This window comes from Streptomyces sp. NPDC028289 (assembly GCF_055565975.1).
The window spans coordinates 224430-281624 of the sequence record NZ_JBVHTI010000001.1 but is presented as its reverse complement, the minus strand read 5'-3'; the positions used below and the strand labels follow the sequence as shown (position 1 = coordinate 281624).

Annotated in this window: 48 protein-coding genes and 1 tRNA gene (2 of these 49 running past the window's edge); 26 read left to right on the top strand and 23 right to left on the bottom strand. The window is 71.8% G+C overall.

Annotation, left to right across the window (positions count from 1 at the left end):
- Window positions 1–421 carry the 5' portion of a CoA transferase subunit A gene (locus ACZ4UV_RS01310; protein WP_451021161.1) on the bottom strand. 446 nt of this gene lie to the left of the window's left edge, so only the first 421 of its 867 coding nucleotides appear in the window; its start codon is at window positions 419–421; its stop codon lies beyond the left edge, outside the window.
- A complete protein-coding gene (locus tag ACZ4UV_RS01305; RefSeq protein WP_451021160.1) occupies window positions 414–1166 on the bottom strand; it encodes an enoyl-CoA hydratase family protein in 753 nt (250 codons plus the stop codon). Before ACZ4UV_RS01305 ends, ACZ4UV_RS01310 begins: the two co-directional genes overlap by 8 nt.
- Window positions 1167–1267: 101 nt before the next feature.
- Between ACZ4UV_RS01305 and ACZ4UV_RS01300 the strand changes: the two genes are divergently transcribed.
- Together ACZ4UV_RS01300 and ACZ4UV_RS01295 are read left to right on the top strand one after the other, a co-directional pair.
- Complete coding sequence (locus tag ACZ4UV_RS01300; RefSeq protein ID WP_451021159.1) at window positions 1268–2026, top strand: SDR family oxidoreductase; 759 nt, start codon at window positions 1268–1270, stop codon at window positions 2024–2026.
- A gap of 1 nt (window position 2027) precedes the next feature.
- The gene (locus ACZ4UV_RS01295) at window positions 2028–2933 is read left to right on the top strand and encodes an SDR family oxidoreductase (RefSeq protein WP_451021158.1); all 906 of its coding nucleotides are present in this window, start codon (window positions 2028–2030) and stop codon (window positions 2931–2933) included.
- Window positions 2934–2958: 25 nt separating this feature from the next.
- On the opposite strand, the gene ACZ4UV_RS01290 is transcribed toward ACZ4UV_RS01295, so the two are convergent.
- Both ACZ4UV_RS01290 and ACZ4UV_RS01285 read right to left on the bottom strand, forming a co-directional pair.
- The gene (locus tag ACZ4UV_RS01290; protein WP_451021157.1) at window positions 2959–3849 is read right to left on the bottom strand and encodes a hypothetical protein; all 891 of its coding nucleotides are present in this window, start codon (window positions 3847–3849) and stop codon (window positions 2959–2961) included.
- A gap of 157 nt (window positions 3850–4006) precedes the next feature.
- Window positions 4007–5758, bottom strand: a complete 1752-nt coding sequence (locus ACZ4UV_RS01285; RefSeq protein ID WP_451021156.1) for a glycoside hydrolase family 35 protein — start codon at window positions 5756–5758, stop codon at window positions 4007–4009.
- Window positions 5759–5880: 122 nt separating this feature from the next.
- Here ACZ4UV_RS01285 and ACZ4UV_RS01280 point away from each other — a divergent pair, with 122 nt between their 5' ends.
- The 4 genes from ACZ4UV_RS01280 to ACZ4UV_RS01265 all read left to right on the top strand — a co-directional run bounded on the left by ACZ4UV_RS01280 (window position 5881) and on the right by ACZ4UV_RS01265 (window position 10813).
- Window positions 5881–6762: a helix-turn-helix domain-containing protein gene (locus ACZ4UV_RS01280; protein ID WP_390038658.1), complete on the top strand. Its 882-nt coding sequence runs from the start codon at window positions 5881–5883 to the stop codon at window positions 6760–6762.
- A 35-nt stretch (window positions 6763–6797) separates the two neighbouring features.
- Window positions 6798–7148, top strand: a complete 351-nt coding sequence (locus ACZ4UV_RS01275) for a chorismate mutase (protein ID WP_351489409.1) — start codon at window positions 6798–6800, stop codon at window positions 7146–7148.
- A gap of 237 nt (window positions 7149–7385) precedes the next feature.
- The gene (gene pepN, locus ACZ4UV_RS01270; RefSeq protein WP_467835202.1) at window positions 7386–9869 is read left to right on the top strand and encodes an aminopeptidase N; all 2484 of its coding nucleotides are present in this window, start codon (window positions 7386–7388) and stop codon (window positions 9867–9869) included.
- A gap of 113 nt (window positions 9870–9982) precedes the next feature.
- Complete coding sequence (locus tag ACZ4UV_RS01265) at window positions 9983–10813, top strand: NAD(P)H-binding protein (RefSeq protein ID WP_390038213.1); 831 nt, start codon at window positions 9983–9985, stop codon at window positions 10811–10813.
- Between the two features lie 26 nt (window positions 10814–10839).
- Here ACZ4UV_RS01265 and ACZ4UV_RS01260 read toward each other — a convergent pair whose 3' ends face one another.
- On the bottom strand, window positions 10840–11388 hold the full coding sequence (locus ACZ4UV_RS01260) for a GNAT family N-acetyltransferase (protein WP_351489401.1): 549 nt from the start codon (window positions 11386–11388) through the stop codon (window positions 10840–10842).
- A gap of 218 nt (window positions 11389–11606) precedes the next feature.
- Between ACZ4UV_RS01260 and ACZ4UV_RS01255 the strand changes: the two genes are divergently transcribed.
- Window positions 11607–12965 (top strand): pyridoxal phosphate-dependent decarboxylase family protein, encoded by a 1359-nt coding sequence (locus ACZ4UV_RS01255; RefSeq protein WP_451018831.1) that lies wholly within the window; start codon window positions 11607–11609, stop codon window positions 12963–12965.
- Window positions 12962–14377 (top strand): lysine N(6)-hydroxylase/L-ornithine N(5)-oxygenase family protein, encoded by a 1416-nt coding sequence (locus ACZ4UV_RS01250; RefSeq protein WP_451018830.1) that lies wholly within the window; start codon window positions 12962–12964, stop codon window positions 14375–14377. The genes ACZ4UV_RS01255 and ACZ4UV_RS01250 overlap by 4 nt, the downstream gene beginning before the upstream one ends.
- A 59-nt stretch (window positions 14378–14436) precedes the next feature.
- On the opposite strand, the gene ACZ4UV_RS01245 is transcribed toward ACZ4UV_RS01250, so the two are convergent.
- Window positions 14437–16233 carry a bifunctional metallophosphatase/5'-nucleotidase gene (locus tag ACZ4UV_RS01245; RefSeq protein WP_467835197.1) on the bottom strand — a complete coding sequence of 599 codons (1797 nt, stop codon included), beginning with the start codon at window positions 16231–16233 and terminating at the stop codon, window positions 14437–14439.
- A gap of 243 nt (window positions 16234–16476) precedes the next feature.
- On the opposite strand from ACZ4UV_RS01245, the gene pyk reads away from it, so the two are divergent.
- Window positions 16477–17913, top strand: coding sequence for a pyruvate kinase (pyk, locus tag ACZ4UV_RS01240; RefSeq protein ID WP_467835194.1), 1437 nt, complete (start codon window positions 16477–16479; stop codon window positions 17911–17913).
- 75 nt (window positions 17914–17988) lie between these two features.
- Here pyk and ACZ4UV_RS01235 read toward each other — a convergent pair.
- A tRNA-Leu gene (locus ACZ4UV_RS01235) sits at window positions 17989–18063 on the bottom strand.
- 100 nt (window positions 18064–18163) lie between these two features.
- On the opposite strand from ACZ4UV_RS01235, the gene ACZ4UV_RS01230 reads away from it, so the two are divergent.
- Window positions 18164–18817, top strand: coding sequence for an ANTAR domain-containing response regulator (locus tag ACZ4UV_RS01230; protein WP_390038223.1), 654 nt, complete (start codon window positions 18164–18166; stop codon window positions 18815–18817).
- A gap of 118 nt (window positions 18818–18935) precedes the next feature.
- Here the strand turns inward: ACZ4UV_RS01230 and ACZ4UV_RS01225 are convergent, their stop codons facing one another.
- The 7 genes from ACZ4UV_RS01225 to ACZ4UV_RS01195 form a co-directional block, all read right to left on the bottom strand.
- Complete coding sequence (locus ACZ4UV_RS01225; protein ID WP_351489386.1) at window positions 18936–19652, bottom strand: ABC transporter ATP-binding protein; 717 nt, start codon at window positions 19650–19652, stop codon at window positions 18936–18938.
- Window positions 19649–20566: an ABC transporter ATP-binding protein gene (locus tag ACZ4UV_RS01220; RefSeq protein ID WP_467835190.1), complete on the bottom strand. Its 918-nt coding sequence runs from the start codon at window positions 20564–20566 to the stop codon at window positions 19649–19651. Before ACZ4UV_RS01220 ends, ACZ4UV_RS01225 begins: the two co-directional genes overlap by 4 nt.
- Before the next feature lie 6 nt (window positions 20567–20572).
- Window positions 20573–22351, bottom strand: a complete 1779-nt coding sequence (locus tag ACZ4UV_RS01215; protein WP_467836448.1) for a branched-chain amino acid ABC transporter permease — start codon at window positions 22349–22351, stop codon at window positions 20573–20575.
- A gap of 5 nt (window positions 22352–22356) precedes the next feature.
- Entirely contained in the window at window positions 22357–23295 is a 939-nt protein-coding gene (locus ACZ4UV_RS01210; RefSeq protein ID WP_351489380.1) for a branched-chain amino acid ABC transporter permease, read from the bottom strand.
- A gap of 109 nt (window positions 23296–23404) precedes the next feature.
- Entirely contained in the window at window positions 23405–24613 is a 1209-nt protein-coding gene (locus ACZ4UV_RS01205) for a branched-chain amino acid ABC transporter substrate-binding protein (RefSeq protein WP_451018834.1), read from the bottom strand.
- 569 nt (window positions 24614–25182) lie between these two features.
- On the bottom strand, window positions 25183–25674 hold the full coding sequence (locus tag ACZ4UV_RS01200; RefSeq protein WP_451018826.1) for a PaaI family thioesterase: 492 nt from the start codon (window positions 25672–25674) through the stop codon (window positions 25183–25185).
- Between the two features lie 90 nt (window positions 25675–25764).
- A complete protein-coding gene (locus ACZ4UV_RS01195) occupies window positions 25765–28059 on the bottom strand; it encodes an FdhF/YdeP family oxidoreductase (protein ID WP_390038229.1) in 2295 nt (764 codons plus the stop codon).
- Between the two features lie 192 nt (window positions 28060–28251).
- On the opposite strand from ACZ4UV_RS01195, the gene polA reads away from it, so the two are divergent.
- Together polA and ACZ4UV_RS01185 are read left to right on the top strand one after the other, a co-directional pair.
- Window positions 28252–30978, top strand: coding sequence for a DNA polymerase I (gene polA / locus ACZ4UV_RS01190; RefSeq protein ID WP_451018825.1), 2727 nt, complete (start codon window positions 28252–28254; stop codon window positions 30976–30978).
- Window positions 30979–31418: 440 nt separating this feature from the next.
- Window positions 31419–31796 carry a hypothetical protein gene (locus ACZ4UV_RS01185; protein ID WP_467835185.1) on the top strand — a complete coding sequence of 126 codons (378 nt, stop codon included), beginning with the start codon at window positions 31419–31421 and terminating at the stop codon, window positions 31794–31796.
- Here ACZ4UV_RS01185 and ACZ4UV_RS01180 read toward each other — a convergent pair.
- Window positions 31732–32571 carry a DUF4184 family protein gene (locus tag ACZ4UV_RS01180; protein WP_467835182.1) on the bottom strand — a complete coding sequence of 280 codons (840 nt, stop codon included), beginning with the start codon at window positions 32569–32571 and terminating at the stop codon, window positions 31732–31734. The genes ACZ4UV_RS01185 and ACZ4UV_RS01180 overlap by 65 nt on opposite strands.
- A 312-nt stretch (window positions 32572–32883) precedes the next feature.
- Here ACZ4UV_RS01180 and ACZ4UV_RS01175 point away from each other — a divergent pair, with 312 nt between their 5' ends.
- The 3 genes from ACZ4UV_RS01175 to pgfA all read left to right on the top strand — a co-directional run bounded on the left by ACZ4UV_RS01175 (window position 32884) and on the right by pgfA (window position 35968).
- The gene (locus ACZ4UV_RS01175) at window positions 32884–34668 is read left to right on the top strand and encodes a lytic transglycosylase domain-containing protein (RefSeq protein ID WP_467835180.1); all 1785 of its coding nucleotides are present in this window, start codon (window positions 32884–32886) and stop codon (window positions 34666–34668) included.
- A gap of 151 nt (window positions 34669–34819) precedes the next feature.
- Window positions 34820–34954, top strand: a complete 135-nt coding sequence (locus ACZ4UV_RS01170; RefSeq protein WP_390038238.1) for an SPW_0924 family protein — start codon at window positions 34820–34822, stop codon at window positions 34952–34954.
- A 21-nt stretch (window positions 34955–34975) separates the two neighbouring features.
- Complete coding sequence (pgfA, locus tag ACZ4UV_RS01165; RefSeq protein ID WP_451023083.1) at window positions 34976–35968, top strand: cell envelope lipid trafficking protein PgfA; 993 nt, start codon at window positions 34976–34978, stop codon at window positions 35966–35968.
- Here pgfA and hrpB read toward each other — a convergent pair.
- Window positions 35958–38435 carry an ATP-dependent helicase HrpB gene (hrpB, locus tag ACZ4UV_RS01160; RefSeq protein WP_467835176.1) on the bottom strand — a complete coding sequence of 826 codons (2478 nt, stop codon included), beginning with the start codon at window positions 38433–38435 and terminating at the stop codon, window positions 35958–35960. The genes pgfA and hrpB overlap by 11 nt on opposite strands.
- Window positions 38436–38468: 33 nt before the next feature.
- The gene (locus tag ACZ4UV_RS01155) at window positions 38469–39407 is read right to left on the bottom strand and encodes a class I SAM-dependent methyltransferase (protein ID WP_467836444.1); all 939 of its coding nucleotides are present in this window, start codon (window positions 39405–39407) and stop codon (window positions 38469–38471) included.
- Between the two features lie 367 nt (window positions 39408–39774).
- Between ACZ4UV_RS01155 and rpsA the strand changes: the two genes are divergently transcribed.
- From rpsA to ACZ4UV_RS01130, 5 genes are all read left to right on the top strand, one after another.
- Entirely contained in the window at window positions 39775–41271 is a 1497-nt protein-coding gene (gene rpsA / locus ACZ4UV_RS01150; RefSeq protein ID WP_390038243.1) for a 30S ribosomal protein S1, read from the top strand.
- Between the two features lie 320 nt (window positions 41272–41591).
- Window positions 41592–43118 carry a flavin monoamine oxidase family protein gene (locus ACZ4UV_RS01145; protein ID WP_390038665.1) on the top strand — a complete coding sequence of 509 codons (1527 nt, stop codon included), beginning with the start codon at window positions 41592–41594 and terminating at the stop codon, window positions 43116–43118.
- Window positions 43119–43307: 189 nt separating this feature from the next.
- The gene (locus ACZ4UV_RS01140) at window positions 43308–44246 is read left to right on the top strand and encodes a PAC2 family protein (RefSeq protein ID WP_351485635.1); all 939 of its coding nucleotides are present in this window, start codon (window positions 43308–43310) and stop codon (window positions 44244–44246) included.
- A gap of 107 nt (window positions 44247–44353) precedes the next feature.
- The gene (coaE, locus tag ACZ4UV_RS01135) at window positions 44354–44986 is read left to right on the top strand and encodes a dephospho-CoA kinase (RefSeq protein ID WP_467835173.1); all 633 of its coding nucleotides are present in this window, start codon (window positions 44354–44356) and stop codon (window positions 44984–44986) included.
- Between the two features lie 50 nt (window positions 44987–45036).
- Window positions 45037–45423: a tetratricopeptide repeat protein gene (locus ACZ4UV_RS01130; RefSeq protein WP_294010760.1), complete on the top strand. Its 387-nt coding sequence runs from the start codon at window positions 45037–45039 to the stop codon at window positions 45421–45423.
- A 57-nt stretch (window positions 45424–45480) separates the two neighbouring features.
- Here ACZ4UV_RS01130 and ACZ4UV_RS01125 read toward each other — a convergent pair whose 3' ends face one another.
- A complete protein-coding gene (locus tag ACZ4UV_RS01125; RefSeq protein WP_390038247.1) occupies window positions 45481–45780 on the bottom strand; it encodes a DUF6343 family protein in 300 nt (99 codons plus the stop codon).
- A gap of 65 nt (window positions 45781–45845) precedes the next feature.
- On the opposite strand from ACZ4UV_RS01125, the gene ACZ4UV_RS01120 reads away from it, so the two are divergent.
- Complete coding sequence (locus ACZ4UV_RS01120) at window positions 45846–46760, top strand: acyltransferase domain-containing protein (protein ID WP_451021443.1); 915 nt, start codon at window positions 45846–45848, stop codon at window positions 46758–46760.
- Between the two features lie 127 nt (window positions 46761–46887).
- Window positions 46888–47577, top strand: coding sequence for a class I SAM-dependent methyltransferase (locus tag ACZ4UV_RS01115; RefSeq protein WP_451021450.1), 690 nt, complete (start codon window positions 46888–46890; stop codon window positions 47575–47577).
- A 67-nt stretch (window positions 47578–47644) separates the two neighbouring features.
- On the opposite strand, the gene ACZ4UV_RS01110 is transcribed toward ACZ4UV_RS01115, so the two are convergent.
- The gene (locus tag ACZ4UV_RS01110; protein WP_451018642.1) at window positions 47645–48259 is read right to left on the bottom strand and encodes an RNA-binding S4 domain-containing protein; all 615 of its coding nucleotides are present in this window, start codon (window positions 48257–48259) and stop codon (window positions 47645–47647) included.
- A gap of 128 nt (window positions 48260–48387) precedes the next feature.
- Here ACZ4UV_RS01110 and ACZ4UV_RS01105 point away from each other — a divergent pair, with 128 nt between their 5' ends.
- Window positions 48388–49089: a uracil-DNA glycosylase gene (locus ACZ4UV_RS01105; protein ID WP_451018643.1), complete on the top strand. Its 702-nt coding sequence runs from the start codon at window positions 48388–48390 to the stop codon at window positions 49087–49089.
- A gap of 10 nt (window positions 49090–49099) precedes the next feature.
- Here ACZ4UV_RS01105 and ACZ4UV_RS01100 read toward each other — a convergent pair whose 3' ends face one another.
- Together ACZ4UV_RS01100 and ACZ4UV_RS01095 are read right to left on the bottom strand one after the other, a co-directional pair.
- Window positions 49100–50572: a LamG domain-containing protein gene (locus tag ACZ4UV_RS01100; protein ID WP_390038255.1), complete on the bottom strand. Its 1473-nt coding sequence runs from the start codon at window positions 50570–50572 to the stop codon at window positions 49100–49102.
- Between the two features lie 122 nt (window positions 50573–50694).
- On the bottom strand, window positions 50695–51387 hold the full coding sequence (locus ACZ4UV_RS01095; RefSeq protein WP_390038257.1) for a GntR family transcriptional regulator: 693 nt from the start codon (window positions 51385–51387) through the stop codon (window positions 50695–50697).
- 138 nt (window positions 51388–51525) lie between these two features.
- On the opposite strand from ACZ4UV_RS01095, the gene ACZ4UV_RS01090 reads away from it, so the two are divergent.
- Both ACZ4UV_RS01090 and ACZ4UV_RS01085 read left to right on the top strand, forming a co-directional pair.
- Window positions 51526–53001: an NCS1 family nucleobase:cation symporter-1 gene (locus ACZ4UV_RS01090; RefSeq protein WP_390038259.1), complete on the top strand. Its 1476-nt coding sequence runs from the start codon at window positions 51526–51528 to the stop codon at window positions 52999–53001.
- Between the two features lie 5 nt (window positions 53002–53006).
- The gene (locus ACZ4UV_RS01085; protein WP_451018645.1) at window positions 53007–53735 is read left to right on the top strand and encodes an aspartate/glutamate racemase family protein; all 729 of its coding nucleotides are present in this window, start codon (window positions 53007–53009) and stop codon (window positions 53733–53735) included.
- Window positions 53736–53776: 41 nt separating this feature from the next.
- Here the strand turns inward: ACZ4UV_RS01085 and ACZ4UV_RS01080 are convergent, their stop codons facing one another.
- Together ACZ4UV_RS01080 and ACZ4UV_RS01075 are read right to left on the bottom strand one after the other, a co-directional pair.
- Window positions 53777–54229, bottom strand: coding sequence for a GNAT family N-acetyltransferase (locus ACZ4UV_RS01080; RefSeq protein ID WP_390038262.1), 453 nt, complete (start codon window positions 54227–54229; stop codon window positions 53777–53779).
- Window positions 54226–54639: a RidA family protein gene (locus tag ACZ4UV_RS01075; protein ID WP_390038264.1), complete on the bottom strand. Its 414-nt coding sequence runs from the start codon at window positions 54637–54639 to the stop codon at window positions 54226–54228. Before ACZ4UV_RS01075 ends, ACZ4UV_RS01080 begins: the two co-directional genes overlap by 4 nt.
- Before the next feature lie 843 nt (window positions 54640–55482).
- Between ACZ4UV_RS01075 and ACZ4UV_RS01070 the strand changes: the two genes are divergently transcribed.
- Window positions 55483–57195 carry the 5' portion of an FUSC family protein gene (locus ACZ4UV_RS01070; protein ID WP_451018646.1) on the top strand. The gene runs 144 nt beyond the window's last position, so only the first 1713 of its 1857 coding nucleotides appear in the window; it begins with the start codon at window positions 55483–55485; the stop codon falls past the right edge of the window.

Below are 57195 nucleotides of genomic sequence, written 5' to 3'. Positions count from 1 at the left end.
GTGAGGTGACGGTCCGTAAGCCGGGGTTGACCCGCAGGACGTCCGAGCCGATCCCGGCCCGCACCGGCAGGAACGGCAGCCGGTTCGCGGCCGCGTGCAGGCCCCACATGAACATGCCCTCGTCGACCTCCGTCAGTTCCAGAGCCCCGCGTTCGCGGGCCGCGCGGTAGTGCGGTTCGAGCGGGACGGAGTCGAGGGTCACGAAGGCCGTCACCAGTGTGCGCACCCGGCCGGCCGCGACCAGCATCCCGACGTCCGGGCCGCCGTACGAGACCAGCGTCAGATCGTCGATGCCGCTCCGGAGCACTGCTCTGACCAGCGACATCGGCTTGCGCCGGGAACCCCAGCCGCCGATGCCGAGGGTCATGCCGCTGCTCAGCCGGGCGACGGCTTCGTCGGCGGTCATCGTCTTGTCAGTCACTCCCCGCACCCTCCTTCCCGAAGGTGTCGCGTACCCGGTCGGCCACCCCGCTGAGGGCGGCCTCGAAGGTGAAGCCCTGTTCGAAGCGGTAAGCGCGCCGCACGTCGACGGGGTCGATGCCGTTGATGGCGGCCTTGGCCAGGCGTAGCAGCCGGCCGTCCTTGGCGGCTATCTCCCGCGCCAGCTCCAGTGCCGCGGAGCCGAGCTCCTCGCGGGGCACGACCCGCCACACCGAGCCGTACGCGTGCAGTTCGGCCGCGGTCGCCGTGCGCGAGGTGTAGTACAGCGTCCGCATCAGGTGCGGCGGGACCAGGCGGGCCAGGTGGGTGGCCGCGCCCAGGGCGCCCCGGTCCAGCTCCGGCAGCCCGAAGACGGCGTCCTCGCTCGCCACGATCGCGTCCGCGTTGCCCACCAGCCCTATCCCGCCGCCGAGACAGAAGCCGTGCACCGCGGCCACCACCGGGGTCTCGCACTCGTACACCGCGGCGAACGCCTCCGCGCAGCCCCGGTTGGCGCCCAGCAGCGCCTCGTGCCCGTCCGCCTGTATCTCCTTGATGTCCACGCCCGCGTTGAAGCCCCGGCCCCGCGCGGTCAGCACGACACACCGGGTCCCGGGGTCGCGGCCGGCCGCGCGCACCGCCTCCGCCAGCGCGAACCAGCCCCGCACCGGCAGTGCGTTCACCGGCGGGTGGTCGACCGTGACGAGCGCGATGCCCTTTTCCGGAGACGAGGTGGAGACACCCATGGACGCATCAGCTACCTTCGCACTCAGCTGCCTTTCCACCAAACATTTGTTAGGTGTGAGGCTTCGAAGCTAGCAGCCGGTGCGGACGAGCGGGAGGCCCTGTGGATAACTCGCCGAGCGGCAGGACGGTCGTCGTCACCGGCGGAACCAGGGGGGTCGGCGCCGGGATCGCCCGGGCCTTCGCCGAGACCGGCGCCCAGGTCGTGGCCTGTGCCCGCCGGCCGCCCGAACAACCCGTCGAAGGCGTCGAGTTCACCCCTCTCGACCTGCGCGACCCGCCCGCCGTGCGCGCCTTCTTCGACGCCCTGCCCCGCCTCGACGTGCTCGTCAACAACGCGGGCGGCACCCCCTACCGGCGGCTCGCCGACGCGGACGCCGAGCGGCACGCCCGGGTGATCGAGCTGAACCTCCTCACCCCGCTGACCGCCTCCCTCGCCGCGTACGAGCACCTGCGGCGGGCCCGGGGAGCGGTGGTGATGATCGGCAGCGTCAGCGGTGACCGCCCCTCGCCGGGCTCCGCCGCCTACGGCGCGGCCAAGGCGGGGCTGGAGAACCTTGCCCGGTCCATGGCGGTGGAGTGGGCGCCGGAGGTCCGGGTCAACACCCTCGTGGTCGGCATGGTCCGCACCGAACTGGCCGGCCTCCACTACGGCGGCCAGGACGGCATCGACGCGGTCTCCCGCACCGTCCCGCTCGGCCGCCTCGCCGCCCCCTCCGACGTCGGCGCCGCCGCCGTCTTCCTCGCCTCCGACGCGGCCGCCTACATCAGCGGGGCGAGCCTGCTCGTGCACGGGGGTGGGGAGCGGCCCCCCTTCCTCGATGCCGCAACTGCCAACAAGCCGTCCGACAAGGAGGACTGAGATGAGCGGAATCTGCGCGGGCCGGGTCGTCGTCGTCACCGGCGCCGGGCGCGGGCTCGGCCGGGCCCACGCGCTCGCCTTCGCCGCCGAGGGCGCCCGGGTCGTCGTCAACGACCTCGGCGTCGGCCTCGACGGCGGGCCGGGGAAGGACAGCCCGGCCGGGGCCGTCGTGGACGAGATCCGGGCGGCCGGCGGCGAGGCGGTGGCCCACGGCGGCGACATCGCGACGGACGCCGGTGCCGAGTCGCTGGTGGCGGCGGCCCTGGACGCGTACGGCCGCCTCGACACCCTCGTCAACAACGCCGGCTTCCTGCGCGACCGCATGCTCGTCAACCTCGGTGAGGACGACTGGGACGCGGTCATGCGGGTGCACCTCAAGGGCCACTTCCTGCCGCTGCGGCACGCGGCCGCGCACTGGCGGGCCGAGGCCAAGGCGGGCCGCACCCCGGTGGCCCGGATCGTCAACACCAGCAGCGGCGCGGGCCTGCTGGGCTCGGTCGGGCAGGGCAACTACAGCGCCGCCAAGGCCGGCATCGTCGGTCTCACCCTGGTCGCGGCGGCCGAACTGGCCCGCTACGGCGTCCAGGTCAACGCCATCGCCCCGGCCGCCCGCACACGGATGACCGAACGGGCCTTCGCCGCGACCATGGCCGCCCCCGGCGCCGGCTTCGACGCCATGGCCCCCGGGAACGTCTCCCCGCTCGTGGTCTGGCTGGGCTCCGCCGCGAGCACCGGAGTCACCGGGCGGGTGTTCGAGACGGAGGGCGGCCGGATCACCGTCATGGAGGGGTGGCGCCCTGGTCCGACCGCCGACAAGGGGGCCCGGTGGACCCCGGCGGAGGCGGGGGAGACGGCGCTGAAACTGCTGGCCGAGGCGGAGGCGCCCGGGGCGGTGTACGGGGCGTGAGACGGGGGGCGGGGTCTGGCGGGGTCTAGGTGTCGCACTCCAGTACCGTCCGGCACAGTGAGCACCGCGCCCGGACCCGGCCCCGTACCGGCACCCTGATCCGCTGGTGGCAGGTCGGGCACGGGAACGAGACCCGCAGCCGGCCGCCGCTGTCGGGGGTGAAGGCGTAGGAGGCACCGGGCTGCGGAGGCGGCGCGCCGGGGGCGTGGCGGCGGTCCCGGGCGTAGCGGCGGCGGCCCGCCCATCCGGCAGCGGTCAGCGGCGGCTGCTCCTCGTCCTGGCGGGCCCGGGCCATGCCCTTCTGGTAGGCCGTGTAGGCCTGCGGGCTGGTGAACCACACCGACGGGTCCTCGTGGAAGACGAGGGCGCGCTTGGCCAGCACGTAGCCGAACTCCTCAGGGGTGAGGTAGCCGAGCTTCTGGGACGCCTCGCCGTGCTCCCGGTAGGCGTCCAGGAGCAGCCAGCCGGCCCCGAGGTAGGTGGTCGCCGTGTCCGTGAGGATCTCGTTCTCCCGGACGCCCGGGAAGGAGAGGTCCAGGCGGTGCAGGTAGACGTGCATCACCTCGTGGGCGAGGGCCGCGCCGATGTCCCTGCGGTGGGTGCGGAAACGGTCGTTCAGCTCGATGAAGTACTCGGGGCCCGCGGTGAGTTCGACGTTCGCCGCGTGGGTCATGTCCTTGAAGCCGACGATCATGCGGGCGTCGGGCAGGCGGAAGTGCCGGACCAGCTCGCGGGCGACGCGGTGTGAGCCGAGGTGGAGGTCGTCGGTGTCGCAGAACGCGACGTCGGCGGGGAGGACGCTGGTGGCGAAGGTCTGGACGGTGTCGTACGACAGCCGTCGGTACAACGCCGTGATGGCGGCCCGCACGGTGTCCAGGTGCGGGTAGCCGTGTTCCACCGGGCCGCCGTTCGCCACGTCCCTTACCCCCACAGACGTCGCCGGAGCTGTCTTTCACAGTATGCGGGGGATGGGGGAAATCGGGGGGCGGAGGGTTGTTCGGACACCGCGGGCCGGTGGGGGTTGTTCGCGCAGTTCCTCCCCCAGCCTTCGGCCGGGGGTACCCCCAGCGCCCCTAAAGGGGCGCCAGGCGCGCCGTTCCTTGATCAGTGCCCTGGAGCTCCAGGACCCAGACCTCGTTCTCGCCCTCCTTCAGGATCGGGCCGGGGACGTACAGCGACTCCTGTGGGCCCGCCGACCAGTACCGGCCAAGGTTGAAACCGTTGATCCAGACGAAGCCCCGGGTCCAGCCGGGCAGTTCCAGGCGGGCGTCACCAGCCCCGCGCACCGTCAGCGTGCCCCGGTACAGGCCCGGCGCGCCCTCCTCCGAGAGCGGACCGAAAGACACCTCGTCCACGCCCCCCTCGAACGCGTCCAGGTCGAGTCCACGCGCGCGTACCCCGTGCAGGAACTGGCGTTCGTGCAGGATGCCCCCGGTGATGCCCTTCGGCTCGCCCGAGCGCGGGCCGTAGTTGACGCGGCCGAGGGACTCCACCCAGAGCTCCACGCGCGCGGGGCCGGCGACCGGCTTCTTGAGCTGGGGTTCCTCCTCGGTGAGGACCCCGGCCCGCTCGCCGTCGACGTACACGACCGCGAGGTCGCGCAGGCCACGCGCGGTCAGCGGGTACGGCTGCCGCGGGCCCGGCACGTCCACCTCGTAGCGGACCAGGCCCCGGGCGATGTCCAGCTCCTCGAAGGTGGGCGGGACCGGGTGGACCCGTTCGGGGGTGCCGAGGGTCTCCAGGACGCCGGTGAGGGGGGTCCAGGCGGTCACCTGCACGTCCGTCGGTGAGGCCAACGGGGGCGGTGTCGGGGGCAGTTCGGGCAGCGGGGCGTCGTGGTACCCGGCGAGGACCTCGCGGAAGCGCCAGAACTTCTCCGTGGGGCGGCCGTACTCGTCGATCGGGGCGTCGTAGTCGTACGACGTCACGTCCGCCTCCAGCGGGCCCTCGTGCAGCTCACCGCCGGGGCGGTTGGCGCCCGCCCAGCCGGCGAAGTTGGTACCGCCGTGCGCCATGTAGACGTTGACCGAGGCCCCGCACTCCAGGATCTCCCGCAGCGCCGCCGCCGCGTCCTCGGCGTCCCGCACGACGTGCTCGCCGCCCCAGTGGTCGAACCAGCCGCACCAGAACTCCATGCACATCAGCGGGCCGTGCGGCTGGTGGCGGCGCAGGGTCTCGAAGGCCTCGCGCGCGTGCGAGCCGAAGTTCACCGTCGCGAGCAGCCCGGGGACCGAGCCGCCGGTCAGCATGTGGTCCTCGGGGCCGTCCGAGGTGACCAGCGGCACCGTGACGCCCTCGGCGCGCAGCAGGTCGGTGAGGTGGGCCAGGTAGGCGGTGTCGGAGCCGTAGCTGCCGTACTCGTTCTCGACCTGCACCATGATCACCGGGCCGCCTCGGTCCAGCTGCCGGGACACGACCTCGGGCAGCAGCCGGCGGAACCAGCGGTCCGTGTACCGGAGGAACCGCTCGTCACGCGTGCGTGCCGACGCGCCCAGCTCGCCCGTCACCCAGTGCGGCAGCCCGCCGTTCTCCCACTCCGCGCAGATGTACGGCCCCGGCCGCACGATCGCCCACAGGCCCGCCTCCCGCGCCGCGTCCAGGAAGCGGCCGAGGGCCTCGACGTCGCGGAAACCGCCGGGGTGCGGCTCATGCAGGTTCCAGGGGACGTACGTCTCCACGCAGTTCAGCCCCATGGCGCGCAGCAGCGCCAGCCGGTGGCCCCACTGCTCCTCGTGCACCCGGAAGTAGTGCAGCGCGCCGGACAGCAGCCGTACCGGCCGGCCGTCCAGCAGGAAATCCGTTTCGCCCACCGTGAAGTCGCTCATACGCTCACCTTGGCCTGCTGGCGTGCGCCGAGACCATGGACAAAGATCAGCAGCACTTGGACGGAAGAGACGCACGGAAGGGGCGCGCAGTGCCGCAGGGAGCGCCGGTCTTCCGCACCTGGATGCGGTTCTTCACGCCCGGCGCCGTCCACCACCGGCTCGGCCTGGTCTGTCTCGGTGTCGGTCTCCAGCACGGCGCGGTGCCCGCCGTCGGACCGCGCGTGCTGGACGGGCACGTCGCCGTGGTGATCAGCGCGGGCCGGGGCTGGTACCGGATGCCCGACGGGCGCCGTACCACCGTCACCGCGCCCGCGCTGGTGTGGCTCACGCCCGGCGTCCCGCACCACTACGGCCCCGACCCGGACAGCGGCTGGGACGAGGCGTTCGTGACCTTCGCCGGACCCGACACCGCGACCTATACGGAGCTCGGCTACATCGAGCCCGAGCGGCCCGTGGTGCCGCTCGCGGACGCCACCGGCCCCCGGGACGTCATCGCCCGTATCGCCCGCGCCGCCCGCCGTGGCAACCCCCTCCTGGAGGTCGAGACCGGCGCCGCCGTGCACGAGCTCCTCGTCGCCCTGCGACGCGCGCGTGCCGACCTCGCCCCCGACGGCGACCCGATGCTGCACGCGCTCGCCCGGGACGCCTGCACCGGGATGACCGTCGCCGACCACGCGGCCCGGCACGGTATGACCCCGGCCGAGCTGCGCACCGCCGTCCGCCGGGTCGCCGGGTGCAGCCCCAAGGACTACCTGATCGGCATCCGCCTCGGCCGCGCCCAGGAACTCCTCGCCACCACCGAACTGTCCGTCGCCGCCGTCGCCCGCCGCGTCGGCTACGACGATCCGGCCTACTTCTCCCGCCTGTTCACCCGCCGGGTCGGCACGGCCCCGGTGCGCTTTCGCGCCCAGCAGAGCCGGGTCGTGCCCGACGACTGGAACGAGGGCCTCCAGGAGGACGGCGAACCGGGTCCGCCGGTGGCCGAACCCGCCGACGGCCCTTAGGGATCACCCCGTCGCCCCCCTTAGGGTTGACGCCCATGACCACCAGCAACACCGGTACCGGTGACGTCGACCCCGCCGTCCGCGAGGAACTCGGCCGGCTGCGCGACAGCATCGACAACATCGACGCGGCCGTCGTCCACATGCTCGCCGAGCGCTTCAAGGCCACCCAGCAGGTCGGCCACCTCAAGGCGGTCCACCGGCTGCCCCCGGCCGACCCGGCCCGCGAGGCCCGGCAGATCGCCCGGCTGCGCGCCCTCGCCGAGAACGCCAAGCTCGACCCCGCCTTCGCCGAGAAGTTCCTGAACTTCATCATCGCCGAGGTGATCAGGCACCACGAGTCCATCGCCGAGGACACCGTGAACGGCCGGGAGACGGACGGGCACTGATCCGGCCGACCGCAGTACGCCTCGAAGAGCGTCCGGCACCACAGGGGGACCCCGTGCGGTGACGATCACCGCAGGGCGACCCCCGCGCGGTGACGCGGCGCTCGAACAGGCGCTCCAGGCGCAGAGGGGGCGCCCATCAGCGCCGTCTCGCGCCACCTCACGACCCCGGGCCGGACATATGCCGCGTACCGCTCCCGCCCCTGTGCGTTGTCGTTGTCATCAGGCAGCATGGCCCGCATGTCCGTACTGACTCGCGACGAAGCGCAGAGCCGCGCCGAGCTCCTCGACGTCCACCGCTACACGATCGACCTCGACCTGACCACCGGGGACGAGACCTTCGACTCCCGAACCGTGATCCGGTTCACGACCCGGTCCGACGGCGACACCTTCGTCGAGATGAAGCCCGCCACCCTGCGCGCCGTCACCCTCGACGGACAGCCCCTCGACCCCGAGACGCTGGACCAGGACCGGCTGCCCCTGAAGGACCTCACCGCCGGGGAGCACGAGCTGCGCGTCGAGGCCACCATGCGCTACTCGCGCACCGGCGAGGGCATGCACCGCTTCACGGATCCCACGGACGACCAGACGTACGTGTACACCCAGCTGTTCATGGACGACGTGCAGCGCGTCTTCGCCGCCTTCGACCAGCCCGACCTGAAGGCCGTCTTCGAGCTCTCCGTGACCGCCCCCGAGGGCTGGACGGTGCTCGCCAACGGCGTCACCGAGCACCTCGGCGAGGGCCGCTGGCAGGCCGCCGCCACCCCGCTGATCTCCACCTACCTGGTCGCCGTCGCCGCCGGCCCCTGGCACTCGGTGCGCACCGAGCACCGCGGACTGCCCTTCGGCATCCACTGCCGCCGCTCGCTGGCCCCGCACCTCGACGCCGACGCCGAGGAGATCCTCGACATCACGCGCGCGTGCTACGACCGCTACCACGAGAAGTTCGAGGAGCCCTACCCCTTCGACTCCTACGACCAGGCGTTCGTCCCCGAGTTCAACGCCGGCGCCATGGAGAACCCGGGCCTGGTCACCTTCCGCGACGAGTTCGTCTACCGCTCCGCCGTCACCGACACCGAGCGGCAGACCCGCGCCATGGTCATCGCCCACGAGATGGCCCACATGTGGTTCGGCGACCTCGTCACCCTCAGGTGGTGGGACGACATCTGGCTGAACGAGTCCTTCGCCGAGTACATGGGCTACCAGACCCTCACCGAGGCCACCCGCTACACCGACACCTGGGTCGACTTCGGGGTGGCCCGCAAGGCCTGGGGCTACGACGCCGACCAGCGCCCCTCCACCCACCCGGTCGCCCCCGAGGCCGTCGACGACACCGCCGCCGCCCTGCTCAACTTCGACGGCATCTCCTACGCCAAGGGCGCCTCCGCGCTGCGCCAGCTGGTCGCCTGGATGGGCGAGAAGGACTTCCTCGCCGGCATCAACATCCACTTCCAGCGGCACCGGTTCGGCAACGCCACCCTCGCCGACTTCATCGACTCCCTCGCCGCCGCCACCGAACGCGACGTGCACGCCTGGGCCGACACCTGGCTGCGCACCACCGGCGTCGACACCCTCACCCCGGTCCTGGACACCGCGGCCGACGGCACCCGCACCCTCACCGTCGAGCGCACCGGCAGCCGCCCGCACCGCATCTGCGTCGGCGTCTACGACCAGGACCTCGCCGACGAGGGCCGGCTCACCCTGCGCGAGCGCATCGACCTCGACATCCCGCAGGCCGCCCCGCAGGTCCTCGGCAAGCGCCCCGCCCTGCTCGTGCTCAACGACGGCGACCTGACCTACGCCAAGGTCCGCTTCGACGCCGAGTCCGCCGCCACCGTCCGCGCCCACCTGTCGGGCGTGCCCGACCCGCTGACCCGCGCGGTGGTCTGGAACGCCCTGCGGGACGCGGTCCGCGACGGCGAGCTGCCGCCCGCCGCCTACCTGGAGACCGCCCGCGCCCATCTCCCGCACGAGACCGACCTCGCCCTCGTCCAGGGTGTCCTGGCCTTCACCGCCGTCCACGTCGTCGACCGGTACCTCAGGCCGGAGGACCGCCCCGCCGCCCTCGCCACCGTCTCCGCCCTGTGCCGCGACTTCATCCGGCGCACCGAGGACGGCGACAACCCCGGGCTGCGCCTGATCGCCGTACGGCACTTCATCGCCGCCGCCGCCCACCCCGACACCATCGCCGCCTGGCTCGCCGAGGGCACCGTGCCCGGCGGACCCGAGCTCGACCCCGAGCTGCGCTGGCGCATCATGACCCGGCTCGCCGTCCTCGGCGCCGTCGACGAGGGCCGGATCGCCGCCGAACTGGCCCGCGACCCCAGCGCCAGCGGCCAGGAGGGCGCCGCGCGCTGCCGGGCCGCGCTGCCCGACCCCGAGGCCAAGCGCACGGCCTGGGAGGCGATGTTCACCGGCGACGAGCTGTCCAACTACCTGTTCACGGCCACCGCCGAGGGCTTCTGGCACCCCGAACAGGCCGACCTGGTCCGCGACTACGTGCCGCGCTACTACCAGGACGCGGTCGCCGTCGCCGCCCGGCGCGGCCCCCGCATCGCCACGGTCACCGGCCGGCAGGCCTTCCCCGCGCACGCCGTCGACGCCGAGAACCTCGCCCTCGGCCGGGCCTGCCTGGCCGACGCCGAGCCGGTGACGGCCCTGCGCCGCCGCCTGGTCGACGAACTGGACGACCTGGAAAGGGCGTTGCGGGTCCGCGAGGCATAGGGCCGCGGACGCACGACGACACGGGCACGGCCGGTCCGCAATCACGATGCGGGGACCGGCCGCCGCTCCTAGGCTCGGTGCCGGAGAAGCACCTGAGACCCAGGGAGAGACCCGTGATCGTAGTCACCGGTGCCACCGGCAACGTCGGCCGCGCCCTCGTTACACGCCTCGTCGCCGACGGACAGCCCGTGCGAGCCCTCACCCGCGCCCCGGAGACGGCCGGCCTGCCCGACAAGGCCGAGGTGGTGCGGTTCCGGGCGGACGACCCGGCCCCGCTGCTCGCGGGGGCGACCAAGCTCTTCCTGTACGTCCAGGGAGCCGGCGGGCGGCTACCCGAACTCCTCGCCGCCGCCCGCACGGCCGGGGTGCGCCAGGTCGTCCTGCTCTCCTCCGGGATCATCCGGGAGGGCGCCGACGAGACCCACCCCATCCACGTCATGCACGCCACCGCCGAGCGGCAGATCCGCGACAGCGGGCTCGCCTGGACGTTCCTGCGCCCCAACGCGTTCGCCACCAACGCCCTCCAGTGGGCGCCCCAGATCCGCGCAGGCGACACCGTGCACGGCGTCTTCGCCGGCATGCTCACCGCACCCATCCACGAGGACGACATCGCCGCGGTCGCCGAACGCGCCCTCCTCGACGACGGCCACGAGGGCGCCGCGCACCGCCTCACCGGCCCCGCCGCCACCACCAACACCGACCAGATCGCCGCGATCGGGCGGGCCGTCGGCCGCGAGCTGACCTTCGTGGAGGTGCCGCCTCAGGAGGCTGCCCCGCTGTTCCCGGGGACCCCGCCGGAGTTCCTCCAGGGCCTGCTGAAGACCTTCGCGGCCACCGTCGGCGTGCCGCCGGAGATCACCGGTACGGTCGAGGAGATCACCGGCCGCCCGGCCCGCACCTTCGGGCAGTGGGCCGCCGACCACGCGGCCGACTTCCGCCCGTGAAGTCCTTGCCTCCCCGACCGGCCCCGTCAGCCCGCGGACAGCCGCAGTTCCGCCCGGCGCACCCCGCCCTCCCGCGGCCCCGCCCGCCGGTTCCCCACCTCCGCCGTCCGGGACGTCTCCGCGCCCAGCGTGAAGCCCAGGCGCTCCAGGAAGCACTCCCCGGAGCGCCAGCCCGGCGGCACCGACGCCGTCACCAGGGACACCCCGTCGGCATGCGCGAGCAGCGACTCGGCCAGCGCCCGCCCGAGGCCCCGGCCCCGTGCCCAGGGCGCCAGCAGGAACAGCCCCACCGCGACCGCGCCGGGCGCCGGATGGTTCCGTACCGCGTCCACCAGGCCCGAGACGACCCCGTCCCGCTCCAGCACCAGCAGCACCTTGTCGTCGGGTTCGGCGCCCTCGGGCAGCCCGTAGAACAGGCTCTGCACGTCGCCCGGCCCCGACGGCAGCCCGGTCGCCGCCACGAACCAGTCCTCGCAGGCCGCGAAGAGGTCCAGCAGCGGCGCCTCGTCCGCGGGCCGCGGCTCCCGCACCAGCACCCGCTCACCGGGCACGTCGATCATCCACGCGTCAACCACGCGACCGACGTTAACCCCGGTCAGCCACGGTCTCAACGCCCTTTCACCGCTTGCTCCGACGCGCCCCGGGCGCACCGCCCCGACAGGTTTTCCCCGCACGGCAGTACCCACTTTCGGGTTTCGATCGTTGAGCTTTGGGGGCGCGCAGACCCAATCCCGTACAAGCTGGAACTCCCCCCGCGGACAACCCCTTTCGGCCGGCGCCCCGAGGAGATCCCATGAGCACGCCGCCTCTCGCATCCGGACCCCAGGGCCCCGACGCCCTGCGGCCTCTGCTGGACACCGTGCTCGACGCGCTGCGCGAGGGCGGCCGGGCGCGCGGCGGACCGCTGCCCGCGGGCGGACCGGAGGCGGTGGCCGAGCGGGTCGCGGAGGCGGTGGGGGACGTCCTCCCGGACGACGGCGACCCCGACGCCCTGCGCACCCTGGTGGCCGCCCTCGCCGAGGGCGCCGCCGACCCCGCAGACCCGCTGTGCGCGGCGCATCTGCACTGCCCGCCGCTGGCCGTCGCCACCGCCGCCGACCTCGCCGCGAGCGCCCTCAACCCGTCCCTGGACTCCTGGGACCAGGCCCCGGCAGCCGCCGCCCTGGAAGCCCTGGTCACCCGCACCCTGGCCCACACCATCGGCCTCTCCGACGCGGTGGTCACCACCGGCGGCACCGAGTCCAACCAGCTCGCGCTGCTCCTGGCCCGCGAAGCCCTCGGGAGCGGCCTCCGGCTGGTCTGCGGGGACAACGCCCACCACTCGCTGCCCCGCGCCGCCTGGTTGCTCGGCCTGCCCGACCCCGTCGTGGTCCCCGCCCCGAACGGCACCCTCGACCCGGCCGCCCTGCACGCCGCCCTCACCCACCTGCCCCGGCCGCTGCTGGTCGCCGCCACCGCCGGCACCACCGACGCCGGGCTCATCGACCCGCTCCCCGAGATCGGCGGGCTCTGCGCCGCCCACGGCGCCCGGCTGCACGTCGACGCCGCCTACGGGGGCGGCCTCGCCTTCAGCGACCGGCACCGGGAGAAGCTCGCCGGTCTGGAACGCGCCCACACCGTCACCCTCGACCTGCACAAACTCGGCTGGCAGCCGGTCGCCGCAGGCCTCCTCGCCGTCGCCCGGCCGGGCGAGCTCGGCGTCCTCCACCACCACGCCGACTACCTCAACGCCGGCGACGACACCGAGGCCGGCTACCCCGACCTGCTCGGCCGCTCCCTGCGCACCACCCGGCGCCCCGACGTCCTCAAGATCGCGGTCACCCTCAAGACCCTGGGCCGCACCGGACTCGGCGCGCTGGTCGACCAGGTGTGCGCACGCGCGCGGGAGTTCGCCGCCCTGGTCCGCGAGCACCCCGCCTTCGAGCTCTACGACCGGCCGGACATCAGCACGGTGCTGTTCCGTCCCACCGGAGCCACCGACGACGACGTCGCCGACGTACGGCGCAGGCTGCTGCACGACGGCCGGGCGGTACTCGGCCGGGCCCGGCTCGACGGCCGGCTCTGGCTCAAGGCCACCCTGCTCAACCCCCACACCCGGCCGGACGAACTGGCCCTCCTCCTGAAACTCGTGGAAGGAACCACGCTGCAATGAGTTCGACGCCCATCCCCCCACGCCACGAGCCCGAAGCACCCCGCGACCTGGTCGGCGTCGGCATCGGACCGTTCAACCTCTCCCTCGCCGCACTTGCCCACCCGCTCGCCGAACTCGACGCCGTCTTCTACGAGCAGCGTCCGGGCTTCGACTGGCACGCCGGGCTGCTGATCGACGGCGCCACCATCCAGGTGCCGTTCCTCGCCGACCTGGTGACCCTCGCCGACCCCGCGAACCCCTGGTCGTTCCTCAACTACCTCAAGGCCCGCGACCGGCTCTTCCCCTTCTACTTCGCCGAGCGCTTCCACATCCGGCGCGCCGAGTACGACGCCTACTGCCGCTGGGTCGCCGAGAGCCTGCCCGGACTGTGCTTCTCCCACCAGGTCGACGCCGTCCGCTGGAACTCCGAACGCGACCTGTTCGAGGTCGACTTCACCCGGCTCGACGCCGAGGGCGAGGCCGAGTCGCTCGGCCGTACGTACACGAGGAACGTCGTGCTCGGGGTCGGGACCGTCCCCTACGTGCCCGATCCGCTCAGGCCCCTCGTGGAGTCCCCGGGCGTCCCGGTCATCCACGCGGCCGACTACCTCGACCACCGCGAGGCCTTCCTCGCCGCCGAGCACGTCACCGTCGTGGGCTCCGGGCAGTCCGGCGCCGAGGTCTTCCTCGACCTGCTGCGCAACAGGCCCGAAGGCCGCGAGAAGCTGCACTGGATCGGGCGCGGCGAGGCCTTCGCGCCCATGGAGTACTCCAAGCTCGGCCTGGAGCACTTCACCCCCGACTACACCCGCTACTTCCACGCCCTCACCGAACCCGTCCGGGACCGGCTCGTCTCCGCCCAGTGGCAGCTGCACAAGGGCATCGACGCCGACACCATCGCCGCCATCCACGACGAGCTGTACCGCCGCACGCTGCACGGCGGCTGGCCCGAAGCCGTCCTGACCCCCGGTGTCCAGGTCCGCACGGCCGGACGCGTCGCCACCACCAAGGTCGAGCTCCACCTCGAACACGTCCAGCAGGGCAGCCGCTCCCGGCTCACCACCGACGCCGTCGTGCTGGCCACCGGCTACCGCGAGCGCCCCCTCGGCCGTCTGCTCGCCGGGCTCGACCCCTACCTGCGCCGGGACAACAGCGAACGCCCGCGGGTGGACGAGCGGTTCCGGCTGGTCCTCGACCCGTCGGTGACCGGAGCGGCGTACGTCCAGAACGCCGAACTCCACACCCACGGCGTCGGCGCCCCGGACCTGGGCCTGGCCGCCTGGCGCAGCGCCACCATCCTCAACACCCTCACGGGCAAGGACCCCTACCCGCTGCCCGCGCGCACGGCCTTCACCAGCTTCGGCCTGGAGCGGCCGGAGGAGCGGGTCCCGGCGCAGCAGCAGCCGAGGCAGCTCACTCCGCTGGTCGACTGAGCGCTTCGCCGGCCGATCCCGGGGGCGCCGGTCCGGGGACCGGCGCCCTTCGGGACCGGTCAGAACACCGGCGTGCCGTCGCGGGTGAGCTTCCAGTCCGCCGACGCGAAGTCCTTCGGGTCCAGGACGCCCTTGGCGGTGACCCACTCCGCGATCCGGGTGCGGATCTCCGTCGACTCCGACCACAGCTCCTTGGCCGAGGCGACGTGGGGGAACGCGCCGCCGCCGTTGGCGCGGTAGTTGTTCACCGCGAGCACGAACTGCGCGGCGTCGTCGAGGGCGGCGCCGTCGTAGGTCAGGTTCTTGATCCGCGAACCTGCCGCCTGCGCGATGTCGATGTCGTACCGCAGGCCCGAGACGTAGTCGTAGTTGTAGTCCGGACGGCCGTTCGCGTTGGTCAGCTTCTCCACGTCGACCGCCGCGTCCGCCGCCGTCCGCACGTAGTACTCCGCCGAGTACTCCAGGTACGCGCGGATCTGCGCGCCCGTCATCACCTTGGCGACCAGCGTGTTGTCGTACACGTACAGGCTCGACAGGTCCCGGATGGTCACGTTGCCGGCCGGGATCTCGGAGGTCCGCGAGAACGGCGAGGCCTGCGCGAGCACCGGCAGCGACGCGTACTCCGTGCCCGCCAGAGCCGCCTTGACCACGTCCTCCTGGACCTTGGTGATCAGGTCGATGATCGGGGCGTCCCGGTAACGGGCCTCGACCGTGGTGAGGGTCTCCGTCGCGGTGCCGACCACCTGGTTGACGTACGCCACGACCTTGGCGTGCTCGTCCTCCAGGAGCCGGGTGATCTTCGGGTCGTCGGCGACCGTGTTGGAGTTCAGCAGCGAGGCCGCGACCGACTCCACCTCCCACCCACCCTTGCCGAACACCAGCTCGATGTCGAAGAGGGAGAGGCGCTCGGCGTAGCACAGCGGCTCGGAGAGGACGACGGTCTTGCCGGTGGCCTCGTTGACGACCTTCAGTTCGGGGATCTCCACGTGCGCGTGGCCGACCAGGATGGCGTCGATGCCGGGCACCTGCCTGGCGACGTTGGCGGCGGCGTTCTCGACGTACGGCACCTGGTCCCCGTAGGAGGACGTGCCCGAGGAACCCGAGTGGGCCGAGACCACGACCACGTCCGCGCCCAGCGCCTTCAGCTTCGGCACCCACTTCGCGGCCTGCTCCTCCAGACCGGGGAAGGCCAGCCTGCCTTGGACGTAGGCCTTGTCCCAGATCGCGATGCCCGGGTTGGTCAGGCCGAGGACGGCGACCTTGACCGGCGGGGCGCCCGGGACGTGGAACTTCTTGATGAAGTACGGCGGGAAGGCGGGCTTCAGGGTCTTCGCGTCGACCGCGTTGGCACCGAGCAGCGGGAAGTGCAGCTGGTCCTCGAACCTGCGGAGCGTCTCGATGCCGTAGTTGAACTCGTGGTTGCCGAGCGCCGCCGCGTCGTACCCGATCGCGTTCATGGCCTGCGCCATCGGGTGCACCGGGCCGCCCTTGGCGGTGATCGGGTCGACCTTGGCGTAGTAGTACGTCAGCGGGGTGCCCTGGATGGTGTCACCGGCGTCCAGGAGCAGGGTGTTGTGGCGGCCCTTCGCCTTGCGCACCTGGTCGACCAGGGTCGAGATGCGCGCCAGGCCCATCGCGTTGCCGGCCTTGTCGGAGTACTCCGCGTCCTTGAAGTAGTCCCAGTTGAAGACGTGCCCGTGCAGGTCGGTGGTGCCCATGACGGTGAGGGAGTACCGGCGGGGGTGCCGGGCCGGCCGTACCGACGCCTGTGCCGGGGCCGCCGCCGCGCCGGCGATCGCCACGCCCGCTCCGGTCGCGGCGGACTTCTCCAGGAACTTCCGACGGTTCAAGGGCATCTTTTGGTCTCCTCGTGATTCGGTCAACGACGCGCGTAGATTCTGACCTGGGCATGACCGCCGACAACAGGCCTGGGAGGTTTCGATCTGATGACCTGAACACGCCGTATTCAACAAGTGCGAGATGCTCATAGGAGCGGGGCGCCGCACATTCAACACTTGTCAATAGGCCTTCACGCAAAGGTTGTTGGGTCGTCATGTGCGACCGATTCTCTACCCGCCGGTAAGGCCTAGGCTCGAACCATGCGCCGAGCAAAGATCGTTTGTACTCTGGGGCCCGCCACCGACTCGTACGACCAGATCAAGGCCCTGGTCGAGGCCGGAATGGACGTCGCCCGATTCAACCTCAGCCACGGCAGCTACGCCGAGCACGAGGAGCGCTACCAGCGGGTGCGCAAGGCCTCCGACGAGACCGGTCGCAGCGTCGGGATGCTCGCCGACCTTCAAGGCCCGAAGATCCGGCTCGGCCGCTTCACCGAAGGCCCCGTACTCCTCGAACGCGGTGACACCTTCGTCATCACGGTGGAGGAGGGCGCCAAGGGCGACCGGCACCAGTGCGGGACGACGTATACGGGTCTGGCGGGTGACGTCACCCCCGGTGAGCGCGTCCTCGTCGACGACGGCAAGGTCTGCCTGGAGGTCACCCGCGTCGACGGTCCCCGGGTGCACACCACGGTGGTCGAGGGCGGCATGGTCTCCGACCACAAGGGCCTCAACCTCCCCGGCGTCGCCGTCTCCGTCCCCGCCCTGTCCGGCAAGGACGAGGCCGACCTGCGGTGGGCGCTGCGCACCGGCTTCGACGTGATCGCCCTGTCCTTCGTCCGCAACGGCCGGGACATCGAGGACGTCCACCGCATCATGGACGAGGAGGGCCGCCGCCTCCCGGTGATCGCCAAGGTCGAGAAGCCGCAGGCCGTCGAGAACATCGACTCCATCGTGGCCGCCTTCGACGGCATCATGGTCGCCCGCGGCGACCTGGGCGTGGAGATGCCGCTGGAGCAGGTGCCGATCGTCCAGAAGCGCGCCGTCAAGCTGGCCAGGCGCAACGCCAAGCCGGTCATCGTCGCCACCCAGATGCTCGACTCGATGATCGAGAACTCGCGCCCCACCCGCGCCGAGGCCTCCGACGTCGCCAACGCGGTCATCGACGGCACGGACGCGGTGATGCTCTCCGGCGAGACCAGTGTCGGCAAGTACCCGATCGAGACCGTCCGCACCATGGCGAAGATCGTCGAGGCGGCCGAGGAGGACATCCTCGCCAAGGGCCTGCCGCCGCTGACCGAGAGCAACAAGCCCCGCACCCAGGGCGGCGCGGTCGCCCGGGCCGCCGCCGAGATGGGCGACTTCCTGGGCGCGAAGTTCCTGGTCGCGTTCACCCAGTCGGGAGACACCGTCCGCCGGCTCTCCCGCTACCGCTCGCCGATCCCGCTGCTCGCCTTCACCCCGGATCCGGCCACCCGTTCCCAGCTCAACCTCACCTGGGGCGTCGAGACCTTCCTCGGCCCGCACGTCGACTCGACGGACAAGATGGTCGACCAGGTCGACGAACTTCTGCTGAAGTACGGCCGCTGCGAGCAGGGCGACATCGTGGTCATCACGGCGGGCTCCCCGCCCGGTGTCTCCGGCTCCACCAACATGGTCCGGGTTCACCACATCGGTGAGGACGACAGCCCCAAGTAACGTGCGAAGGGCCCCTCCGGCCGGCGAGAGGCCCTTCAGCCACACAATTACGCGACCTTGGAATCCAAGGAAAAGTGCCCCGGGTCGGACTCGAACCGACACTGTACGGGTTTTGAATCCGTTGCCTGCTGCCAATTGGGCTACCGGGGCTCGAAGAATCCAAGGTGAACCCTGACCCTCCGCGCGTCCACCATACCGTAGCTAGGTAGGCTCTTGTCAGCAGTACCCCTGCCCTGAACGAGGAGCCCCCGTGACCGCCGCCGAGTCGCCCCAGCCAGTCGACGCACCCGACGACAAGTCGCACGTGCCTCCGCTGACGACCCGTGTCGTCATCGCCGAGGACGAGGCCCTGATCCGGCTCGACCTGAAAGAGATGCTGGAGGAGGAGGGGTACACGGTCGTCGGCGAGGCGGGCGACGGCGAACAGGCCGTCGAGCTGGCCCGCGAGCACCGCCCCGACCTGGTCATCCTCGACGTCAAGATGCCCAAGCTCGACGGCATCTCGGCGGCCGAGAAGATCGCCGCGGAGTCCATCGCCCCGGTCCTGATGCTCACCGCCTTCTCGCAGCGCGACCTCGTGGAGCGGGCCCGGGACGCCGGCGCGATGGCGTACCTGGTCAAGCCGTTCAGCAAGAGCGACGTCGTCCCGGCGATCGAGATGGCCGTCTCCCGCTTCAACGAGCTGCGGCAGCTGGAGAAGGAGGTCGCCGACCTCACCCTGCGCCTGGAGACCCGCAAGCTCGTCGACCGCGCGAAGTCCGTCCTTCAGACCGAGTACGGCCTGACCGAGCCGGCCGCGTTCCGCTGGATCCAGAAGACGTCGATGGACCGCCGCATGTCGATGCAGCAGGTCGCGGAGGCGGTCATCGCGGACAGCGAGGAGAAGAAGTCCGGCAAGGGCTGACCCGCACCGTACGAACGCCAAGGCCCGCGCCCCGGAGAAGGGGGCGCGGGCCTGCGCTTTTTTGGGGGCGCGGGGAACTGCGCGACCAGCCCCCACCGACCGTCAGCCGACCGACGACCTAGTCCTCGCCCAGATAGGCCTTACGAACCGACTCGTCGTGCAGCAGATCCTGCCCACTGCCCGACAGCACGATGTTGCCGACCTCCATCACATGCCCCTGGTCGGCCAGCGACAGCGCCGCCTGCGCGTTCTGCTCGACCAGCAGAATCGTCGTCCCCTGCGACTTCAGCTCCAGGATCGTCGCCATGATCTTCTGCATCATGATCGGCGACAGCCCCATCGACGGCTCGTCCAGCATCAGCAGCTTCGGCTGGGACATCAACGCCCGCCCCATCGCCAGCATCTGCTGCTCACCGCCCGAGAGGGTGCCCGCGGCCTGCTTGCGCCGCTCGCCCAGGATCGGGAAGAGGTCGTAGGCGCGCTGGATGTCCTTCTCGATGCCCGCCTTGTCCTTCCGGAGGAACGCACCGAGCTGCAGGTTCTCCGCGATGGTCAGGCGGGGGAAGATGTGCCGGCCCTCGGGGGAGTGGGCGAGCCCGAGCGCGACGATCTTGTGCGCCGGGACCCCGCCGAGCGGCTTGCCGTCGAAGACGACCTTCCCCGAGGAGGGCTTGAGCAGCCCCGACAGGGTACGCAGGGTCGTCGTCTTGCCGGCGCCGTTGGTGCCGATGAGGGTCACGACCTGACCGGCCTCGACGCTGAACGAGATGCCCTTGACGGCCTCGATCTTGCCGTAGGCGACCCTGAGGTCCTCGACCTCCAGCAGTGCGGTCACTGGGCCTCTCCCTTGGTGGTGCTGTCCGCCTCGGTGCTCTCCGCGCCGGCGTCCTCCGTGTCGGTGGCCGGGGCCGCGTCGGCGCTCCGGTCCTCCGCGGCGGCCTCCGCGGCCTCGACGTCGGCCGCCTCCGCCGCCCCGGGGTCGCCCTCGAAGGGCTCGCCCAGATAGGCGGCGATGACCCGGTCGTCCGCCTGTACGACGTCGGAGGTGCCCTCGACGAGCTTCTCGCCCTGGACGAGGACGGCCACCCGGTCGCACAGGTTGAAGATGAAGCGCATGTCGTGCTCGATGACGAGGACGGCGATGCCCTTGTCCCGGATGGCGAAGACCAGTTCCTCGGTGGCCCGGGTCTCCTGCGGGTTCATGCCGGCCGTCGGCTCGTCGAGCAGCAGCAGGCCCGGTTCGCTGGCCAGTGCGCGGGCGATCTCCAGCTTGCGCTGTTCGCCGTAGGGCAGGTTGCGCGCCAGGTGGTCGCGCTTGGCGGCCAGGCCGATGAACTCCAGGAGCTCCATGGCCTTCGCCTCGGACTCCTTCTCGGCCTTGCGGAAGCCGGGACCGCGCAGCAGCGCGGACCACAGGCCCTCCTTGGTCCGCGTGTGGCGGCCCACGAGGACGTTCTCCAGGACGGTCATGTTGGCGAAGAGCCGGATGTTCTGGAACGTCCGGGCGATGCCAGCCTGCGTCACCAGGTGCGGCTTGGGCGGCAGCACCTTGCCCTGGTAGGAGACCGTGCCCTCGGTGGGCACGTACAGGCCGGTGAGGCAGTTGAAGAAGGTGGTCTTGCCGGCGCCGTTCGGGCCGATCAGGCCGACGATCTCGCCGCTGTTGACCGTGAAGTCCACGGACCGGACGGCGGTCAGACCACCGAAGCGCATCGTGACGTCACGGGCTTCGAGTACAGGTGTCGTCATGGTTCCTTACGCCCCTGCCTTGGTGACGGCCGGATCGTCGCTCAGTGTCGCCTGTGCCGGTACGTCGAGCTGGCCGGTCTCGTGGAACTCCAGCTGGCGGCGGCGGTTGGCGATGATGCCCTCCGGCCGGAACCGCATCAGCAGGATCAGCGCGACGCCGAAGGCGAACAGCTCGTAGTTCTGCAGGAACTGGAGCTTCTCCGGGACCAGGTAGAGCACGCTCGCGCCGAGCAGCGGGCCGCTGACGGTGCCCATGCCGCCGAGGACGACGGCGGCCAGCAGGAAGGCCGAGTTGGGCGGAGCGGCGCCGGCGAACTGGTACGGCTGCGGGTTCACGCTGTAGTTGACGTGCGCCATCACGGTGCCGGCGAGGCCCGCGAGGGAGGCGCCGAGGGCGAAGGCGATCAGCTTGACGCGGAAGCCGTTGATGCCCATGGCGGTGGCGGCGGTCTCGTCCTCGCGGATGGCGATCCAGGAGCGGCCGATACGGGAGTCGGCGGCGCGGGTGAAGACGAGCACGACGATCGCCGTGACGATGAGCATCAGGAACAGGTAGTTGGCGAACCGACCCAGGGTGTGCCCGAGGACGTCGTGCGACTCGCCCAGGTTGAACCCGAAGATGTTCAGGTCCGGGATCTGGGTGATGCCGTTGGGGCCGCGGGTGATGTTCGGTCCGGAGTCGCCGTCCAGGTTGTTGACGGTGATGCGGAAGATCTCACCGAAGCCGAGTGTCACGATGGCCAGGTAGTCGCCGCGCAGCCGCAGGGTCGGCGCGCCGATCAGCACACCGAAGACCAGCGAGGCGGCCATGCCGGTGAGGGCCGCGGCCCAGAACGGGAAGTGCACACCGGAGAACCGGGAGTACTCCGAGCCGGAGACCAGGGCGGCCGCGTAGGCGCCGACGCCGAGGAACGCGACGTAACCGAGGTCCAGCAGACCGGTCAGGCCGACCACGATGTTCAGGCCCAGGGCGACGGTGGCGAAGATCAGGATGTTCACGCCGACGTTGGCGTTGTGGTCGTCGTTCTGGGTGAAGGGGAAGATCACGGCCGCGACGAAGGCGAGCGCCGAGGCGAATCCCTTGTGGTGCGCGGCGGTGGTCGCGAAGCGGTCGACCAGGCCGGTGTGCATCAGGCCCCAGGCGGCGAAGACGAGCAGCAGCAGGTAGCCGATGAAGGTCTCGCTGGCGTCGTTGTCGATGCCGATGCCGTAGGAGAAGGCCAGCAGGCCGAGCGCGACGCCGACCGTGAGGACGAGGCGCTCGACGAGCGGCGACGCCTTGCCGGGAGCGGGCAGCTGAGGCTTGGTCAGGTAGCCGCGGAAGCCGGTGCCCGGCGCCGGGTGGGGCAGGGCGAGGGCGCCGGCGACGGGCAGCGCGGAGGCCGCCATCGCCACGTAGGCGCCCGGGTCGAGGTTGACCAGGCCGCCGAGGTCGACGGCGATGGCGATGCCGGTGAACCAGCAGACGGCGAACGCCGACAGGGCCGTCAGGAAGACCGGGGAGGTGGCGCCCGCCGGGTTCAGCCAGCGCAGCCACTTGACGTCCCACAGGGTCAGCCCGAACAGCAGGGTGAGGGCGCCGCCCACGAGGGCGAGGATCTGCAGGCCGGCCGGGTAGCCGTAGACCGTCAGGTCGCCGGGGAAGTCGGACGTCCAGGTCCAGCTCATGAAGGTGCTGGCGATGGTGCCCACGGCGCCCACGACGACGAGCAGCCGGGCGACGGACAGCGGCAGCGGGACCGGCCCGTGCTCCTGTGCGGCGGGGGAGTTGATGGTGTCGGTCATGCTGCTCACGCCCTGTCCGCGACGCGTTCGCCGAGCAGACCCTGTGGTCTGAAGAGGAGTACGAGGATCAGCAGGACGAAGGCCCACACGGAGGCCCAGCCGCCGCCGCCGAGCTGCTGCATGCCGGGGATGTTGGCGATGTACGCGGTGGCCATGGCCTCCGCGATACCGAGGACGAGACCGCCGAGCATGGCGCCGTAGATGTTGCCGATGCCGCCGAGAACGGCCGCGGTGAACGCCTTCAGACCGGCGATGAAGCCCATGTCGTAGGAGACGGAGCCGTACTTGAGACCGTAGGAGACACCGGCGACGGCCGCGAAGAAGCCGCCGATCGCGAAGGCGATGACGATGATGCGGTTGGTGTCGATGCCCATCAGCTGGGCGGTGTCCGGGTCCTGGGCGGTGGCCTGCATGGCGCGGCCGGTGCGGGAGAGCCGGACGAACAGGGCGAGGACCGCCATGCACAGCGGGGCGGCGATGATCAGGAAGATGTCACCGCTCTGCACGGTCACGGAGCCGATGTGCAGCGGGCCGAACGGCAGTTGCGGGAAGACCCGGGCGGTCTTGGCGTCGCCGTCGATGTGGTACCAGTTGAAGACCGCCTGCTGCAGGGCGAGCGACAGGCCGATCGCGGTGATCAGTGGCGCGAGGCGTGGCGCGCCGCGCAGCGGACGGTAGGCGAAGCGTTCGGCTCCGACGGCGATGAGAACGGCGACGAGTGCACCGCCGATGAGCATCGCCGGCAGGGCTACCCACATGGATATGCCGTCCGGCAGGAGAAGGTAGACCGTGAGGGCGCCGAAGCCTCCGGTCATGAAGATCTCGCCGTGGGCGAAGTTGATGAGCTGGACGATGCCGTACACCATCGTGTAGCCGATGGCGATCAGACCGTACATCGAGCCGAGGAACAGCCCGTTGGCCAGCTGCTGCGGCAGGGTGTTCACCGCATGGCCTCCATGTGGTGGGGAGAGTCAGGGGGGCGGTAGAGGGCGGGCCGCGCGGTGACGGTGGTCTGCGCCGCGCGGCCCTGGTACTGCTCTGTGCTTCGGCCGGTTACTTCGGGGTGGCCACGCCGCTCTGGACCGACTTCCACGCACCGCTGACGACCTTGTAGACGGTCAGCTGCTTGTTCGTGGTGTCGCCGTACTGGTCGAACGCGATCTTGCCGGAGATGCCGTCGAAGGTGTTCTTCTGGACGGCGTCGACGATCTGGGAGCGGGCGTCGTCCGGGATCTTGCCGTCCTTCACGACGGAGCCGATGGCCTTGATGATCGCGGTGGTGGCGTCGTAGGAGTACGAGCCGTAGGTGCCGTAGTCACCGGGGTACTTCTTGGCCTTGTAGGTGGCCACGAAGTCCTTGGCGGCGGGCAGGGTGTCGACCGGGACGCCGATCGACGTGGCGAGGTCGCCCTCGGCGGACTTGCCGGCGGTCTTGATGTAGGTGTCGCTGAAGATGCCGTCGCCGCCGAACAGCGGGATGTTGGCGCCCGCGGCCTTGAGCTGCTTGGTCAGCACCTGGGCCTCGTCGTACTGGCCGCCGTAGTAGAGGATGTCGGCGCCGGAGTTCTTGATCTTGGTGACCAGGGTGGAGAAGTCACGGTCGCCGGTGTTGACGTGGTCGGTCCCGATGACCTTGCCACCCTGCTTGACGAACTGCTCCGAGAAGATCTTCGACAGACCGGCGCCGTAGGTCTGCTTGTCGTCGACGACGAACGCCTTCTTCTTCTTGGCGCCGTTGTACGCGTAGTCCGCCGCGTAGGCGCCCTGCAGGGCGTCGGTGGTCGCGGTGCGGAAGTACGTCTTGAACGGACGGGACGGGCTGGTCTGCCAGTTCTTGCCCATCGTCAGCTCGGGGTTGGTGTTGGACGGCGAGATCTCCACCAGGTTGGCGGTGGCGAAGACCTGCTGCATCTGCGTGGCCACACCGGAGTTGAGCGGGCCGACGACGCCGAGCACCGTCTTGTCCGAGACGAGCTGGGTGGCGTTCTGCTGGCCGGTGGCCGGAATCGCCTTGTCGTCCAGCGCCTTGATCTTGAAGGTGACGCCCGGGACGGTCTTGTTCTTGTTGGCGTCGTCGACGGCGATCTGGGCGCCGTACTGGATGCCGAGACCCGTGGCGGAGTTCTGGCCGGTCAGCGGGGCGTCGACGCCGATCGTGACCGTCACGTTGCCGCTGTCGCCGCTCTTGCTGTTGTCGTCGCGGGAGCCGCAGGCGGTGAGGGTCAGGGCTCCGGTGGTCAGCACGGAGGTAAGAATCACCAGAGAACGCTGTCGCACAATCGATCCTTTCCGCGGGCATGCGCCCCCTCGCAGGGAACGACGGGTGCCGCGCCGGTACCGAACTCCCTATGGAGCGGTGACTGGCCGTGACTCTAAGCGCGGGTGAGGAACGGGGAGGAGTGCTTGTCGAAGGCTGTGACGCTCTTGTTATGACACGAGGTAATGCAGAGCGGTACATCGTGGGGGGAAAGCAGGAATTGAGCCCGATTCGCCCCGTCCGCATTCTGAGAACCTGCAGGACCCGGCATGATCCGTTCAGGCGTCTCGACGGTTTTGGCCATGACGCCCGGCCGTTGCTGTGGGCGACTTTCGGGGAGGGTGGGAGACGCGACGGGACCCGGGAACTGGGGTGAAACAGCGAATGTGGATTACACGCGTATTACGTAGAGTTACGCCAAGGAAAGAAAGTCAAGCCTTCGGAACTTTTTCGCATTTCCCGGCGGGGTGGCCGGCGGTGCCGTCGGCCGTTCACTGCCCTCCCTGCCGCTCTCTTACCGGGCGCTGACCTCGGCATGCGGCGCCGAGGTCCTTCGTCCCGCCGGGGGTGCGGGTCAGGCGCCGGCGCCCCGGACCTGGGCCTCGTCGCCCGGGCGCACGTCACGCAGCAGGCAGGTCAGGCGCGCGCTGCACACCCGCCGGCCCTCCTCGTCGCTGATCACGATCTCGTACGTCGCCGTGGACCGACCCCGGTGGACGGGCGTGGCCACGCCGGTGACCAGACCGGAGCGGGCCCCGCGGTGATGCGTGCAGTTCAGGTCGACACCGACCGCGATCTTCGAACTGCCGCCGTGCAGCATCGAACCGACCGAGCCCAGGGTCTCCGCCAGCACCGCGCTTGCACCGCCGTGCAGCAGCCCGTACGGCTGGGTGTTGCCCTCCACGGGCATGGTGCCGACGACCCGTTCCGCCGAGGCCTCCACGATCTGCACGCCCATACGGTTGCCGAGGTGGCCCGCCGAGAACAGGGCCCGCAGGTCGATGCCGAGCGAGGCGTACTCGTCGATGACCTCCTGCGGGAACTTCACGTGCTGCTGCTCGCCCATGGGCCGGCTCCGTTCGTCGTGCGGCTGTCTCTCCCGACTGAGCAAACGCTCAGTAGGCCGCCGATTCTTCCAGACGCGCTGAGCGGGCGCTCAGACGGCGGCTCGCGGGTGCGGCACACCGGCCTCCAGGCGGATCACCACGGACTTGCTGGCCGGGGTGTTGCTGATGTCCGCCGTGGAGTCGAGCGGCACCAGCACATTGGTCTCCGGGTAGTACGCGGCCGCGCAGCCCCGGGAGGTCGGGTAGTGCACCACCCGGAAGCCCGGCGCCCGGCGCTCCACACCGTCCTTCCACTCACCGACCAGGTCCACGTACGACCCGTCGGCGACGCCCAGCAGTCGCGCGTCCTCCGGGTTCACCAGGACCACCCGACGGCCGTTCTTGATACCCCGGTAGCGGTCGTCCAGGCCGTAGATCGTGGTGTTGTACTGGTCGTGCGAGCGCAGCGTCTGCAACAGCAGCCGTCCCTCGGGCAGTTCCGGGTACTCGACCGGGGCCGCGGTGAAGTTCGCCTTCCCGGTCGCCGTCGGGAAGCGCCGCTCGTCGCGCGGGGCGTGCGGGAGTGCGAAGCCACCCGGGTGCGCCACGCGCGCGTTGAAGTCGTCGAAGCCGGGGATCACGCGCGCGATACGGTCCCGGACCGTCGCGTAGTCCTTCTCGAACTCCTCCCACGGCGTACGGCTGTTCTCACCGAGCACCCGGCGGGCCAGCCGGCACACGATCGCCGGCTCCGACAGCAGGTGCGGGCTCGCGGGCTCCAGGCGGCCGCGCGAGGCGTGCACCATGCCCATGGAGTCCTCGACGGTGACGAACTGCTCCCCGCTGCCCTGGAGATCGCGCTCGGTCCGGCCGAGCGTCGGCAGGATCAGCGCCCGCGCGCCCGTGACGACGTGCGAGCGGTTGAGCTTCGTCGACACGTGCACGGTCAGCCGTGCCCGTCGCACCGCCGCCTCGGTGACCTCCGTGTCGGGCGTCGCGGAGACGAAGTTGCCGCCCATCGCGAAGAAGACCTTCGCCTCGCCGTCGCGCAGCGCGCGGATGGCCCGGACGACGTCGAAGCCGTGCTCGCGCGGGGGCGCGAAGCCGAACTCCTTCTCCAGGGCGTCCAGGAAGGCCGGGGCCGGCCGCTCGAAGATGCCCATCGTGCGGTCGCCCTGCACGTTCGAATGGCCGCGGACCGGGCACACGCCCGCGCCGGTACGGCCGATGTTGCCGCGCAGCAGAAGGAAGTTGACGACCTCCCGGATCGTCGGCACCGAGTGCTTGTGCTGGGTGAGCCCCATGGCCCAGCAGACGATGGTGCGCCGCGAGGCGAGCACCATGCCGAGGGTCTCCTCGATCTCCGCGCGGGTGAGGCCGGTGGCGGTGAGCGTCTCGTGCCAGTCGGCGGCGCGGGCGGCCTGCGCGAACTCCTCGAACCCGTGGGTGTGCTCGCGCACGAACTCCTCGTCGACCGCGCCCTCGGTCTCCAGTACCAGCTTGTTGAGGAGCCGGAACAGGGCCTGGTCGCCGCCGATGCGGATCTGCAGGAACAGGTCGGTGAGGGCGGCGCCCCTGACCATGCCCTGCGGGGTCTGCGGGTTCTTGAACCGCTCCAGGCCGGCTTCCGGGAGCGGGTTGACGCTGATGATCTTCGCGCCGTTGGCCTTGGCCTTCTCCAGCGCGGAGAGCATCCGGGGATGGTTGGTGCCCGGGTTCTGCCCGGCGACGATGATCAGGTCGGCCTTGTACAGGTCCTCGAGGCTGACACTGCCCTTGCCGATGCCGATCGTCTCGCTCAGCGCCGAGCCCGAGGACTCGTGGCACATGTTGGAGCAGTCCGGAAGGTTGTTGGTGCCCAGCTCGCGGGCGAACAGCTGGTACAGGAACGCGGCCTCGTTGCTGGTCCGCCCCGAGGTGTAGAAGACCGCCTCGTCGGGGGAGGAGAGGGCCGCGATCTCCTCGCCGATGATGTCGAAGGCGCGCTCCCAGTCGACCGGCTCGTAGTGCTCGGCGCCCTCGGCGAGATACATGGGGTGGGTGAGCCGCCCCTGCTGGCCGAGCCAGTAACCGCTGCGGTGGTGCAGGTCGGCGACCGAGTGCGCGGCGAAGAAGTCGGGGGTCACCCGCCGCAGGGTGGCCTCCTCGGCCACCGCCTTGGCGCCGTTCTCGCAGAACTCGGCCGTGTGCCGGTGCTCGGGCTCCGGCCAGGCGCAGCCTGGGCAGTCGAAGCCGTCCTTCTGGTTCACGCGCAGCAGCGTCAGCGCGGTGCGCTTCACACCCATCTGCTGCTGGGCGATGCGCAGCGTGTGGCCGATGGCGGGCAGCCCCGCGGCCGCGTGCTTCGGCTCCGCGACCTGCGGCGCGTCCTGGACCGGATCCTCCTTGGGCGGCTTCGTCGCCATCGCACGCTCTCCCTCTACGCCGGCACCTGCCATGTGCACCCGATACTCGCACGCGCCGGCGACAACCATCGAGCACGGTCCGCGCACGGGAACGGAACCAGTGTTTGCCGAGAGCGATGCCCGAGAGGGGCGGGGCACCGCAACCCGAACCGTCGGCCCTCACTGTCAGTGCGGCGTGGCAGGATCGGGGGCGTGGCAGAGACAGCAGCGAAGCAGACCGACAAGACCCCCGGCGGCCCCCGTCCCCGGCTGATGCTCATGGACGGGCACTCGCTGGCGTACCGCGCGTTCTTCGCGCTGCCCGCGGAGAACTTCACGACCGCGACGGGCCAGCCGACGAACGCGATCTACGGCTTCGCGTCGATGCTGGCCAACACCCTGCGTGACGAGGCGCCCACGCACTTCGCGGTGGCGTTCGACGTCTCCCGCAAGACCTGGCGCTCCGAGGAGTTCACCGAGTACAAGGCGAACCGCTCCAAGACCCCGGACGAGTTCAAGGGCCAGGTCGAGCTGATCGGCGAACTGCTCGACGCCATGCACGCGCAGCGCTTCGCCGTCGAGGGCTTCGAGGCCGACGACATCATCGCCACCCTCGCCACCCAGGCCGAGGCCGCGGGCTTCGAGGTCCTGATCGTCACCGGCGACCGCGACTCCTTCCAGCTGGTCACCGAGCACACCACGGTCCTCTACCCGACCAAGGGCGTCTCCGAGCTGACCCGGTTCACCCCGGAGAAGGTTTTCGAGAAGTACGGCTTGACGCCCGCCCAGTACCCCGACTTCGCCGCCCTGCGCGGCGACCCGTCCGACAACCTCCCCGGCATCCCGGGCGTCGGCGAGAAGACCGCCGCGAAGTGGATCAACCAGTTCGGTTCCTTCGCCGAGCTGGTGGAGCGCGTCGACGAGGTCAAGGGCAAGGCCGGCCAGAACCTCCGCGACCACCTGGAGTCCGTCAAGCTCAACCGCCGGCTCACCGAGCTGGAGCGCGGCGTGGAGCTGCCGAGGACGGTCGCCGACCTGGAGCGCGCGCCGTACGACCGCAAGAACGTCGCGATGATCCTGGACACCCTGGAGATCCGCAATCCGTCGCTGCGCGAGCGGCTCTACGCCGTCGACCCCGGCGCCGAGGAGGCCGAGTCCACGCCGGTCGCCGAGGCGGGTGTGGAGGTCGACGGCTCCGTCCTGGGCACCGGTGAGCTGGCCGGCTGGCTCGCCGGGCACGGCACCGGGCCGCTGGGTGTCGCCACCGTCGACACCTGGGCGCTCGGCACCGGCTCGGTCGCCGAGGTCGCCCTGGCCGCGGCCCAGGGAGCGGCGGCCTGGTTCGACCCCGCCGAGCTGGACGAGGCCGACGAGAACGCGTGGGCGGCCTGGCTGGCCGACGCCGCCCGGCCCAAGGTCTTCCACAACGCCAAGGGCGCCATGCGGGTCTTCGCCGAGCACGGCTGGACCATCGACGGCGTCACCATGGACACCGCGCTCGCCGCCTACCTGGTCAAGCCCGGCCGCCGCTCCTTCGACCTGGACGCGCTGTCCCTGGAGTACCTGCACCGTGAGCTGGCGCCGGCCGCCGCGGCCGACGGCCAGCTGGCGTTCGGCGCGGACGACGGCGCCGAGGCCGAGGCCCTGATGATCCAGGCCCGCGCGATCCTCGACCTCGGCGAGGCCTTCGAGGCCCGGCTCCAGGAGGTCGGCGCCGCGGACCTCCTGCGTGACATGGAGCTGCCCACCTCCGCCCTGCTCGCCCGGATGGAGCGGCACGGCATCGCCGCCGACCGCGCGCACCTGGAAGCGATGGAGCAGATGTTCGCGGGCGCGGTGCAGCAGGCCGTGAAGGAAGCACACGCGGCGGCCGGCCACGAGTTCAACCTGGGCTCGCCCAAGCAGCTCCAGGAGGTCCTCTTCGGCGAGCTGGCGCTCCCGAAGACGAAGAAGACCAAGACCGGCTACACCACCGACGCCGACGCGCTCGCCTGGCTCGCCGGCCAGACGGACAACGAGCTGCCGGTGATCATGCTCCGGCACCGAGAGCAGGCCAAGCTGCGGGTCACGGTCGAGGGCCTGATCAAGACCGTCGCCGCGGACGCCCGCATCCACACCACGTTCAACCAGACCGTCGCCGCCACCGGCCGCCTCTCCTCCACCGACCCGAACCTCCAGAACATCCCGGTCCGCACCGACGAGGGCCGGGCCATCCGCCGCGGCTTCGTCGTCGGCGAGGGGTTCGAGTCGCTCATGACCGCCGACTACAGCCAGATCGAACTGCGCGTGATGGCCCACCTCTCCGAGGACGAGGGCCTGATCGAGGCGTTCACCTCCGGGGAGGACCTGCACAACACGGTCGCCTCCCAGGTCTTCGACGTCGACCGCTCGGCCGTCGACGCGGAGATGCGCCGCAAGATCAAGGCGATGTCGTACGGCCTCGCCTACGGTCTGTCGGCCTTCGGCCTCTCCCAGCAGCTGAACATCGACGCGGGCGAGGCCCGGGCCCTGATGGACACGTACTTCGAGCGCTTCGGCGGGGTCCGCGACTATCTGCGCCGCGTCGTCGACGAGGCCCGCGCCACCGGCTACACGGCGACGCTCTTCGGGCGCCGCCGCTACCTTCCCGACCTCAACAGCGACAACCGGCAGCGCCGGGAGGCGGCCGAGCGGATGGCCCTCAACGCGCCCATCCAGGGCACGGCGGCGGACATCGTCAAGATCGCCATGCTCCGGGTGGACGGCGCGCTGCGCGAGGCCGGCCTGAAGTCCCGCATGCTCCTCCAGGTTCACGACGAAATCGTCCTGGAGATCGCCCCCGGCGAGCGGGACCGGGTCGAATCCGTCCTCCGCGACCAGATGTCCAACGCGGTCCACCTCCGGGCCCCCCTGGACGTCTCGGTGGGCGTGGGCCCGGACTGGGAGTCGGCAGCGCACTGACGCCTCCGGCGAGAGCCGACAGGGGGCGCGCTGCCCAGGTGACCGACAGGGGGCGCGCTGCCGCGGCGGCCGGCAGAGGGCGTGTCTCCAAGGCGGCCGGCAGAGGGCGCCGCTTCCCGATCCTGATGGAGCGGCGCCGTCCCTCTTCCCGCCCCTTCGGCGGCGCCATCACCGCCGTCCTCCTCTGCGCCGCCCCTTCTTTCTCCGCCACAACGGTGCTCAGCCACGACAGCGGCTCCCGGCGGTGCCGGACCCACGGGATGCGCCCGGTTCGGCACCGCCGGAAAGCGCCGCTTCGGCTGCTCGCCGTTGTGGCGGAGAAAGAAATAGGGGGCGCCGGAGCCCAAGCGGGGGGAGAGGTAAAAAAAGGGGCGCAGCCCCGTCACTCGCGTGGACCCCGTCAGAACGCCTCGGCCCCCGCCACCGGCAAGGATGCGGCCATGGGTATACGCATGGTTCACCGCCGGACGCCCCAGAGCAGGCCCCCGGCCAAAAGCCGCTCCGCCTCTGTCTCCTCCCAGGTCACGGCGCCTGTGTCGGCCCCGGCCCTGGCGGCCAGCGCCAGCTCCGCCCGCATCCCCGCCGACCTCGCCGTCACCGTGCGCCGGGCGGCCACCCGTTTCCGGCGCAGGCTCCGCGCCCGCCCCGGCCTGCGCCAGTGGTTCGACCTGGCCCGCAGCTACCTCGCGCTGCTCCTCACCGCGCTCCCCGGCCCCCGCCGCCCCCGCACCATGACCGTGTTCGTGGCCTGCCTCACCGAAGGGCCGAAGAACTCCGCCGCACGCCGTCGGCCACCGGCGCCGGACGCCACACCCTGACCGCCACGGCGTACCCCAGCACCCCGAGCAGCAGCCCCGCGCCCGTTCCGAAGAGCACTGTGGGCAGCAGCTCCCAGGGCTTCGCCACAGCTCCCCGGTACTCCCACCACCGCACCGCCCGCTGCACCGCCGCGAGCAGGGCGCAGCCGGTGATTCCGGCGCCGGCCCACCACCGGTCCCGTACCGACAGCAGCGGCACCCCCACCGGCTTCCCGGCCGGCGCCCGCCGTACCGCGCGGACCGCGAACGCGGCGACCACGGCCGCGCCGACCGCCGAACTGCCGTACTGGAGCAGGGTGTACAGCGGCATGCCCGCGACGTTCCGGCCGATTGCCGGGATCAGCCGCGTCCCCCAGCGGTCGTGGTGCGTGAACGCGTCCCAGACGACATGCGTGAGCGCGCCGAGCACGGCGGAGACGTACCACCAGGCGGCCACGGAGAGCCCGGCACGCGCGCGTGGCGCCCCGCAGCGCAGCAGCGCTGCCACCCGCCCCTGTCGGGCGCGGGGCGCGAGGGCCACGAGGGGTTCCCGGACCAGCAGCCACAGCGCCACCGACGCCCAGGCGAACAGCACGTCGACGGTGAGGACACCGGTGAAGGAGTGCGTGAAGTCGCCGAACTCCATCGCGTCCGGCACCGCGCTCGCCGCGTAGTAGGTGAGGTCCGGTGCGAAGGAACCCGCGACGAGCACCGCCGGCACCAGCCGCCCGCGCCCGGTCCCGTCGCCGCGTACGGCGGGCAGTACGGCGGCGGCGTGGCTGAGAGTGAACGGCATCCGGGCCCCCTGAAGCAGTCGTCGGCCGGCGCGCCGAACAAGTGATCGCGTACGGCAAGTATCCGCGACACCACCGTCGTTCAACGGGGGATGGCCAACTGGTGAAAATCGGGCACCGCCGGGTGTCCGTGGAAGGCAAGTTGTCGTAGGGTCGCCTGGGTCGCCGCCCCGGCGTGCACGGCCGGATGCGCTACCTCGCCACGCGAAAGAGGTAACAGGGGCAACCACAGCACCGGGTCGACCGTCACACCAGAGGCGAGCGGACAGACGGAGACGGGCGCTCAGAAGGCGTCCATGGGAGGGGTTCACCTTATGGCGGCGCAATTCGGCAGGCGGCTGCGCAAGGGAGCGGCGACGACCGCCGCGGCCGCGTTGGCGGTAGCGGCTCTGTCCGCGTCCCAGGCACCGGGCGCCACGTCCGGAGACACGGGCAGACAGGCCAGCGCCGGCGCCAGCACCTCCGCGCCCGACGGAGCCGGAGCGGCCGACGGCGCCACCGGCGACTCGCCGTACTACACGGACCTGCCGCCGCTCAACAGCCCGAACCCCAGCGCGAGTCCCACGGCCTCCTCGTCGAGCATCGGCACCGCCGTCTCCCGCGGCGCGGCCGAGGCCGGCATCCCCGCCACCGTCCTCGACGCCTACAAGAAGGCCGAGGCGGAGCTGCGCAGTTCCAAGCCCGGCTGCAATCTGCCCTGGCAGCTGCTGGCCGCCATCGGCAAGGTCGAGTCCGGCCAGGCCCGCGGCGGTGACGTGGACGCCGAGGGCAACACCCTGCACCGGATCCTCGGCCCGCAGCTCGACGGCAACGGCTTCGCGCTGATCCCGGACACCGACGGCGGCAAGTACGACGGCAACAGCGAGTACGACCAGGCCGTCGGCCCCATGCAGTTCATCCCGTCGACCTGGGCGTGGGCGGGACGCGACGGCAACGGCGACGGCGTCAAGGACCCCAACAACGTCTACGACGCGGCGCTCGCGGCCGGCCACTACCTGTGCCGCAACGGCTGGGACCTGTCCGTCCAGGCCGACATGAACAGCGCGATCCTCAGCTACAACAACTCGCAGGACTACCTCAACCTGGTCCTGTCCTGGTACGAGTTCTATCGCAAGGGCACCCACTCGATACCGGACGGCACGGGCACCCTGCCGTCGCACCGCAGCGACGGCTCGACCGGCTCCGGCTCCGGAGGCTCCGGTTCCGTAGGCTCCGGTTCCGGCGGCTCCACGACGAAGCCGGGCAAGACCACACCCAGTCCCGACGAGCCCACGCCGAGCACCCCGAGCACGTCGCCGAGCCTGCCGCCCACGGCCACCGACACCGTGGACCACCTGGAGGACGCGGGCACCGCCACCCTCACCGCGATGGCCGGTGACGCGTTCGGCAAGCAGATCAGCACGCGCGCGGAGACCAAGGCAGGCCGGGTCGTCGCCAAGGTCCGGGTCCGCTTCACCATCGTCGGGGACACGGACGCGACCTTCAGCGGCGGCGAGGACACCGCCACGGTCGTCACCGACAGCAAGGGTGTCGCCGTCGCGCCGGCACTCCAGGCGGGAGAGAAGACCGGCGACTTCACGGTCCACGCCAGCGTGGTCGGCCGCACGGCCAAGGGCGTCGACTACGACGCGACCGTCACCGCGCGCGCCGCCGACGCCCTCGCCCTCGTCAACACCGCCGCGCTGACCTGCACTCCGGGCGGCGAGTTCGCCGACCAGGTGCAGACGAAGGCCACCTACCAGGGTGCCGTCGCCGGCAAGGTCGCCGCCACGGCCACGCTCGTCAAGTCGGCGGACGACGCCGGCGAGAACGACAAGGGCCCGTACTTCAAGGACGCGAACGGCAACGCCGTCCGCACCCTCACGGACCTCCAGACGGACGCGAACGGCCTGCTCACACTGCCCAAGCTGTACGCGGACGACGTCACCGGCACGTTCCTGCTCCGCATCACCACCACCGGCGGCGCCACTCTCACCGTGGAACTGACGGTCGCCGCGGCCGACCCCTCGTCCAGCCCGTCGCCGAGCTCCTCGCCGAGCGCCTCCGCATCCGCGTCGGCCTCAGCCTCCGCCTCCCCGAGCGCCTCCGCCTCCTCCTGATCCACCGTCGTACGACCACCAGGGCGCCCTCCCGCCGACGCGGGAGGGCGCCCTCGTCGTCGTACGACCTGTTCTCATCTCACCCTCCCGTTGCTACGGTGCCCGGACCTGACGATCCATCAGGAAGTCGTCGGCCGTAGGGAGGCCCCGCATGCGCGCCCTGATCGCCGCCGCGAGCGGTCTCGTCCTCGCGGTCGTCCTGGTCGTGACGATCAGCGCCCTGGGGTCGCCGGACGGAAAGACGTCCCCCAAGCCGCTGCTCACCACGGTGCCGTCCCACCCGTAACCGCCGCCCCGGGAGGCCGAGATGCGCCGCAAGGCCAGTCTGGTCCTGCTCGCCTGTGCCGTGTTCTTCGCCGCGCTGTCCCCGCTGCTGCGCTGGTACGCCTTCCCGCGGCTCGCCAAGATCCCGCCGAACCAGTACCAGGACATGGTCCTGGTGGCGAAGAACGCCACGCTCCTCGACTACGGCACCATGAAGGCGAAGAAGGTCCCCCAGGTCACCATCGTGCAGACCCTCAAGGGCGACGTGGCGGCCGCGAAGAGGATCGAGAAGACGGCGGGCCGGGACGTCGTCGTCTGGGACGGCCTGTCCTACGTCCAGGGACCCGACGGCAAGATGGTCTCCGAGATCCCCGAGCGCTACATCTTCGACGCCCACAGCCAGGAACCCGTGCACGCCACCGGTGAGATGGTCGACGGCGACCCGGTGACCCGGGACGGCATCGAGTTCAAGTTCCCGTTCCTGACCGAGAAACGGGACTACGAGTACTTCGACGCGCAGACCCGCACCACCAACCCCATCCACTACAAGGGGACGCAGACCTTCCGCGGCGTCAAGGTCTACTACTTCGAGCAGACCATTCCCTGGACCAAGGTCCCGATGCCCAAGAAGATGCCGGTGCAGGGCGTCACCCCGGAGAGCATCGCCAAGACCGGCACCACCCGGTGGTACACCACCGTCCGCAGGTTCTGGGTCGAGCCGGCCACCGGGGCGCCCGTCTACGGCGAGGAGATCCACAAGGAGGAGCTGCGCGGCGGCACCCTGCTGGGCGGCCGCGCCAAGGTGACGGCCTTCGCCGGCGACGTGAAGATGCGCGAGGACTACATCGAGAGCACGGTCGCCCTGGTCAAGCACAACCGCACCCTCGTCCTGATGCTGACCTCCTACCTCCCCTGGGGGTTCCTGTCCCTCGGCATCGCGCTGCTCGCCCTCTCCCTCTACCTGGAGGCCCGCGGCCGCCGCCCCGCCGACCCGGCACCGGCCGACACCCCGGTCCCGGAACCGGTCAGCGCCTGAGCCGCGCGTTGGTGTGCCGGGTCGGCTCGGCCGTGGCCGGATCCTCGGGCCAGGGATGCTTCGGATACCGCCCGCGCAGCTCGGCCCGTACGCCCTTGTAGCCGTCCTTCCAGAACGAGGCGAGGTCGGCGGTGACGGCGGCGGGCCGCCCGGCCGGCGACAGCAGATGCACCAGCACCGGCACCCCGGCCACCGCGGGCGACTCCTGCAGGCCGAACATCTCCTGCAACTTCACGGCGAGCACCGGCTGTTCGGGATTCCCGTAGTCGACCCGGATCCGCGACCCGCTGGGTACGGCGATCCGCTCGGGCGCCAGCTCGTCCAGCCGCCCGGCCTCCCCGCCCGCCCACGGCAGCAGCCGCCGCAGCGCCTCCCCGGCGTCGATCCGCCCGAGATCGGCCCGCCGCCGGGCCCGGCCGAGCTCCGGCTCCAGCCACTCGTCCACGCGCGCGTGCAGCGCCTCGTCGGACACGTCCGGCCAGGGCTCACCGAGACGCAGCCGGAGGAAGGCGAGCCGCTGCCGAAGCGCGACGGCGTCGGGCGTCCACCGCAACAGGCCGAGCCCTTCGCGCCGCAGCCCGTCGAGCAGAGCGTCGCGTACGAGGGCCGGGTCCGCGTCCCGCAACGGCCGCACCGCGAGCTCGATCGCGCCGAGCCGCTCCACCCGCCGCGCGACGACGTCACCGTCGGCCCAGCGGACCTCCCGGTCCTCCGCGTACAGCGAGGCCGCCGCCGACCTGGCCGTGTCCTCGTCCATCACCGCGGCGAGCCGCACGCGCGCGTGTCCGCTGCCGACCGGTCGGTCCGCCACGGCCACCGCGATCCACGGCGCACCGCGCAGCGGGCTGCCGTCACCGAGCTCGGCGCGGGTGCCGGAGGCCATCAGGTACGACCCTCCGTCGGCCCTTGCGACGCGTTCGGGGAAGGCGAGGGCGGCGACGCGGCCCACGGTGCGGTCGTCCACGCCGGACACCGAAGCGCCCTCGCCGTCCGCCTTCAGCCGCCGTACCTCCGCGAGCCAGCGACCGGCATAGGCGTCGCCGCCCCGCCGGACGGCGCGCAGCACGGCCGCCAGGTCGTCCCCGTACTCCCGCGGCGGCTCCTCGCTCAGCAGCGCGACCACCTCGGCGCCCCCGCCCGGGGCGTCCAGCAGCGCCCGCCCCAGCCGTGGATGCACCCCCAGCCGGGCCAGCCGTACGCCTCGGTCCGTCGCCCGGCCGGCGGAGTCGACCGCACCGATCGCCGTCAGCACCTCCCGCGCCGCCGCCATCGCCCCGGCCGGCGGCGGGTCCAGCAGCGCCAGTCCGGCGGCTTCCGGCTCGCCCCAGCAGGCCGTCTGGAGGGCGAACGCGGTCAGATCGGCCACTCGGATCTCCGGGGCCGGAAAAGCCGTCAGACGGGCGTCCTCGGCCTCGGACCAGCAGCGGTACACCGCCCCCGGCGCCTCCCGCCCGGCCCGCCCCGCCCGCTGCCGCCCGGCCGCCCGGGACGCCCGTACCGTCGCCAGCGCGCTCAGCCCGCGCGCGTGGTCCACCCGCGGCTCCCGCGCGAGCCCCGCATCGACGACCACCCGTACGCCGGGGACGGTGAGCGAGGACTCGGCGACCGCCGTGGCCAGCACCACCCGGCGCCGCGCCCCGGGCGCCAGCACCGCGTCCTGGACGGCGGCGGGTGCCCGGCCGTGCACCTGGAGCACCTCCACGTCCCCCAGGTCACCCAGCCGGCCCGCCACGCGCGCGATCTCGCCCACACCGGGCAGGAAACAGAGCACGTCCCCGTCCCGCTCGGCCAGGGCCCGCCGCACCACCGACCCCACATGCGCGAGCAGAGCCGGGTCGACCCGCATCCCGTGCGGCGGCCGCACGGGCCGTACCGGCGGCGCCCACACCGTCTCCACGGGGTACGAGACACCGGCCGCCTCGACCACCGGCGCCCCGCCCAGCAGCCGTGCCCACCCCTGCGCGTCCGTCGTCGCCGACGCGGCCACCAGGCGCAGCTCCGGCCGCAGGGTCTCCCGCACGTCCCAGAGGAAGGCCGCTACCGTGTCGGCGTCCAGATGGCGTTCGTGGCACTCGTCGAGGACCACGACGTCGACGCCGGACAGTTCCTGGTCGCGTTGCAGGCGCTGCAACAGGACACCGGTCGTGACGACCTCCACGCGCGCGTGCCGCCCCACGACCCGCTCGCCGCGCACGGTGTAGCCGACGCTCCGCCCGACCTGCTCGCCGAGCAGCCAGGCCATCCGGCGGGCCGCCGCGCGGGCGGCGATCCGGCGCGGCTCGGCCACCACCACCCGCCGGGCGGGCCCCGCGCCCAGCAGTCCGGCCAGTGCCAACGGCACCAGCGTCGTCTTGCCGGTGCCGGGCGGTGCCACGAGGACGGCGGTGCCGTGCCCCTCCAGGGCGTCCTGCAGACCGGGCAGGGCCTGCCGCACGGGCAGCGCGTCCAGGGCGTCGTAACGGATCACGCACCTAGTGTCGTACGCGGCCGAAAGCGCCCCTCACGCGCGCGTGCCCCTCCTGGATGCACGCGCGCGTGCATCCAGGAGATGTTCAGTCTCTCCCCCAGGCTTCGGCCGGGGGACCCCCGTCTCGCTTCGCTCGCACACGAAGATCGCCGTCCCCGGGATCAGATTGCCCCGCAGCGGGGACCAGCCTCCCCATTCGGACGTGTTCCAGGCCGGCCATTCCGGCTCCACCAGGTCGACGAGCCGGAAACCCGTGGAGGCGATGTCCCGGACGCGGTCGCCGAGCGTGCGGTGGTGCTCGACGTACACCGCGTGACCGTCCTCGTCCTGCTCGACGTACGGCGTCCGGTCGAAGTAGGAGGCCGAGACCGAGAGCCCCTCGGGGCCGGGCTCGTCCGGGAACGCCCAGCGGATCGGGTGCGTCACCGAGAAGACGAACCGCCCGCCCGGCCGCAGCACGCGGCGCGCCTCGCGCAGCACCAGACGCGGGTCTGCGACGAAGGGGAGCGCGCCGTACGCCGAGCACACCAGATCGAAGGAGGCGTCCGCGAAGGGCAGCGCGCCCGCGTCCGCGCAGACCAGGGGAAACGATCCGCCGATGCGCAGCGCGTGCTGGAGCTGGCGGTGCGAGAGGTCCAGGGCGACGGGACGGGCGCCCTGGGCGGCCAGCCAGCGCGCGCACTGGGCCGCGCCGGCGCCGATCTCCAGGACGTCCTTGCCCTTCAGCTCCTCCGACGGGCCGAGCAGCTCCGCCTCCACCTCGTCGAGGCCCTCGGGACCCCACACGAAACGGTCGTCGCCGAGGAACGTGCCGTGCTCGACCTGGTACTCGTCGGCGTTGCGGTCCCACCAGCCCCGGTTGGCCCGGCTGCTCTCCGCGACCCCGGCGGCACGCCGGGTGGCTTCCGGTTCGGCCTCTGCGCCGGTCGTCGCACCGGCCGCTCCGAGGTCGAACGAATCGGGCTCTTGGATGATCGGCTCCCTCGTCGTACTCTTCCGTGCAACCCCGTCACGGGCGTGTCACGGACGGGGTGTGTCAGGCCTGCGTGGCCTCGTGGGACGTTTCTTGTGCCGGGTATGCGGCGTTCCGCCCCGGGTGTGCGCCTTCGCGCATTGACCCTGCCCGGCTGCCCCCGTATGCTACAAGTTGCGCTGCGGGCCTGCGCACCTCAGACGTAGCAGGCTGCGCTCGCATCTGTTGTATGTCCCCTCGGTTGTCGAGGCGCCACCAGTGGTTCCGGTGGCGCTTCCTAGGCTGTCCGGCTTCTACAGAGCGAAACAGGCTCCCGGCGTAAGCAGTACCTACGACTTCAATGTCCGTACCGGAGCCCTTTCTCACATGACGAGCAGCACCGAGACCACCGCCACCACCCCGCAGGTAGCGGTCAACGACATCGGTAACGAGGAAGCCTTCCTCGCCGCGATCGACGAGACGATCAAGTACTTCAACGACGGCGACATCGTCGACGGCGTCATCGTGAAGGTCGACCGGGACGAGGTCCTGCTCGACATCGGTTACAAGACCGAAGGTGTCATCCCGAGCCGCGAGCTTTCGATCAAGCACGACGTCGACCCCAACGAGGTCGTCGCCGTCGGTGACGAGATCGAGGCCCTCGTCCTCCAGAAGGAGGACAAGGAAGGCCGCCTGATCCTCTCGAAGAAGCGCGCCCAGTACGAGCGCGCGTGGGGCACCATCGAGAAGATCAAGGAAGAGGACGGCATCGTCACCGGTACCGTCATCGAGGTCGTCAAGGGTGGTCTCATCCTCGACATCGGCCTCCGTGGCTTCCTCCCGGCCTCCCTGGTCGAGATGCGCCGCGTCCGCGACCTCCAGCCCTACGTGGGCAAGGAGCTCGAGGCGAAGATCATCGAGCTGGACAAGAACCGCAACAACGTGGTCCTGTCCCGCCGTGCCTGGCTGGAGCAGACCCAGTCCGAGGTCCGCCAGACGTTCCTCACGACCCTCCAGAAGGGTCAGGTCCGCTCCGGTGTGGTCTCCTCGATCGTCAACTTCGGTGCCTTCGTGGACCTGGGTGGCGTCGACGGCCTGGTCCACGTCTCCGAGCTGTCCTGGAAGCACATCGACCACCCGTCCGAGGTCGTCGAGGTCGGCCAGGAGGTCACCGTCGAGGTCCTCGACGTCGACATGGACCGCGAGCGTGTCTCCCTGTCGCTGAAGGCGACCCAGGAAGACCCGTGGCAGCAGTTCGCCCGCACCCACCAGATCGGCCAGGTCGTGCCCGGCAAGGTCACGAAGCTGGTTCCGTTCGGTGCGTTCGTCCGCGTCGACGAGGGCATCGAGGGTCTGGTCCACATCTCCGAGCTGGCCGAGCGCCACGTGGAGATCCCGGAGCAGGTCGTCCAGGTCAACGACGAGATCTTCGTCAAGGTCATCGACATCGACCTCGAGCGCCGCCGCATCAGCCTCTCGCTGAAGCAGGCCAACGAGTCCTTCGGTGCCGACCCGGCCTCGGTCGAGTTCGACCCGACCCTGTACGGCATGGCCGCGTCCTACGACGACCAGGGCAACTACATCTACCCCGAGGGCTTCGACCCCGAGACCAACGACTGGCTCGAGGGCTACGAGAAGCAGCGCGAGGAGTGGGAGCGCCAGTACGCCGAGGCGCAGCAGCGCTTCGAGCAGCACCAGCAGCAGGTCATCAAGAGCCGCGAGGCCGACGCCGCTGCCGCTGCCGAGGGCGGCGACACCGCGGGTGCGGCTCCGGCCGCCGGTGGCGGTTCGTACTCCTCCGAGGGCGCCGACACCTCCGGTGCGCTGGCCTCGGACGAGGCGCTGGCCGCGCTCCGCGAGAAGCTCGCGGGCGGCCAGAGCTGAACGCTCGCTGAGCAGTAGCTCCTGACCGAGGGGCCGTACCTTTCGAGGTGCGGCCCCTTGGTGTTGTCCGGTCGTTCTTCGGCCGACGGCCGGTGGGGGCCTGTAGTTCACCGCGCCCCTGGGGGAGTTGCCGCGGACGCCCGTCGAAACGTGTGGGATACACGAGTAGCTGCTGGGTCGTAACGCCGCGCTGGGACGCTTCCCCGGTCTTCGTTCAAGATCGGAAGGGGAGTCGCGTCATGGCACAGCCTCAGTACAGGTCAGGGACGAGTCGACGGGCGTTCCTGCGGAACGTCGGTCTCACCGGTGGCGCCGGCGCCATGTTCGCCACCATGGGAGCCCTCGGACTCGCTCCCACCGCCCAGGCCGCCCAGCGCGAGCAGCCCTTCCGGGCGCTCAACGCGAGCGACTTCACCCTCACCGGGCGCGCCGCGGCCCGGGTCGTCGTCCTCGGCGGCGGTATCGCGGGCCTCGCGACCGCTTACGAACTCGGCAAGGCCGGCTACGACTGTACGATCCTGGAGGCCAGGGACCGTACCGGCGGACGCAACTTCACCGTGCGCGGCGGCGACTCCACCACCGACCTCTACGGCAACACGCAGACCGCGCGGTTCGCCGACGGCCACTACATGAACGCCGGGCCGGCCCGGATCCCGCAGTGGATGATCACCCTCGACTACTGTCGCGAACTCGGAGTCCCCGTCGAGGTGTTCACGAACGTCAACGCCGACGCGTACCTCTACAACGAGTCCGCCGGCATGACGAAGCCCGAGCGGTACCGCACCGCCAAGGCCGACGTGTACGGCTACGTCTCGGAGCTGCTCGCCAAAGCGACGAACAAGGGTGCCCTGGACGGGGCGTTGACGGCCACCGACCAGGAGCGGCTCGTCGAGTTCCTCAAGGACTGGGGTGAACTCGGCGACACACTGACGTACGAGGGCGGTGAGCGGCGTGGATACACGACCGTACCGGCCGCGGCCGGCACCCCCGGTGTGCTTCTCGGCGATGTCCCGACCGCCTCCGCGGTGTTCGCGAGCGGGGTCGGGCGCTACTTCTCGTTCGAGTTCGGCTTCGACCAGGCGATGCTGATGTTCCAGCCGGTCGGGGGCATGGACCAGATACCGAAGGCGCTCACCCGGGCGATCGGCGCCCGTCGCATCCGCACCGGAGCCGTCGTCTCCAGGATCACCGACACGGGACGCGGCGTCACGGTGACGTACACCCAGGGCGGCCGTACCAAGGTCGTCGAGGCCGACTACTGCGTGGCCGCCATGCCGCCCAACATCCTCGCCAAGGTGCCGCACAACCTGGGCTCCGGCGTGCAGAGCGCACTGGAGGCCGTCACCCCGTCGTCGGCCGCCAAGATCGGCCTCGAATACCGCTCCCGCTGGTGGGAGCTCGACCACCACATCTACGGCGGCATCACCGAGACCGACCAGGACGTCACCCACATCTGGCACCCCTCGTACGGCTTCCACGGCGAACGAGGCGTTCTCATCGGCTACTACAACTACGACGACGACGCCGACTCCTACGCCAAGCTCACCCCCGCCCAGCGCGAACAGCGTGCCGTGGCCGCCGGAGTGAAGATCTACGGCGACAAGTACCGCACCGAACTCGCCTCCTCCTTCTCCCACCACTGGCGCCAGACACCCCACCTGGAGGCCGCCTGGCACGACACCCCCGGCGGCCCCGACGACGCGCGCTACAAGCCCCTGAACGAGCCCGCCGGCCGGGTCTGGTTCGCCGGCGACTGGCTCAGCTACACGGACGCCTGGCAGCACGGCGCCTTCAGCTCGGCACGCAAGGCGGTGACGGCGCTCCACGCGCGCGTGATGGCGGCCTGACACCCGCACGCGCGCGTGACCGCGTCCGGCGCGGCCGCACGCACGCGCGCGTGCACCCTCTCCCGGCACGACGCGTGCCCCTTCTCCCGGCATGAGAAGGCGCTGAGAGGGGCCTGTTCAGCGGGCCGGCGGGAATGCCTGTGGTCAGTGCCGCGTTGAACCGTACGAACACGAGGAGGAGCGGTCACAGTGCTTGATCCGCAGGGTTTGTACGCATGGGAGCCGAAGGGGCTGGCCGTCGTCGACATGGCGCTGGCCCAGGAGTCGGCCGGTCTTGTCATGCTCTACCACTTCGACGGATACATCGACGCGGGTGAGACCGGCGACCAGATCGTCGACCGGCTCCTCGACTCGCTGCCCCACCAGGTCGTCGCCCGCTTCGACCACGACCGGCTCGTGGACTACCGGGCGCGCCGCCCGCTGCTGACGTTCAAGCGGGACCGTTGGACCGAGTACGAGGAGCCCAGCATCGAGGTCCGCCTGGTGCAGGACGCCACCGGTGCCCCCTTCCTGCTGCTGTCCGGCCCCGAGCCCGACGTCGAGTGGGAGCGCTTCGCCGCGGCCGTACGACAGATCGTGGAGCGGCTCGGCGTCCGCCTGTCCGTGAACTTCCACGGCATCCCCATGGGCGTCCCGCACACCCGCCCCGTCGGCCTCACCCCGCACGGCAACCGCACCGACCTGGTCCCCGGGCACCGCAGCCCCTTCGACGAGGCCCAGGTGCCCGGCAGCGCCGAGTCGCTGCTCGAATTCCGCCTCATGGAGGCCGGACACGACGTCCTGGGCGTCGCCGCGCACGTGCCGCACTACATCGCCCGTTCGCCCTACCCGGACGCCGCCCTGACCGTCCTGGAGGCCGTCACGGCCGCCACCGGCCTGGTCCTCCCGGGCATCGCGCACGCCCTGCGCACGGACGCGCACCGCACCCAGACGGAGATCGACAGCCAGATCCAGGAGGGCGACGAGGAGCTGACCGCCCTCGTACAGGGGCTTGAGCACCAGTACGACGCGGCCGCGGGCGCCGAGACGCGGGGCAACATGCTCGCCGAGCCGGTGGAGATCCCCTCCGCGGACGAGATCGGCCTCGAGTTCGAGCGCTTCCTCGCGGAGCGGGAGGGCGACAACTGAGGCCCGCCCGCACGTGACCGCACACACCGGCCGGGGCGGCGAGCCCCGGCCGGTGGCGGCCGAGCCCCGTCAGGGCGGTGTCGGGGGCAGGGCCTAAGCTTCGGGGCATGCTGAAAGTTGGCCTCACCGGTGGAATCGGCGCCGGCAAGAGCGAGGTGTCGCGGCTGCTTGTCGAGCACGGCGCCGTGCTGATCGACGCGGACCGCATCGCGCGTGAGGTCGTCGCGCCCGGGACCCCCGGTCTGGCCGCCGTGACCGAGGCCTTCGGCCCGGAGGTGCTGGCCGCCGACGGCAGCCTGGACCGGCCCAGGCTCGGCTCGATCGTCTTCGCCGACCCGGCGAGACTCGCCGTACTGAACTCGATCGTGCACCCCCTCGTCGGAGCCCGCTCCCGCGAGCTGGAGAGCGCGGCCGCCGACGACGCCGTGGTGGTCCACGACGTCCCGCTCCTCACGGAGAACGGCCTCGCGCAGTTCTACGACGTCGTGGTCGTCGTGGACGCCGCCCCCGAGACCCAACTGGACCGGCTGACGCGGCTGAGGGGGATGACCGAGGAGGACGCCCGCGCCCGCATGGCCGCGCAGGCGACGCGCGAGAAGCGCCTGGAGATCGCGGACATCGTGATCGACAACGACGTCCCCCTGGACGTGCTCCGGCAGCGCGTCCAGGAGGTGTGGGCCGACCTCCTGCGCCGTGCGCGGACGGCCGGTGCGAACGAGCGGAATGCGTCTTCGAAATAGCGGGCACCCGTCCGGGCGTTGAACCGCTTCAGTGAGGGAAGGACTTTGCCGTGCCCGAGACCAGCGGTTCGACCGGACGTACTCCGGAGACGCATGTCATCGACTTCCGTGCGGCCGAGCAGCTGCTCAACGCACGGGACCCGCGGGGCGCGGTGAAGCTGCTCGACGGAGTGATCGGTGCGCACCCCGAGAACACCGCCGCCCGGCTGCTGCGCGCGCGTGCCTTCTTCGCCGCCGCGCAACTGCGCCCCGCCGAGCTGGAGTTCACCATCGTCCTGGAGCGCGAACCGGACAACGCGTTCGCCCACTTCGCCCTCGCCCGCACCTACCAGCGCCAGGGCCGCGCCGACCTCGCGATACGCCACTTCCGGCTGGCGGCCGCCCTGGACCCGAACCCGGAGTACCTGAAAGCGGCCCGCTTCGACACCGACGCGTGAGCCGACGGAGCGTGCGCCCGCGGAGCGTCGGCCGACGGAGCGTGTCCGAACGCTCCCTCACGGGTGACGGTGCTGCGGTGGGCGCCGGAGCGGCGGCGGGCGGGTGTCCGCGGGCCGGTACGGTGGCACGTCGCGGCCCGGCTGATAGTGCGGGCCCTGCCGGATGTGCCTGAGGATCACGGCCATGTCGACGATGGTCACCAGCCACAGCACCCCGCAGGCAGCAGCCCAGCCGGGGCGCCCGACCAGCGCGAACGCGGCCGTGCCGAAGACGGCCCAGGCCGCACCCCACACGCTCAGCCACAACCGCGCCCGCAGGGCACTGCGGGCGGTCACCGGTTCACTGCCCGTACGCATCCCGGATCACCACTCCTGTCTGCAACGTACTCCTGGACCGCACATTCACCAAGGGGGACCCCGCCGTGCTGCCGGACGCCGCCGACCTGCCCGACCTGCTCCTCGACCTCGCCGTGCCGCACGAGGACATCAACGAGGTGGTGGCACTGCGGCGGGCCGTGACCGCCGACCCCGGGGTACGGCGGCTGGTGGAGGCGGGCGCCGGGGACGTGACCGGTGCCGTCCGGGAGGTCGACGACCCGTCCGGGCTCGCCGACCGGGCCGCCCAGGCCCCGGCCGCCCTGGGCGACTACTTCCTCGTGTACGTCTTCCTCGCGGCGGTGCCGCACGTCCGCGCGGTGCACCGGGCGCGCGGCATTCCCGACGACGTCTCCCGCCACACGCTCACCGACCTCGGCCGCGGCATGGCACTGCACCGCCGGCGGTACGGCAGGGGAGGGCTGGGTGCGCGCCAGGGGCACTGGCTCACCCGGCACTTCTGCGGGCGGCTCTACCAGCTGGGACGCCTGCAGTACGAGCGGACGGGACTCGGCGAACGCACGGCGCAGGCGATCAGATCGGCCGGCACCGACGTGACCGGCGGCGAGCCCTCCCTGAACCTGCACATCCCCGACTTCCTCGGACCGCTCACCCCGGTCGCCTGCGACCGCTCCCTGGACCACGCCCGGGAGTTCTTCGCCCGGCACTTCCCCGAGGAGCCCCACGCCGTCGCGACCTGCCACTCCTGGCTGCTCGATCCACAGCTGCGCCGGCACCTCGCGGCGGACTCCAACATCGTCCGCTTCCAGGAGCGGTTCCGGCCCGGATGGGCGGACCCGGAGCCGGCCGACACCACACCGGTCGGCTTCGTCTTCGGCGAACCCGACCTGCCGGTACGGGACCTGCCCCGCCGGACGTCGATGGAGCGGGCGGTCGGCGACCACCTGCGGGCGGGCGGCCACTGGTACGTCGGGCACGGATGGTTCCCGTGGGACCAGTGACGGCTGTCAACCGTGCCCTTCCGCGGGAAAGTTCCCGTCGACCTTTCGAACTGCTCGAACGAGTGAACCGTCGGGGTGCGGGAACGGCGATGCGGCGACCGGCCGTTGTTCGGGCATGACGGTTGAAATGCGTGAGGGGTACGAGGGAACGGGGCCGGGAGCGATCACCCCGGACGGCTGCGCGGTCGAGCTCTACTCGCGCCTGGCCCCCGGAGCCGAGCCGGACATCATCGAGGCGGCGGTGCCGGCCGGTGCCCGCATCCTGGAGCTGGGCAGCGGTGTGGGGCGCATGACGCACCCGCTCCTGGAACGCGGGTTCACGGTCACGGCGGTGGACGAGTCGGCGGAGATGCTGGCGCGCGTGCGCGGGGCACGCACGATACGCAGCACCATCGAAGGGCTCGACCTGGGCGAGAAGTTCGACGTGGTGATGCTCGCGTCCTTCCTGGTGCACACCGGGGACGCGGAGGTGCGCCGGGGCATGCTGCGCACCTGCGCGGCGCACGTGGCGGACGGCGGCTGCGTGCTCGTCCAGCGGGAGGGCGCGGACTACCACACGAAGGTGCCGAGGGAGCGGGTCGACCCCGGCGGCTACACCGTCCGGATCCTGTCGGCCGAGCCGGTCGGGGACGGGGTGAACTCGGTGCACGTGGAGTACGAGTTCCCGGACGCGATCTGGACCCAGACCTTCCTGGCCCGGCCGCTCACCCGGGAACAGTTCGAGGAGGCGCTCGCGGAGGCGGGACTGGAGGTGGCCGAGTATCTGACCGAGGACGGGACGTGGGTGAGGGCGGTACCGGCGGCTCGACTGGGGTGACCCCGCCGAGCGGGCGTGGCGCCGGGTCCGCCGGCCGGGCCTGGCCCGCGGGGCCAGGCCCGATGGATCACCGTCCGCCGCGGCGTCCACCGCTCGGCCGGCCTGCCGAGCCCGTTCCGCCCGCGCCGGTCCCGCCCGTGCCGCCCATCCCACCCATGCCGCGCAGTCGTTCCAGCTCGCGGCGGTCGCGCTTGGTGGGGCGGCCGGTACCGCGGTCGCGGATGCCGAGGGGGGAGAAGGCCTCGCGGGGCGGGGGCGGCGGGGAGTTGTCGATGTAGCACACGGCGGCCACCGGGGCGCCGACCCGCTTGCGGATCAGCCGCTTCACGATGACGACCCGCTCCCGCCCCTCGTGGCGCAGCCGCACCTCGTCGCCGACGCGCACGGAGTGGGCGGGCTTGACCCGTTCGCCGTTCACCTGGACGTGCCCGCCACGGCAGGCGGTGGCTCCCATGGAGCGGGTCTTGATCAGGCGGACGGCCCAGACCCAGCTGTCGATCCGCACGTTCTCACCGGGAGCGGGCCCCGCGGCCTCGGCGGCGGCGACGGCCGCGGCCACGGCGGCAGGGTCGAGGGACTGGGCGGCAGCGGCGTCGGTGCCTTCGGCAGGCGCGGCCTCGGTGGAGGTGCCGGTCCCACCGCTCTCCTGCTCCCTGCCCTCGTCCGCATCCTCAGAAGCCATGCCCCGACCTTAGCCCCCCGAGCCGGCACCGACGGAACCGTTTTGCCGACGCCCGTCATCCCGCCCCGAAGGGGCCACCCCCACCCGAGCCGCTCCGGCAGACCTCGCCTCGGCCCTACCGTTGAACCGTGGACCGCACCCCCCTCAGCCGGCTCGGCCGCCTCGACCAGCGCGTCAGCGTCTGCCGTGCCTGCCCGCGCCTGGTCGCCTGGCGGGAGGACGTCGCGCGTACCAAGCGCGCTGCGTTCGCCGACTGGACGTACTGGGGCCGGCCCGTCCCCGGCTTCGGGCCCGCCGATGCCCGGCTGCTGATCATCGGCCTCGCCCCGGCCGCGCACGGCGGCAACCGCACCGGCCGGATGTTCACCGGCGACCGTTCCGGCGACGTGCTGTATCAGGCGCTGTACGACGTCGGGCTCGCCTCGCAGCCGACCTCGGTGAGCGCAGACGACGGCCTGGAGCTGTACGGCGTGCGCATCACCGCGCCCGTGCACTGCGCCCCGCCCGCCAACAAGCCGACCCCCGAGGAGCGTGACACCTGCCGCCACTGGCTGACCGAGGAGCTGACACTGCTGCGGCCGACGCTGCGCGCAGCCGTCGTGCTCGGCGCCTTCGGCTGGCAGGCCGCGCTGCCGGCGTTCGCGGAGGCGGGCTGGACCGTGCCCCGGCCCCGCCCGGTCTTCGCCCACGGCACCCGGGTCGGCCTCAGCGGCCTGGACCTCTTCGGCTGCTTCCACGTCAGCCAGCGCAACACCTTCACCGGCCGCCTCACCCCCGAGATGCTCCGCGACGTGCTGCGGACGGCGGCGGAGGCGGCCGGGCTGGTGTGAGGGGCGGGGCTCAGACGATCCGGGCCGCCGCAACCGGGCGGTCGTCCACCGTGTGGGTGCCGGTGGAGGCGGAGGAGTTGACGCTCCAGCGGTACCGGGAGAACTCGCCGGTGGCGTCGGAGGCGTAGAACATCATGTGGCCGATGCCGACGCCCTGGAAGCTCTCGCCGTCCACGTTGCTGACCATGCGGGTGTCCGGGTACCGCGGGTAGTTGCTGAGGCCGTAGACGCCGTGCGGGTCGGAGGTGCAGTCGACGATCTCGACGGCGTACTGGGTCTCGCCGGTGAAGTCGGCGACCCCGCTGAAGACGCCCTTGACCTCGCGGACCATGACGATGTGCCCGGTGTTCTCCGCGTCCTGCCCGTTGTAGTCGACGGCGATCAGATCACCCGGCCGCAGGTCGGTGACCTTGCGGATGCGGCGGAAGCGCGGTCCGGCGGTGTCGTTCCGGAATGCCGAGCAGTAGTCGGCGGCCTCCGGGCCCTTCTCCTGGAAGTACTGGAGGAAGTAGGCGTCGGTCGCCCACCCGTAGGTGTGCCTGAGCAGCGCCGTGACGAAGGACGAGCAGCGGGCTCGCGCCACCCAGCCGGCGAGGTCGTCCGGGCGGCCCCAGGTCACGGTCGCCGACGCGTCCATCAGATAGACGTTGTTCGCCCGCGCCGTACGCCCGCTGACCAGGGCGATCTCATCGGCGTCGAGGGCTCGGCCGTAGGCGCGGACGTCGTCGACCGCGCCCTTGAAGCGGTTCACGTAGCCGCCGTCCCAGCGGGCCCGGCCGATGCTGAAGCCCTGGGTCGCGGCCCAGGACAGGGTGGTGGCGGCGCTTCCTTCCAGGACGCCGTTCACATAGAGCTGGACGCGGGTGCCGTCCCAGACGCCCGCCAGGTGGGTCCAGACTCCCGTCTTCGTCACCGGGGCGGCGGCCAGCGCCGAGACCTTGGTGCTCTGGTCCTCGCTGCGTACCTTGAAGGCCCAGGTCCCGGCCGTGTCGTCGTACTGGAGCAGGAAGCGGCTGACGCTGCCGCCGTCCTGGCTCACGGCCGTGTACATGTTAGTGAGCACGGCGTCGTCGGCCAGCCGGACCCAGGCGGTGACCGTGAACGGGGCCGTGGTGTCCAGGACGGAGGCGGTGGCGGCGTAGGCACCGGCGGTGCCGTCGAAGCTCAGTTCGCCGCCCGCCCGCAGACCGGTCCAGCTCGCTCCCGGGCCCAGGGTGACCGGGTGCTCCAGGCCGGAGCCGTCGGCGCCGGAGCCGTCCAGCGGCCAGTGCCCGGCCAGTCCGGTCGGCAGACAGCCGGCCGCCAGCAGCCGCTGGTACCGCACCAGCTGCTCGGCCTCGGCCAGATGCGGTGCGCCGACCGGGGTGAACGGCGTGTCCAGCGGCTCGTCGGCGGCGGCGCTCCCCGTGCCCACCGTCATGCCGGCCACCGCGCCCATCCCCACCAGCGCGGCTCCGCTCAACAGCCCCCGTCTGCTCACCATGGTCATGCCCTCCCCGTCCGGTCCGCCCGGATCCGCGGCCGGTCCGTGCGGATCCGTTTCGATCTTCACTGGTGAGGAGAACTCTAGGAGATTCCTGTGTGAACTGATGTTCCTGTGGATGGCTACTCGGCAGCCGGATCTCGCGGCTGGTCGCCGGTGTCCCCGCCGAACAGGTGCCGGACGGTCGACCGGTAGTTGGCCTGGACGTGGCCCAGCGCGCGGGCACGGGCGCGGTCCGGGTCGCCGGACGCGATCGCGTCGTACAACTCGCGGTGCTCGGTGAGGAGTTGGGGCCACTCCTCGTTGCGCCGGGTGAGCCAGCGAAGTCGGCCGTCGACCGGCTCCATGACCGAGATGAGCAGGCTGTTGCCGGCCAGGGCCAGGATCCGGTCGTGGAAACGGGTGTTGACGTCGGTGATGGTCTCGGCGTCGCCCGCCTCGGTCGCCGTGGCCGCCCGGCCGAGCAGCTCCCGCAGCTCGGCCAGCGCCTCCGGTGTCGCCCGCGCCGCCGCCAGCCCGGCCGCGTACACCTCCAACGCCTCGCGGAGCTCGAAGAGTTCCTTGACGTCGGTCGGGGTCAGCCGGCGCACGACCGTACGGCGGGCCGACTCGAAGAGGACGAAGCCCTCGGCGACCAGGGCCCGGATCGCCTCCCGGACCGGCACCCGGGACACCCCGAACCGCTCGGCGAGCTCGCGTTCCACCAGCCGGTCGCCCGGGCCCAATCGCCCCGCGATGATGTCCTGGCGCAGGGTCGCGAGGACGCGTTCGCGCACCGCGCCCAGGGGTTCGATCTTCGTGGTGGGGGAGCCCATGAGGTCATTTTCGCCGACCCGGGGGGCTTTTACGGAGCCGTAACGGGACGGACATCGGTCCGAACGCTTGACGGGAGCACCATGACCGCAGTTTGGTATACCAAAAGCTGGTACACCGGTTGGTTCCCTGGAGGCCCCGTGTCCCTCGCCGACCGCGCCGAAGCCACCGGCGCAACCGTGTTCGTCCCCGATCCCCGGCTCACCAACGAAGACCTCGCCCCCGCCGAGCGGCGGAACTGGAAGGTCTTCGACCTCTTCGCCATGTGGATGTCCGACGTCCACAACCTCGGCAACTACACCTTCGCCGCCGGCTTGCTGGTCCTCGGCATGAACGTCTGGCAGGTCTTCACCTCCCTCCTCGCCGGCTTCGTGCTCATCTACGTCGGCATGAACTGGATGGGCAGGATCGGCCAGCGCCACGGCGTGCCGTTCCCGGTGGTCAGCCGCATCAGCTTCGGCGTCTGGGGCGCCAACATCCCGGCGCTTATCCGGGCCGTGATCGCCATCATGTGGTACGGCATCCAGACCTATCTGGCGTCCGTCGCCGTCAACGTGATGCTGCTGGCCGCCTGGCCGGGCCTGAAGTCCCTGACGGAGAGCTCCTTCCTGGGCCTGGACTCGCTCGGCTGGATCTCCTTCGTCTCGCTCTGGCTGATCCAGGCGGCGATCATCAGCCGGGGCATGGAGACGATCCGCAGGTTCCAGGACTTCTGCGGCCCGGCGATCTGGCTGGTCATGATCGCCCTCGCGGTCTGGATCCTGGCCAAGGCCCACTGGACCATCTCGCTCACCTCCACCCCGCACCCGGTCTCCACCGGCGAGCAGTGGCGGCAGTGGTTCGGCGCGATCGGCCTGATCCTCGCCACCTACGGCACCCTGATGCTCAACTTCTGCGACTTCTCCCGCTTCGCGCCCGACTACCGCACCGTGCGCCGCGGCAACTTCTGGGGCCTGCCGATCAACTCCACGGCCTTCGTGGTGGTCTCCGTCATCGTCACGGCGGGCTCCCTGGAGGTCTTCGGCGAGGCCATCACCGACCCGGCCGAGCTGGTCGCCAAGGTCGGCAACACCTGGGTCCTGGTCGTGGCGGCGCTGACCTTCGCGGTCGCCACCATGGGCGTCAACATCGTCGCCAACTTCGTCTCACCGGCGTACGACCTGGCCAACGTCTGGCCGCAGAAGATCAGCTTCAAGGTCGGCGGCATGATCAGTACGGTGGCGGCCCTGGTCGTCACGCCCTGGAACCTCTTCTCCAACCCCACCGTCGTCAACTACTTCCTCGGCGGCCTCGGCGCCTTCCTGGGCCCGCTGTTCGGCGTGATCATGGTCGACTACTACGTGATCAAGCGCGGCGACGTGGACGTCCAGCAGCTCTTCAACGCGGCCCCCGGCTCCCCGTACCACTACCGCAAGGGCGTCAACCCCAAGGCCCTGTGGGCGTTCCTGCCCTCGGCTGCGGTCGCGGCCGTGCTCGCGCTGGTGAAGACGTTCAGCGGCGTGGCGCCGTACTCCTGGTTCATCGGCACCGCCCTGGCCGCGGGCCTGTACCTGGCACTGTGCCGCCGTGACCGCGCGCCGGCCCCCGCCCCCGTCCCCGTCGCCGAGGAGGTCTGAAGAACGTGCGGATCGTCGTCACCAACTGCAACACCACGCAGGAGATGACCGAGGAGATCGTACGAGGTGCCCGGGCCGCCGCAGGCCCGGGCACCGCCGTGACCGGGCTGACCCCGGGCTGGGGCCCCGAGTCGGCGGAGGGCTGGCTCGACAGCTACCTGTCCGCGGCGGCGGTCCTGGACGCGCTGCGGACGTACGCCGGTCGGCCGTACGACGCGGTGGTGATGGCAGGTTTCGGCGAGCACGGGCGGGAGGGCGTCCGGGAGCTGGTGGACGTGCCGGTCGTCGACATCACCGAGGCCGCCGCCCATCTCGCCTGTCTGCTGGGCCGCCGCTACGGCGTCGTCACCACCCTGGACCGGTCGCGCGGGCAGATCGAGGACAGCCTGGAGACCGCCGGGGTGGCCCGCAACTGCGTCGCTGTCGCCGGCACCGGACTCGGCGTCCTGGACCTCGCCGGTGACCCCGGGCGCACGGAGGCCGCGTTCCTCGCGGCGGCCGAGCGGGTCCGGGACGCCGGCGCCGAGGTCCTGGTCCTCGGCTGTGCCGGAATGACGGGGCTGCAGCGGGTGGTGGGGGAGAAGCTCGGCGTTCCGGTGGTCGACGGGGTCGGCGCGGCGGTGAAGCTGGCCGAGTCGCTGGTGGCGCTGGGGCTCACGACCAGCCGGGCGGGCAGCTACCGGAAGCCGCTAGCGAAGAGACGGGTGTGGGGGACCGTACCGGGGCGGCCGTAGTGCGTGGGTCTTCGAAGGGGACGACAGCGCCCGGGGCCGGCTCAGGGCCGCCACACGTACCGCACGTCCGGCTCCCGCTCCTCGTTCCCGCTCCCGTCCGTGTGCTCGACGGCGGCGAAGCCGTGCCGTTCGTAGAACCGGTGCGCGGGCTTGTTGACCTGGAAGGTCCAGAGCGTCAGCCCCGACGGGGAGCGCTCCTTGGCCAGCGCGACGAACCGGTCACCGATGCCGCGCCCGCGCCACTCCGGGGCCAGGTACAGCTGGGACAGCAGGTCCCCCGCGAGCACCATCATGCCCACGACCCGGCCGTCGGCCTCCGCGACCCACGTCTCCCGCGCCGGCACCACGACGTCCCGGATGTACGCGCGCACCTCGTCGTCCGAGCGCGGCCGGACGACGGTGGGCAGGGCGGCGCCGAACGACCGCAGCCACACATCGGCGACCCCGGCGGCATCCGGCCCGCCGGCGCGGCGCAGTACGACCTCGGCGTTCACCCCCGCGGCCCCTCGGGTACGACGGCCGTGGCCGTGATCTCCACCAGCTGCCCGGTGTAGCCCAGACAGGCGACCCCGACCAGCGTCGACGAGTGCGGTCCGGTGCTGAGCCCGGAGGCCTCGACGACCTCCCACACGCTGGACAGCACCGCGGGCTCATTGCTCACGACGTACACATCGGTCGCCAGCACGTGCTCCAGGTCGCTGCCGACCGAGCGGAGCTGCTCCCGCAGGTTGGCGATCACCTGCTCGGCCTGCCGCGGCGGATCCCCCTCGCCGACGAGCTTCCCCTCGTCGTCCAGCGGAACGGAACCGGCGAGGAACGCGAGCTTCGTGCCGGCCTCCACGACGGAGACGTGCGAGTAGCCGGGCGGCGGGAAGAGAGCCGGGGCGGTGACGCGCTGGATCACAGGAGCTCCTGGTGAACGGCGGACAACCTGTCGATCATCCGCGCCCCCGCCGGGTGATCGCACCTGAATTTCCCGCCCCGGGTCCCAGAGCGCGAACCGGCGTCCTTCGCCGAAGACGACCGGGTACGCCTCGGAGACGGCCGCGTACACCCGGCGCAGCAGCAACTGCTCCGCCGCCCGCCCGCCGCGTCCAGGATCTCGTCGTAGCGGGCCGGCCGATGGCGCAGGTAGTCGACCTTCCAGCGGTCGAGCGCGGCGGCAGGCGTGCCGGTGCCGACAGCCGCCGGCCCGTGCGCCTCGGACTCCCGCCTCCCGCCCGCCCGTTCGTGATGCTCGACCGCCGGCACCACCAGCCGGTCCTGCGCCGGCCGGGGCACTTCGACGGTTCCGCCGCGATCCGTGCCGGCGCCTCCCGCCGCCTGCGCACGGCGGCGGCCCGTGCCACGGCGGACCGCCGCGCGGCAGCAGCCGCCACCACCCGGACCTCCACACAGCCGCCGCCGCACCAGGCCCGGCGTCCAGCCCCGGGCCCGCAGCCCGGCCGTCGGCACATACCCGAAGTGCTGCGGGCCTTCCCCGGCACCGGCCGCCCTGCTCGAAACAGCGTGGGGACAGACCGGTTGCCGCTGCAGGTCCGAGCGGGCCCGCTCGCGTTCCGCCCCGAACCGGACCCGCACGGAATTGCGTTCATAAAGAAAGCGGCTCTCTGCGGCACTTGTCACACCCACGAAATGCGAACGCACCTTTTCGCCCGGGAACGCGATCTACCGTGGGAGATCGAAGCCAACAGCCCGGCCACCGTCGCCCGAAGGCACACCCCGCCCTCGTCCGAACTGGAGCCCCGTGTCCCGTCGTGTCGCCCTGCCGCCCTGGCTCGCCCATGCCCTGCGCACCCAGCGCGGGCCCGTGTCCTGGAGCGCCGTGACGAGAGGGGCGCTGGCGGCCGGGCCCTTGCTGCTCGCCGCGGTCCTGCTGCACCGCACCTCCCTCGGCGTCGTCGCCGCCATCGCCGCCATGCTCGCCGGGATCAACGACCGGCCGGGCAGCCGGCGGTCCGCCGTCCGACGGCTCGGGGTGCCCGCGGCGGCCGGGGCGCTCGGGCTGCTCGTCGGGACGTACGGCGGAGAGCACCTGACCGCCGTCCCCCTGACCCTGCTGCTCACCGGGCTCGGACTGGTCGCCGGCGGGACGAGCGCCGTCGGGCCCGTCGCCTCCGGGGCCGGGACCCAGCTGCTGGTCGCCGCCGCCATCGGCGCCGGGATGCCGGTCGCCGAGGCGGGCTGGCAGCGGGCCCTCGCCTTCCTCGCGGGCGCCGGGTGGCTGGTCGTGCTCCGCCTCGCCCTGCCCACCCCCGGCGCGATTGCCGGTGACTTCCGCTTCGACGGGGAGCGGGACGCCGTCGCCGCCGTGTACGACGCGGTCGCCGACCTCCTCGACGCGGTGGGCGGCGAGGCCGCCGGCCGCCGGCGCGTCGCCCTCACCGCCGCGCTCGACCACGCCCAGGACGCGCTCACCGGTCCCCGGCTGCGGCGGTACGCCAGTTCCGCCGCCGAACGCCGGCTGCACGCGCAGTACGCCGCGGCCCTGCCCCTCGCCGAGGCGGCGACCGCCCTCGCCTGGGGCGGGGAGCCGGTGTCCGCGCGGGCGGCCGAGGGGCCCCGGCGGCTCGCCGTGGCCGTCCGGGAGAGCGGCGCCACCGGACCGCTGCCCGCACCCTCGCGGTCCGCGCCCGCGCTGCGCGCCCTCGACGACGCCCTGCTGCGCGCCGCGGAGACCTTCGACCGGGCCGAGGGCGGCCACCAGCGGCCACCGGCCCGGCGCCGCCCCGCCCTCGACCTCGTGCGGGCCGCGCTCGGCAGCGGTGGGCGCGAGTACGGGCTGCGGGTCGCCCTCTGCTTCGGCGCCAGCGCCGCCATCGCCCAAGCCCTGCACCACGCCCGCTGGTACGGCGAGCACCAGCACTGGTACTGGCTGCCCGCCACCGCCGTCTTCCTCGTCAAGCCCGACCTCGGGCCGCTCGCCTCCCGGGTGCTGTGCCGGGCCGCGGGGACCGTGCTAGGCGCCCTCGTCTTCGCGGGCCTCGCCGCCGTACTGCCCCGGCCCGAGGGGCTCATCGCGCTGGTTGCCGTCTGCGGGGCGGTCATCCCGGTCTCCACCCGGCACTTCGGCGCCCAGACCGCCGTCGTCACCGTCCTCGTGCTCGCCCTCGTCATGGTCGGCGGCGAACCGCAGGCCTCCGTCAGCCGGATCGGCGAGACACTGCTGGCCTGCGCGCTCGTGCTGATCGTCGGCCATCTGCCGTTGGCGGGGAAGCGGGGCGGCGGGGTACGGGCCCGGCTCGCGGCGGCCGGGCGGGCCGCGCACGCCTATCTCGACCACGTCCTCAGTGAGTCCGGCGACCGCGGCGAACGCTGGGCCCTGCGCCGCGAGGCCTACCGCACCCTCGCCGAGGCCCGCACCGCCATCGCGCTCGCCGCCGCCGAACTCCCGGCCCTCGCCCGGCACACCGAGGGCACGGACGCGGTGGCCGCCGTACTCGAACGGCTCGTGGACACG

What these genes read in the sequence shown, in the direction of transcription:
- ACZ4UV_RS01305 (WP_451021160.1), bottom strand. Translation starts at nt 1,166, where the DNA reads ATGGGTGTCTCCACCTCGTCTCCGGAAAAGGGCATCGCGCTCGTCACG.
- ACZ4UV_RS01295 (WP_451021158.1), top strand. Translation starts at nt 2,028, where the DNA reads ATGAGCGGAATCTGCGCGGGCCGGGTCGTCGTCGTCACCGGCGCCGGG.
- ACZ4UV_RS01285 (WP_451021156.1), bottom strand. Translation starts at nt 5,758, where the DNA reads ATGAGCGACTTCACGGTGGGCGAAACGGATTTCCTGCTGGACGGCCGG.
- ACZ4UV_RS01280 (WP_390038658.1), top strand. Translation starts at nt 5,881, where the DNA reads ATGCGGTTCTTCACGCCCGGCGCCGTCCACCACCGGCTCGGCCTGGTC.
- ACZ4UV_RS01275 (WP_351489409.1), top strand. Translation starts at nt 6,798, where the DNA reads ATGACCACCAGCAACACCGGTACCGGTGACGTCGACCCCGCCGTCCGC.
- pepN (WP_467835202.1), top strand. Translation starts at nt 7,386, where the DNA reads ATGTCCGTACTGACTCGCGACGAAGCGCAGAGCCGCGCCGAGCTCCTC.
- ACZ4UV_RS01255 (WP_451018831.1), top strand. Translation starts at nt 11,607, where the DNA reads ATGAGCACGCCGCCTCTCGCATCCGGACCCCAGGGCCCCGACGCCCTG.
- ACZ4UV_RS01250 (WP_451018830.1), top strand. Translation starts at nt 12,962, where the DNA reads ATGAGTTCGACGCCCATCCCCCCACGCCACGAGCCCGAAGCACCCCGC.
- ACZ4UV_RS01245 (WP_467835197.1), bottom strand. Translation starts at nt 16,233, where the DNA reads ATGCCCTTGAACCGTCGGAAGTTCCTGGAGAAGTCCGCCGCGACCGGA.
- pyk (WP_467835194.1), top strand. Translation starts at nt 16,477, where the DNA reads ATGCGCCGAGCAAAGATCGTTTGTACTCTGGGGCCCGCCACCGACTCG.
- ACZ4UV_RS01220 (WP_467835190.1), bottom strand. Translation starts at nt 20,566, where the DNA reads ATGACGACACCTGTACTCGAAGCCCGTGACGTCACGATGCGCTTCGGT.
- ACZ4UV_RS01215 (WP_467836448.1), bottom strand. Translation starts at nt 22,351, where the DNA reads ATGACCGACACCATCAACTCCCCCGCCGCACAGGAGCACGGGCCGGTC.
- ACZ4UV_RS01200 (WP_451018826.1), bottom strand. Translation starts at nt 25,674, where the DNA reads ATGGGCGAGCAGCAGCACGTGAAGTTCCCGCAGGAGGTCATCGACGAG.
- ACZ4UV_RS01195 (WP_390038229.1), bottom strand. Translation starts at nt 28,059, where the DNA reads ATGGCGACGAAGCCGCCCAAGGAGGATCCGGTCCAGGACGCGCCGCAG.
- ACZ4UV_RS01185 (WP_467835185.1), top strand. Translation starts at nt 31,419, where the DNA reads ATGGGTATACGCATGGTTCACCGCCGGACGCCCCAGAGCAGGCCCCCG.
- ACZ4UV_RS01180 (WP_467835182.1), bottom strand. Translation starts at nt 32,571, where the DNA reads ATGCCGTTCACTCTCAGCCACGCCGCCGCCGTACTGCCCGCCGTACGC.
- ACZ4UV_RS01175 (WP_467835180.1), top strand. Translation starts at nt 32,884, where the DNA reads ATGGCGGCGCAATTCGGCAGGCGGCTGCGCAAGGGAGCGGCGACGACC.
- ACZ4UV_RS01170 (WP_390038238.1), top strand. Translation starts at nt 34,820, where the DNA reads ATGCGCGCCCTGATCGCCGCCGCGAGCGGTCTCGTCCTCGCGGTCGTC.
- pgfA (WP_451023083.1), top strand. Translation starts at nt 34,976, where the DNA reads ATGCGCCGCAAGGCCAGTCTGGTCCTGCTCGCCTGTGCCGTGTTCTTC.
- rpsA (WP_390038243.1), top strand. Translation starts at nt 39,775, where the DNA reads ATGACGAGCAGCACCGAGACCACCGCCACCACCCCGCAGGTAGCGGTC.
- ACZ4UV_RS01145 (WP_390038665.1), top strand. Translation starts at nt 41,592, where the DNA reads ATGTTCGCCACCATGGGAGCCCTCGGACTCGCTCCCACCGCCCAGGCC.
- coaE (WP_467835173.1), top strand. Translation starts at nt 44,354, where the DNA reads ATGCTGAAAGTTGGCCTCACCGGTGGAATCGGCGCCGGCAAGAGCGAG.
- ACZ4UV_RS01125 (WP_390038247.1), bottom strand. Translation starts at nt 45,780, where the DNA reads ATGCGTACGGGCAGTGAACCGGTGACCGCCCGCAGTGCCCTGCGGGCG.
- ACZ4UV_RS01115 (WP_451021450.1), top strand. Translation starts at nt 46,888, where the DNA reads ATGCGTGAGGGGTACGAGGGAACGGGGCCGGGAGCGATCACCCCGGAC.
- ACZ4UV_RS01110 (WP_451018642.1), bottom strand. Translation starts at nt 48,259, where the DNA reads ATGGCTTCTGAGGATGCGGACGAGGGCAGGGAGCAGGAGAGCGGTGGG.
- ACZ4UV_RS01100 (WP_390038255.1), bottom strand. Translation starts at nt 50,572, where the DNA reads ATGGTGAGCAGACGGGGGCTGTTGAGCGGAGCCGCGCTGGTGGGGATG.
- ACZ4UV_RS01095 (WP_390038257.1), bottom strand. Translation starts at nt 51,387, where the DNA reads ATGGGCTCCCCCACCACGAAGATCGAACCCCTGGGCGCGGTGCGCGAA.